General features: G+C 65.8%; 55 protein-coding genes and 1 riboswitch (2 of these 56 running past the window's edge). Of the genes, 39 read left to right on the plus strand and 16 right to left on the minus strand.

Annotation, left to right across the window (positions count from 1 at the left end; genetic code table 11):
* The 7 genes from QX073_RS11260 to QX073_RS11290 form a co-directional block, all read left to right on the plus strand.
* Positions 1-508, plus strand: partial view of an acetate--CoA ligase family protein gene (locus tag QX073_RS11260; RefSeq protein WP_315754566.1) — the end only. Its footprint begins 1,634 nt before the window's first position; 508 of the gene's 2,142 nt are visible here — the last part of the coding sequence; the start codon falls outside the window, past its left edge; it ends in the stop codon at positions 506-508.
* A gap of 126 nt (positions 509-634) precedes the next feature.
* Positions 635-1,468 (plus strand): IclR family transcriptional regulator, encoded by an 834-nt coding sequence (locus QX073_RS11265; protein WP_315754564.1) that lies wholly within the window; start codon positions 635-637, stop codon positions 1,466-1,468.
* A 984-nt stretch (positions 1,469-2,452) separates the two neighbouring features.
* The gene (locus QX073_RS11270) at positions 2,453-4,255 is read left to right on the plus strand and encodes an adenine deaminase (protein ID WP_316225755.1); all 1,803 of its coding nucleotides are present in this window, start codon (positions 2,453-2,455) and stop codon (positions 4,253-4,255) included.
* 171 nt (positions 4,256-4,426) lie between these two features.
* Positions 4,427-6,214 carry a glyoxylate carboligase gene (gene gcl / locus QX073_RS11275; protein WP_316225756.1) on the plus strand — a complete coding sequence of 596 codons (1,788 nt, stop codon included), beginning with the start codon at positions 4,427-4,429 and terminating at the stop codon, positions 6,212-6,214.
* Between the two features lie 34 nt (positions 6,215-6,248).
* A complete protein-coding gene (gene hyi, locus QX073_RS11280; protein ID WP_316225757.1) occupies positions 6,249-7,040 on the plus strand; it encodes a hydroxypyruvate isomerase in 792 nt (263 codons plus the stop codon).
* Positions 7,041-7,642: 602 nt separating this feature from the next.
* Entirely contained in the window at positions 7,643-7,888 is a 246-nt protein-coding gene (locus tag QX073_RS11285; protein WP_316203077.1) for a hypothetical protein, read from the plus strand.
* A gap of 322 nt (positions 7,889-8,210) precedes the next feature.
* A protein-coding gene (locus QX073_RS11290; protein WP_316225758.1) for an IS3 family transposase occupies positions 8,211-9,397 on the plus strand; the annotation gives its coding sequence in 2 pieces (ribosomal slippage) (positions 8,211-8,472 and positions 8,472-9,397; 1,188 coding nt in all).
* 15 nt (positions 9,398-9,412) lie between these two features.
* On the opposite strand, the gene QX073_RS11295 is transcribed toward QX073_RS11290, so the two are convergent.
* Entirely contained in the window at positions 9,413-10,066 is a 654-nt protein-coding gene (locus tag QX073_RS11295) for a hypothetical protein (protein ID WP_316225759.1), read from the minus strand.
* A gap of 221 nt (positions 10,067-10,287) precedes the next feature.
* Here QX073_RS11295 and arr point away from each other — a divergent pair, with 221 nt between their 5' ends.
* Entirely contained in the window at positions 10,288-10,701 is a 414-nt protein-coding gene (gene arr / locus QX073_RS11300; protein ID WP_316225793.1) for an NAD(+)--rifampin ADP-ribosyltransferase, read from the plus strand.
* A gap of 173 nt (positions 10,702-10,874) precedes the next feature.
* On the opposite strand, the gene QX073_RS11305 is transcribed toward arr, so the two are convergent.
* The gene (locus QX073_RS11305; protein WP_316225760.1) at positions 10,875-12,278 is read right to left on the minus strand and encodes an ABC transporter substrate-binding protein; all 1,404 of its coding nucleotides are present in this window, start codon (positions 12,276-12,278) and stop codon (positions 10,875-10,877) included.
* Between the two features lie 347 nt (positions 12,279-12,625).
* On the opposite strand from QX073_RS11305, the gene QX073_RS11310 reads away from it, so the two are divergent.
* Positions 12,626-12,889, plus strand: coding sequence for a hypothetical protein (locus tag QX073_RS11310; protein ID WP_315828442.1), 264 nt, complete (start codon positions 12,626-12,628; stop codon positions 12,887-12,889).
* A 355-nt stretch (positions 12,890-13,244) separates the two neighbouring features.
* On the opposite strand, the gene QX073_RS11315 is transcribed toward QX073_RS11310, so the two are convergent.
* Positions 13,245-13,751, minus strand: coding sequence for a hypothetical protein (locus tag QX073_RS11315; protein ID WP_316225761.1), 507 nt, complete (start codon positions 13,749-13,751; stop codon positions 13,245-13,247).
* A gap of 947 nt (positions 13,752-14,698) precedes the next feature.
* Here QX073_RS11315 and QX073_RS11320 point away from each other — a divergent pair.
* Complete coding sequence (locus tag QX073_RS11320; protein ID WP_315718467.1) at positions 14,699-15,088, plus strand: DUF1236 domain-containing protein; 390 nt, start codon at positions 14,699-14,701, stop codon at positions 15,086-15,088.
* Positions 15,089-15,140: 52 nt separating this feature from the next.
* Here the strand turns inward: QX073_RS11320 and QX073_RS11325 are convergent, their stop codons facing one another.
* The 3 genes from QX073_RS11325 to QX073_RS11335 all read right to left on the minus strand — a co-directional run bounded on the left by QX073_RS11325 (position 15,141) and on the right by QX073_RS11335 (position 16,772).
* Positions 15,141-15,494, minus strand: a complete 354-nt coding sequence (locus QX073_RS11325; protein WP_315718418.1) for a VanZ family protein — start codon at positions 15,492-15,494, stop codon at positions 15,141-15,143.
* 130 nt (positions 15,495-15,624) lie between these two features.
* Positions 15,625-16,224, minus strand: a complete 600-nt coding sequence (locus QX073_RS11330; protein WP_316176097.1) for a thiamine pyrophosphate-dependent enzyme — start codon at positions 16,222-16,224, stop codon at positions 15,625-15,627.
* A complete protein-coding gene (locus QX073_RS11335; protein ID WP_316176098.1) occupies positions 16,221-16,772 on the minus strand; it encodes a thiamine pyrophosphate-binding protein in 552 nt (183 codons plus the stop codon). Before QX073_RS11335 ends, QX073_RS11330 begins: the two co-directional genes overlap by 4 nt.
* Positions 16,773-16,923: 151 nt before the next feature.
* Here QX073_RS11335 and QX073_RS11340 point away from each other — a divergent pair, with 151 nt between their 5' ends.
* On the plus strand, positions 16,924-17,973 hold the full coding sequence (locus QX073_RS11340) for a hydroxyacid dehydrogenase (protein WP_315754545.1): 1,050 nt from the start codon (positions 16,924-16,926) through the stop codon (positions 17,971-17,973).
* 431 nt (positions 17,974-18,404) lie between these two features.
* Positions 18,405-18,617, plus strand: coding sequence for a hypothetical protein (locus tag QX073_RS11345; RefSeq protein ID WP_315754543.1), 213 nt, complete (start codon positions 18,405-18,407; stop codon positions 18,615-18,617).
* A gap of 9 nt (positions 18,618-18,626) precedes the next feature.
* Here the strand turns inward: QX073_RS11345 and QX073_RS11350 are convergent, their stop codons facing one another.
* Positions 18,627-19,199: a GNAT family N-acetyltransferase gene (locus tag QX073_RS11350; protein WP_315718423.1), complete on the minus strand. Its 573-nt coding sequence runs from the start codon at positions 19,197-19,199 to the stop codon at positions 18,627-18,629.
* Between the two features lie 8 nt (positions 19,200-19,207).
* Positions 19,208-21,565, minus strand: a complete 2,358-nt coding sequence (locus QX073_RS11355; RefSeq protein ID WP_315754541.1) for an Orn/Lys/Arg decarboxylase N-terminal domain-containing protein — start codon at positions 21,563-21,565, stop codon at positions 19,208-19,210.
* Between the two features lie 143 nt (positions 21,566-21,708).
* On the opposite strand from QX073_RS11355, the gene cobT reads away from it, so the two are divergent.
* From cobT to QX073_RS11370, 3 genes are read left to right on the plus strand one after another with little or no spacing between them, the layout of a single operon-like run.
* Entirely contained in the window at positions 21,709-22,764 is a 1,056-nt protein-coding gene (gene cobT / locus QX073_RS11360) for a nicotinate-nucleotide--dimethylbenzimidazole phosphoribosyltransferase (protein ID WP_316225794.1), read from the plus strand.
* Positions 22,764-23,357: a histidine phosphatase family protein gene (locus tag QX073_RS11365; protein ID WP_316225762.1), complete on the plus strand. Its 594-nt coding sequence runs from the start codon at positions 22,764-22,766 to the stop codon at positions 23,355-23,357. Before cobT ends, QX073_RS11365 begins: the two co-directional genes overlap by 1 nt.
* Positions 23,354-24,073 (plus strand): adenosylcobinamide-GDP ribazoletransferase, encoded by a 720-nt coding sequence (locus tag QX073_RS11370; protein WP_315718426.1) that lies wholly within the window; start codon positions 23,354-23,356, stop codon positions 24,071-24,073. The genes QX073_RS11365 and QX073_RS11370 overlap by 4 nt, the downstream gene beginning before the upstream one ends.
* Here the strand turns inward: QX073_RS11370 and cobD are convergent.
* The gene (gene cobD, locus QX073_RS11375; protein ID WP_316225763.1) at positions 24,070-25,101 is read right to left on the minus strand and encodes a threonine-phosphate decarboxylase CobD; all 1,032 of its coding nucleotides are present in this window, start codon (positions 25,099-25,101) and stop codon (positions 24,070-24,072) included. The genes QX073_RS11370 and cobD overlap by 4 nt on opposite strands.
* Positions 25,102-25,138: 37 nt before the next feature.
* Here cobD and cbiB point away from each other — a divergent pair, with 37 nt between their 5' ends.
* On the plus strand, positions 25,139-26,110 hold the full coding sequence (cbiB, locus tag QX073_RS11380; RefSeq protein ID WP_316203073.1) for an adenosylcobinamide-phosphate synthase CbiB: 972 nt from the start codon (positions 25,139-25,141) through the stop codon (positions 26,108-26,110).
* Here cbiB and QX073_RS11385 read toward each other — a convergent pair.
* Genes QX073_RS11385 through cobU form a run of 3 tightly spaced genes read right to left on the minus strand, consistent with a single transcriptional unit; the run spans position 26,097 to position 28,756 of the window.
* Positions 26,097-27,590: a cobyric acid synthase gene (locus QX073_RS11385; protein WP_316203072.1), complete on the minus strand. Its 1,494-nt coding sequence runs from the start codon at positions 27,588-27,590 to the stop codon at positions 26,097-26,099. The two genes, cbiB and QX073_RS11385, sit on opposite strands and share 14 nt — an antisense overlap.
* A 4-nt stretch (positions 27,591-27,594) precedes the next feature.
* Positions 27,595-28,203, minus strand: a complete 609-nt coding sequence (gene cobO / locus QX073_RS11390; RefSeq protein WP_315718430.1) for a cob(I)yrinic acid a,c-diamide adenosyltransferase — start codon at positions 28,201-28,203, stop codon at positions 27,595-27,597.
* Positions 28,204-28,219: 16 nt separating this feature from the next.
* Positions 28,220-28,756 (minus strand): bifunctional adenosylcobinamide kinase/adenosylcobinamide-phosphate guanylyltransferase, encoded by a 537-nt coding sequence (cobU, locus tag QX073_RS11395; RefSeq protein WP_316225764.1) that lies wholly within the window; start codon positions 28,754-28,756, stop codon positions 28,220-28,222.
* 34 nt (positions 28,757-28,790) lie between these two features.
* Positions 28,791-28,984: riboswitch (cobalamin riboswitch) on the plus strand.
* 118 nt (positions 28,985-29,102) lie between these two features.
* On the opposite strand from cobU, the gene QX073_RS11400 reads away from it, so the two are divergent.
* From QX073_RS11400 to cobJ, 8 genes are read left to right on the plus strand one after another with little or no spacing between them, the layout of a single operon-like run.
* Positions 29,103-29,735 carry a HupE/UreJ family protein gene (locus QX073_RS11400; RefSeq protein WP_315754527.1) on the plus strand — a complete coding sequence of 211 codons (633 nt, stop codon included), beginning with the start codon at positions 29,103-29,105 and terminating at the stop codon, positions 29,733-29,735.
* Positions 29,736-29,738: 3 nt separating this feature from the next.
* Positions 29,739-30,134 (plus strand): DUF1636 domain-containing protein, encoded by a 396-nt coding sequence (locus QX073_RS11405; protein ID WP_315718433.1) that lies wholly within the window; start codon positions 29,739-29,741, stop codon positions 30,132-30,134.
* A gap of 20 nt (positions 30,135-30,154) precedes the next feature.
* A complete protein-coding gene (cobW, locus tag QX073_RS11410; RefSeq protein WP_315754525.1) occupies positions 30,155-31,192 on the plus strand; it encodes a cobalamin biosynthesis protein CobW in 1,038 nt (345 codons plus the stop codon).
* Between the two features lie 9 nt (positions 31,193-31,201).
* Positions 31,202-34,621: a cobaltochelatase subunit CobN gene (gene cobN, locus QX073_RS11415; protein WP_316225765.1), complete on the plus strand. Its 3,420-nt coding sequence runs from the start codon at positions 31,202-31,204 to the stop codon at positions 34,619-34,621.
* Entirely contained in the window at positions 34,618-35,892 is a 1,275-nt protein-coding gene (gene cobG / locus QX073_RS11420; protein ID WP_316184484.1) for a precorrin-3B synthase, read from the plus strand. Before cobN ends, cobG begins: the two co-directional genes overlap by 4 nt.
* The gene (locus QX073_RS11425) at positions 35,885-36,517 is read left to right on the plus strand and encodes a precorrin-8X methylmutase (protein WP_316171921.1); all 633 of its coding nucleotides are present in this window, start codon (positions 35,885-35,887) and stop codon (positions 36,515-36,517) included. Before cobG ends, QX073_RS11425 begins: the two co-directional genes overlap by 8 nt.
* A complete protein-coding gene (locus QX073_RS11430; RefSeq protein WP_316171922.1) occupies positions 36,514-37,272 on the plus strand; it encodes a precorrin-2 C(20)-methyltransferase in 759 nt (252 codons plus the stop codon). Before QX073_RS11425 ends, QX073_RS11430 begins: the two co-directional genes overlap by 4 nt.
* Entirely contained in the window at positions 37,269-38,036 is a 768-nt protein-coding gene (cobJ, locus tag QX073_RS11435) for a precorrin-3B C(17)-methyltransferase (protein WP_316225766.1), read from the plus strand. The genes QX073_RS11430 and cobJ overlap by 4 nt, the downstream gene beginning before the upstream one ends.
* Here cobJ and QX073_RS11440 read toward each other — a convergent pair.
* Complete coding sequence (locus QX073_RS11440) at positions 38,000-38,773, minus strand: cobalt-precorrin-6A reductase (RefSeq protein WP_316225767.1); 774 nt, start codon at positions 38,771-38,773, stop codon at positions 38,000-38,002. The genes cobJ and QX073_RS11440 overlap by 37 nt on opposite strands.
* Positions 38,774-38,787: 14 nt before the next feature.
* Between QX073_RS11440 and cbiE the strand changes: the two genes are divergently transcribed.
* From cbiE to cobM, 3 genes are read left to right on the plus strand one after another with little or no spacing between them, the layout of a single operon-like run.
* Positions 38,788-40,023: a precorrin-6y C5,15-methyltransferase (decarboxylating) subunit CbiE gene (cbiE, locus tag QX073_RS11445; RefSeq protein ID WP_316225768.1), complete on the plus strand. Its 1,236-nt coding sequence runs from the start codon at positions 38,788-38,790 to the stop codon at positions 40,021-40,023.
* The gene (locus QX073_RS11450) at positions 40,020-40,424 is read left to right on the plus strand and encodes a cobalamin biosynthesis protein (protein ID WP_316166972.1); all 405 of its coding nucleotides are present in this window, start codon (positions 40,020-40,022) and stop codon (positions 40,422-40,424) included. The genes cbiE and QX073_RS11450 overlap by 4 nt, the downstream gene beginning before the upstream one ends.
* The gene (cobM, locus tag QX073_RS11455; RefSeq protein WP_315754514.1) at positions 40,421-41,182 is read left to right on the plus strand and encodes a precorrin-4 C(11)-methyltransferase; all 762 of its coding nucleotides are present in this window, start codon (positions 40,421-40,423) and stop codon (positions 41,180-41,182) included. The genes QX073_RS11450 and cobM overlap by 4 nt, the downstream gene beginning before the upstream one ends.
* Here cobM and QX073_RS11460 read toward each other — a convergent pair.
* Positions 41,152-42,282: a cobalt-precorrin-5B (C(1))-methyltransferase gene (locus tag QX073_RS11460; RefSeq protein WP_316225769.1), complete on the minus strand. Its 1,131-nt coding sequence runs from the start codon at positions 42,280-42,282 to the stop codon at positions 41,152-41,154. The two genes, cobM and QX073_RS11460, sit on opposite strands and share 31 nt — an antisense overlap.
* Before the next feature lie 47 nt (positions 42,283-42,329).
* Between QX073_RS11460 and QX073_RS11465 the strand changes: the two genes are divergently transcribed.
* Together QX073_RS11465 and bluB are read left to right on the plus strand one after the other, a co-directional pair.
* A complete protein-coding gene (locus QX073_RS11465) occupies positions 42,330-43,670 on the plus strand; it encodes a cobyrinate a,c-diamide synthase (protein ID WP_316225770.1) in 1,341 nt (446 codons plus the stop codon).
* Positions 43,667-44,323, plus strand: coding sequence for a 5,6-dimethylbenzimidazole synthase (bluB, locus tag QX073_RS11470; RefSeq protein ID WP_315718446.1), 657 nt, complete (start codon positions 43,667-43,669; stop codon positions 44,321-44,323). Before QX073_RS11465 ends, bluB begins: the two co-directional genes overlap by 4 nt.
* Here bluB and QX073_RS11475 read toward each other — a convergent pair whose 3' ends face one another.
* Positions 44,324-45,049 carry a formyltransferase family protein gene (locus tag QX073_RS11475; RefSeq protein ID WP_316166968.1) on the minus strand — a complete coding sequence of 242 codons (726 nt, stop codon included), beginning with the start codon at positions 45,047-45,049 and terminating at the stop codon, positions 44,324-44,326.
* An 18-nt stretch (positions 45,050-45,067) separates the two neighbouring features.
* A complete protein-coding gene (locus QX073_RS11480) occupies positions 45,068-46,399 on the minus strand; it encodes a hypothetical protein (RefSeq protein ID WP_316225771.1) in 1,332 nt (443 codons plus the stop codon).
* A 940-nt stretch (positions 46,400-47,339) separates the two neighbouring features.
* Between QX073_RS11480 and QX073_RS11485 the strand changes: the two genes are divergently transcribed.
* From QX073_RS11485 to flgK, 10 genes are all read left to right on the plus strand, one after another.
* Positions 47,340-48,044 (plus strand): RNA polymerase sigma factor, encoded by a 705-nt coding sequence (locus QX073_RS11485; protein WP_316194754.1) that lies wholly within the window; start codon positions 47,340-47,342, stop codon positions 48,042-48,044.
* Between the two features lie 138 nt (positions 48,045-48,182).
* Positions 48,183-49,007: a flagellin gene (locus QX073_RS11490; RefSeq protein WP_315718450.1), complete on the plus strand. Its 825-nt coding sequence runs from the start codon at positions 48,183-48,185 to the stop codon at positions 49,005-49,007.
* A 61-nt stretch (positions 49,008-49,068) separates the two neighbouring features.
* Positions 49,069-50,784: a flagellar filament capping protein FliD gene (fliD, locus tag QX073_RS11495; protein ID WP_316225772.1), complete on the plus strand. Its 1,716-nt coding sequence runs from the start codon at positions 49,069-49,071 to the stop codon at positions 50,782-50,784.
* Positions 50,784-51,209, plus strand: a complete 426-nt coding sequence (locus QX073_RS11500; RefSeq protein WP_316225773.1) for a flagellar export chaperone FliS — start codon at positions 50,784-50,786, stop codon at positions 51,207-51,209. Before fliD ends, QX073_RS11500 begins: the two co-directional genes overlap by 1 nt.
* Before the next feature lie 231 nt (positions 51,210-51,440).
* A complete protein-coding gene (locus QX073_RS11505; RefSeq protein ID WP_316225774.1) occupies positions 51,441-51,713 on the plus strand; it encodes a hypothetical protein in 273 nt (90 codons plus the stop codon).
* A gap of 364 nt (positions 51,714-52,077) precedes the next feature.
* A complete protein-coding gene (locus tag QX073_RS11510) occupies positions 52,078-52,743 on the plus strand; it encodes a flagellar hook assembly protein FlgD (protein WP_315718454.1) in 666 nt (221 codons plus the stop codon).
* A 22-nt stretch (positions 52,744-52,765) separates the two neighbouring features.
* Positions 52,766-54,004 carry a flagellar hook protein FlgE gene (gene flgE / locus QX073_RS11515; RefSeq protein WP_315769942.1) on the plus strand — a complete coding sequence of 413 codons (1,239 nt, stop codon included), beginning with the start codon at positions 52,766-52,768 and terminating at the stop codon, positions 54,002-54,004.
* Positions 54,005-54,006: 2 nt separating this feature from the next.
* Positions 54,007-54,276, plus strand: coding sequence for a hypothetical protein (locus QX073_RS11520; protein ID WP_315718456.1), 270 nt, complete (start codon positions 54,007-54,009; stop codon positions 54,274-54,276).
* Between the two features lie 15 nt (positions 54,277-54,291).
* The gene (locus tag QX073_RS11525) at positions 54,292-54,744 is read left to right on the plus strand and encodes a flagellar protein FlgN (RefSeq protein ID WP_315718457.1); all 453 of its coding nucleotides are present in this window, start codon (positions 54,292-54,294) and stop codon (positions 54,742-54,744) included.
* A gap of 27 nt (positions 54,745-54,771) precedes the next feature.
* Positions 54,772-55,083: the beginning of a flagellar hook-associated protein FlgK gene (gene flgK, locus QX073_RS11530; RefSeq protein WP_316193993.1), read on the plus strand. The gene runs 1,446 nt beyond the window's last position; only the first 312 of its 1,758 coding nucleotides appear in the window; its start codon is at positions 54,772-54,774; its stop codon lies off the right edge, out of view.

Genomic DNA, 55,083 nt, shown 5'->3' on the forward strand with positions numbered 1-55,083 from the left:
GCCGACGCCGAAGGGTGAGAACGTCCTCATCATCACCGGCGCCGGCGGCTCGGGCGTGCTGCTGTCCGATGCCGTCGTCGACAACGGCCTGTCGCTGATGACCATGCCGCCGGATCTCGATGCCGCCTTCCGCAAGTTCATCCCGCCGTTCGGTGCCGCCGGCAACCCGGTCGACATCACCGGCGGCGAGCCGCCGATCACCTATGTGAACACGGTCAAGCTCGGCCTGTCGGACGAGCGCATCCACGCGCTGATCCTCGGCTACTGGCACACGATCGTGACCCCGCCGATGGTGTTCGCGCGCAACATGGTCGAGGTGAAGAAGGAGATGGAGGCCAAGGGCTTCGTCAAGCCGATCGTCGCCTCGCTCGCCGGCGACGTCGAGGTCGAGGAGGCCGCCGAATATCTCTACCAGAACGGCATCCCGGCCTATGCCTATTCGACCGAGCTGCCGGTCGAGGTGCTCGGCGCCAAGTACAAGTGGGCGCGCGGCGCGGGCCTGCTCTAAGTCAAATCGATGCGAATGCCGCTCCGGCGTCTCGCCGGGGCGGCACTTTCTTTGATAGCGTGACGAAGCAAGATCCGTCCGTCCGGCAACGGCGCCGCCTGTGAGGGCGGTGCAGAGAGGCGCCACGTGATCCGTCGCAAGACGATCGAGCCACGCGCGGATGCTGCGGCCGAACCCCGCGACGGCGGCGTGCAATCCGTCGGCCGCGCGCTCCAGATCCTGGAGATTCTCGCCGAAGACGACGAAGGTTATCGCCTCAGCGATCTCGCCGTCCGTGCCGGGCTTTCGACCTCGACCGTTCATCGCCTGCTGACCACGCTCGAGAAGCGCCGCTTCGTCCAGTTCGACCGCATGGAATCGAAATGGCACGTCGGCGCGCAGAGCTTTGCCGTCGGCGCGACCTTCACGCGTCGGCGCAATTTCGTCGCGTTGGCGATTCCCTATCTGCGAAGGCTGCGCGACCAGTCGCGCGAGACCGCCAATCTCGCCGTCGTCGACGATGAATCGCTGATGGTTCTGCTGCGGCTGGACAGCCGCGAGATCATGCGCTCGCTGACCAAGGTCGGGGGCCGCCTCGCCATGGTCGCCTCCGGCATGGGCAAGGCGGTGCTCGCGACCTATTCCGATGACGACGTCAACGGCATCATCCACCGCCAGGGCATGCCGCGCCTGACCGAGAAATCGATCATCCGCGCCAGCGACCTGTTCCGCGAGCTCGAGACCATCCGCCGCCAGGGCTACGCCGTCGACGACGAAGAGGCACGCCTCGGCCTGCGCTGCATCGCCGCCGTCGTCCACGATTCCTGCCGCGAGCCGGTGGCCGCCATCTCGGTCTCGGGCCTGGCGAGCCGGTTGACGGAGGATCGGGTGCCCGTGGTCGGAGGGATGGTGCGGGATATCGCGGCGGAGCTGACTGCGGCGCTCGGCGGCGTGACGCCACCGGCCGGAACGTTTCGGTAACAGGACGTTTCGGCAACGTGCAACGTTTCGATGACGGTGCATCTAACTCCAATGCACGGGCGGAGGGGTGAGTGCACCCTAGCCGGAATGATTCCCTCGTTCGTCCCTCGTTTGTCGTTCGGGGCGGCTTCTGTCCCGAATTCAGCTCAACCCTTTCCTCGCGTGCCGTTGAGCGATTTCGCGCTTCTGCTCGTTGCCGACATGCAATCTCTATGATACTCGGCTGATAGATATAATTTAAAGTTGTTGCGGCGCTTGCTAAGCTAAGCGGAGTCGGTGCGCCGACCGTCCCGCAAAACTGGAGCGTCGGGCGATGACAAATGTTGTTCGCCCTGAAGCCGGCCAACGTTCTGAAGCCGCGGCCTCATTGTGAAGGCCTTGCAAACGAAGGGAGCTCGATATGGTCACTCATGTGCGGACGAAATCGCGATCAACCAACCACGGCGACGACTTGACTGCGTGGCATCGACGAAGGAGGGGCGGGAGCATTCCGATCATCGGTGCCTTGGCCCTGGGCCTGTTATTTGCCTCCGAATCAGCATTCGCCCAGGCCCAGGCCCCAGGCCCGGGCACTTGCACAGCCGTCAAGCGTGCGCACCCGAAGGGACCTCATTGCGTCCTCACGCAAAACCATTGCATCAAACCCAACAAGCCGCACATGATGCTCACGGCAGCAGGCTGCAACTGCGTCTGCGCGCCGTAGCAGCAGTGAGCATTGCCGCGTTATGAAGGAGCGTCCATAAGGACGCTTCGGCACCGCCTGAGTTGCTGTCGAGCTCCCTTGGTCGTCGGCTCGAGCGTTGGGCAATCCGATGTTGCGGTCCGTCTCCGACGACAACGGGCATTTCGAGGGGAGGGAGGAGGGGGCTATTCACCCGCTGCTCAAGCCGTGGTCAGGGCTGCCGATCTATTTGGGCTTGTCGGGACGCGTGCATCGCGCAACCATCGCCGTGCATCGCCCAACACGTCCAGCGAGTTCGTGCCATGACCAAACTCACCCGCTTCTCGGTCGCCTCCCTGCACACCATGACGCGGCGGCTCGCCGACGTCGCATCGGGTCGCGCCGCATCCGATCTCGTCATCACCGGCGCCCGCGTGCTGTCGACCTATTCGGAGCGCATTCTCCCGAACCGCGAGCTGTGGATCACCGGCGGGCGCGTCGCGGCGGTGAAGCCGGCCGGGGCGCACAAGGCGATACCGAGCGGGTTCGCGATCTACGACGCGGCCGGCGGCATCATCGCGCCCGGCCTCGTCGATCCGCACATCCACATCGAATCCTCGATGGTGACGGCCTGCGCCTATGCCGAGGCTGCGCTGCTCAACGGCACCACGACGATCTTCTGCGACAGCCACGAGATCGGCAACGTCATGGACGTCGCCGGCGTTGAGGCGATGCTGGAGGATGCGCGGCAGGCGCCGCTGTCGATCTTCCTCACCGTGCCCTCGACCGTGCCGGCGACCTCGGCGGCGCTGGAGACGGCGGGCGGCGATCTCACGCCGGACAAGATCGCCGGCCTGTTCGATCGCTGGCCGGAGGCGGTCGCGCTCGGCGAGAAGATGGATTTCGTGCCGGTCTGCATGGGCGACGAGCGCAGCCATGCCATCCTTGCGGCGGCTTTGCAGCGCGGACGGCCGGTGTCCGGGCATGTCTATGGCCGCGAGTTCGTCGCGGCCTATGCCGCGAGCGGCGTCACCGATACGCATGAGGCGATCGACCGCGACATCGCCGACGACCTGCTCGATGCCGGCGTCTGGATTTTTCTGCGCGGTGGTCCGCCGACGACGCCGTGGCACAGCCTGCCGCAGGCGATCCGCACCGTCACCGAGCTCGGCGCCTCGCACAAGCGCACCGCCGTGTGCACCGACGATCGCGATGCCGATGATCTCATGCTGTTCGGCCTCGACTGGGTGGTGCGCGAGGCGGTGAAGGCGGGGATGTCGCCGGAGCAGGCGTGGTCGATGGGCTCGCTGCACGGCGCGACGCGCTTTGCGATGGATGGCGAGATCGGCGGTCTCGGCGGTGGCCGCCGCGCCGATCTGGTGCTGCTCGACGACGGCCTGAAGCCGCAATCGACCTGGTATGGCGGCGAGCTGGTGGTGGACAAAGGCAAGATCACGCCGCGTCTCGATCAGGCGCTGTCGCAGCGCTATCAGTACCCGAAGGCCGCCTATGCCACGGTGAAGCTGCCAAGACAGATGACGCTGACGCCGGAGCTGCCCACCAAGGCCTGCACCGTCAATGCGATCAAGACGGCGCTGCCCGGCATCACGCTGATCCACGAAAAGGTCGCGATCGAGCCGGCCAACGATTGGGAGACGCTGTTTGCGCGCTACGGTCTCTGCTTCGTCGCCGTGATCGAGCGCCACGGCAAGTCGGCCGGCAATGTCGCGCATGGCCTCCTCAAGGATTTTGGCCTCAAGCGCGGCGCCGTCGCCTCCAGCGTCGGCCATGACAGCCACAACATCATCGTCGCCGGCACCAACGAGGCCGACATGCAGGCCGCCGTCGCCGCGATCGGCGCGCAGCAGGGCGGCGTCTGTGTCGTGGCCGACGGCAAGGTGCGGGCGATGGTTCCATTGCCGATCGCCGGCCTGTTGTCGGACAAGCGCGTCACCGAGGTCGCCGAGGAGGTGAAGCTGCTCAAGAAGGAATGGGCGGAAGCCGGCTGCACCATTCCCTACATGGGCTTCAATTTGATTCCTCTATCGGTCATTCCGGAAATTCGTATCACCGACAAGGGCCTCGTGCTGGTGCCGCAGATGGAGCTTGCGCCGCTGTTCGAATAGCACCATCGAACCGTCATGCTGTTAGGACATGTCATCTGTTTGTCGTCCTAACTAACTGAGGCCACCCGTGTTTTGCCGGGCGTGCCGCATCGTGGGAAAAATCGACGACTGAATTGAGATCGCAGCCGTCAGCAGCGATCCTCGCGCATCAACCAAAAGAGGAAGCGCGAGATGGCGAAGATGCGGGCGATCGATGCTGCGGTGCGAATCTTGGAGAAGGAAGGCGTCACCTGCGCCTTCGGCGTTCCCGGCGCGGCGATCAATCCGCTGTATTCCGCGCTGCAACGGCGCGGCTCGATCCGCCACATTCTCGCCCGCCACGTCGAGGGCGCCTCGCACATGGCCGAGGGCTACACCCGCGCCAAGGCCGGCAACATCGGCGTGTGCATCGGCACCTCGGGCCCAGCCGGCACCGACATGATCACCGGGCTCTATTCGGCGATCGCAGACTCCATTCCGATCCTCTGCATCACCGGCCAGGCGCCGCGCGCGCGGCTCCACAAGGAGGATTTCCAGGCCGTCGACATCGAGCAGATCGCCAAGCCCGTGACCAAGTGGGCGGTCACGGTGCGCGAGCCCGGGCTCGTGCCGCGGGTGTTCAGCCAGGCGTTCCACATCATGCGCTCGGGCCGTCCGGGCCCGGTGCTGATCGACCTGCCGCTCGACGTGCAGCTCGCCGAGATCGAGTTCGACGACGAGACCTACACGCTGCTGCCGGTCTACAAGCCCGCGGCGAGCCGCAAGCAGATCGAGAAGGCGCTGGAAATGCTCAATGCCGCCGAGCGGCCGCTGATCGTCGCCGGCGGCGGCATCATCAACGCCGATGCCAGTGATCTGCTCGTCACCTTCGCCGAGACCGTCAACGTGCCTGTGGTGCCGACCCTGATGGGCTGGGGCGCCATCCCCGACGATCATGTGCTGATGGCCGGCATGGTCGGCCTGCAGACCAGCCACCGCTACGGCAACGCCAACTTCCTGGAGAGCGATTTCGTGCTCGGCATCGGCAACCGCTGGGCCAACCGCCACACCGGATCGCTCGAGACCTACACCAAGGGGCGCAGCTTCGTGCATGTCGACATCGAGCCGACCCAGATCGGCCGCGTGTTCAATCCCGATCTCGGCATCGTCTCGGACGCCAAGGCGGCGCTCGAGCTGTTCATCACCGTCGCGCGCGAGTGGCGCAAGGCGGGCAGACTGCGCGAACGGCAGGCGTGGCCGGCGGCGTGCCAGGATCGCAAGCGCACGATGCTCCGGCGCAGCGATTTCGATCAGGTGCCGATCAAGCCGCAGCGCGTCTATCATGAGATGAACAAGGCGTTCGGCCGCGACACCTGCTATGTCAGCGTCATCGGCCTGTCGCAGATCGGCGGCGCGCAGTTCCTCAGCGTCAACCATCCGCGCCACTGGATCAATGCGGGGCAGGCGGGGCCGCTCGGCTGGACCCTGCCGGCCGCGCTCGGCGTCCGCGCCGCCGATCCCAGGCGCGAGATCGTCGCGCTCTCCGGCGACTACGACTTCCAGTTCCTGATCGAGGAGCTCGCGGTCGGCGCGCAGTTCAACCTGCCTTACATCCACGTCGTCGTGAACAATGCCTATCTCGGCCTCATACGTCAGGCGCAACGCGGCTTCTCGATGGACTATCAGGTGCAGCTCTCGTTCGAGAACATCAACGCGCCGGAGGTCGGCGGCTATGGCGTCGACCACGTCGCGGTCGCGCAGGGCCTCGGCTGCAAGGCGATCCGCGTCACCGACCCGCGCCAGGCGCAGGCTGCGTTCGCGACCGCGCGCGAATGGATGGCGGAATACCAGGTGCCTGTCGTGGTCGAGTTCGTGCTCGAACGCGTCACCAACATCGCGATGGGTACCGAGATCGACAACGTCGTGGAGTTCGAGGAGGTGCTCGATCTGCCGGTCGACGAGACGCCGGCCGAGCCGGCGCGCACCTTGCAGCCGGCTTGACCGCAGCCATCGCACTCAGTCGAGGACCCATGACATGCCGCGCTTTGCCGCCAACCTCACGATGCTGTTCAACGAGCTGCCGTTCCTCGACCGCTTCGCCGCCGCCAAGGCGGCCGGCTTCGGCGGCGTCGAATATCTGTTCCCGTATGATTTCGACAAGGCCGAGCTGCGCGAGCAGCTCGCGCGCCACGGGCTGACGCAGGTGCTGCACAATCTGCCCGCCGGCAATTGGGCCGCGGGCGAGCGCGGCATCGCCATCCTGCCGGATCGTGTCGATGAATTCCGCGACGGCGTTCGCCGCGCCATCGAGTATGCGAAGGCGCTGGATTGCCGCCAGCTCAACTGCCTCGTCGGCATTGCGCCCGACGATGCCGATCCGCGCGAGCTCAACCAGGTGCTGGTCCGCAACCTGCGCTTCGCCGCGACCGCGCTGAAGGCGCAGGGGATCAAGCTGCTGATCGAGCCGATCAACACGCTCGACATTCCCGGCTTTGTCCTCAACCGCACGGCACAAGCGCTTCAGCTGATCTCGGAGGTCGAGTCCGACAATCTGTTCGTCCAGTACGACATCTACCACATGCAGATCATGGAGGGCGATCTCGCCCGCACGATGCAGAAGCATCTCGCCCGCATCGCCCACATCCAGCTCGCCGACAATCCGGGCCGCCACGAGCCCGGCACCGGCGAGATCAACTACGCCTTCCTGTTCCGCCACCTCGATGCGATCGGCTATCACGGCTGGATCGGCTGCGAGTACAAGCCGCAGGCGACGACGGTGGACGGGCTGGGCTGGCTGACCGATCGCACGATCGTTCCCGTGAGCTGAGTTTTCGGCTCCCACGATTGCGCCACATGGCGCCGGTTGATTGCACGGTCACCGAAATGTGCTCCGCCGTCATTCCGGGGCAGCCGCGCAGCGGCTGAGCCCGGAGTCCATGCCCACGGATGGCAAATACAGGACGAGCTGAGGCCACACGCGGCTCGCGCCATCGTAGACCGTTGTGGTCGGATTCCCGGCTCGCGCTAACGCGCGCCCGCGATGCCGGTGGGGAGGCAAAGTGCGCTTTTGACGTTGGCCTGGTCGCTGCGCGATCTCGCGTTGCAGGTTCTCCCGCCGAGCATCGTGCGTTCCCTCTCCCCGTTCGTCACGGTGGCGCGACGAGCTTCGCTCGCGCTGAGAGGGCCGGGGAGCAGTCACACGGGACGTGTGTCGCAGATGGCCACAGACATTCGTACCGAGCCGGCGCGGCCGATCTCGATCGTTGCTACCCGATGGCTGTACCTAGGCAAGGGCTGCAACTTTTATGGAGGAGGCTGGTCCAGAGGGTCTCGTTCGATGAAGTCTCGCGGGACACAGAATGAGTGACCACTGTAGCGAGCTCCATCTGTGTCGACGATAGTCGTACCGAATCCAAGCCAGTAGTAGCCATGGCTGTCAATTTCATTGACCGCGCAGGATTGGCCGATAAAGCCGCGCATTTCCGCTTGCTCGCTGGCGGGAAGGTCATGCACCAGCCAATCAGGCAGGCCAAGCAGCCTGACACGGTCCCCAACCTGAATGTCGTTCGACACCTTGGCAAGCTCCCGACTGCGGCTCACTTTTTCTGGTTTCCGGTTTTCGTCCGTGTCGATGCCAGTTTCGAGGGCATCACTTATGATTTGGTCGCGTGGTAGGCCCGGGTGCACCGGATCATCTTCTTACCGAGTGGGCAGTCCAGTATGCTTGACCCTCGCGAGGTTGCGGCCACGCCATCGCTACGGACGAAGAAGTGCTTGGTCCTCCGCAAAAGACTCCAGAAGAGACCGAAATCGTTTTCGGATCTCGTCCGCCTGATAGAGATATTTGCGGCTGAATTCTAAGGACAGGACACCCCATTGCGCCCCAGTCGCGTCCGCAATCGTGCAGCCGGGGTTCTTGTTCGTGAGCTTATCGTGACCTGCCCCTAAGAATTTCCTCCAGAACGATTTAGAGTCCGGCCTGACGAAGGACGGACAGATGAAGCGAAAGCGGTTCACGGAAGAGCAGATCATCGCGGTTTTGAAGGAGCACGAGGCCGGTGCGAAGACGGCCGATCTGGCTCGGAAGCACGGGATTTCGGAAGCGACGTTCTACAATTGGAAGGCTAAATTCGGCGGCATGGACGTCTCCGAAGCCAAGCGGCTGAAGGCGCTCGAGGACGAGAATGCCAAGCTGAAGAAGCTGCTGGCCGAGCAGATGCTCGATGCGGCCGCGCTGCGGGAGCTGCTCTCAAAAAAATGGTAAGGCCTGCCGCCAAGCGCGCCGCGGCGGCGCACCTGCAGGCCAAGCTGGGCCTGTCGGAACGGCGGGCCTGTTCGATCGTCGGAGCGGACCGGACGATGGTCCGCTACCGGTCCCGCCGGCCCCCCGACACCGCGCTTCGGGGCCGCTTGCGCGAGCTCGCCAGCGAGCGGCGGCGCTTCGGCTATCGACGGCTGTTCATTCTGTTGCGGCGGGAGGGCGAGCCGTCCGGGATCAACCGCATCCATCGGCTTTACCGGGAGGAAGGGCTCGCGGTGCGCAAGCGCCGCAGCCGCCGCAAGGCCTGCGGCGTCCGCGTGCCAATCCTGGTCGATGCGAGGCCGAATGCGCGCTGGTCGCTGGACTTCGTGTCCGATCAGTTCGCAGGCGGGCGGCGCTTCCGCATCCTCAACATCGTCGACGACGTCACCAAGGAGTGCCTGGGCGCGATTGCCGACACTTCGCTCTCGGGGCGGCGGGTGGCGCGGGAGCTGACCTCGATCATCGCCCGGCGCGGCAAGCCGGGCTCGATCGTCTCGGACAACGGCACCGAGTTTACCAGCAACGCGATGCTGGCCTGGTGCAGGGACAACGCGATCGACTGGCACTTCATCGCACCGGGCAAGCCGATCCAGAACGCCTTCGTCGAGAGCTTCAACGGCCGGATGCGCGACGAGTTCTTGAATGAAACGCTGTTCTTCGGTCTCGATGATACCAGGCGCAGGCTCGCCGCCTGGGTTGCCGACTACAACAACGCGCGGCCGCATTCCTCGCTGAGATACCAGACCCCTGCGGCCTTTGCCGCCAACCTCACCGCAACGGGCGATCGGCTGCGCAACCCCGACCAGCTCCGCCAATCGCCCGTTGCTCCACCCGCGCCACTCGGCGTACAATCCACCCGGACTCTAAACGCTGCTGGATGAAACTTCGGTGGCAGCTCAATCGCAGGCAAATATCAGAGGGCCTTCAGTCGTGTCCTTGAAGTAGAGCTCTTGGTCGGCAGCCTCACATAGACGGTAACCGGATTCGACCGCCCGGAATACGCCCGGTCCCTCGTCGGCGCACCAGCGATTCCACTCAAGCTGTCGTGCGGACAAATCCAGCTCTTTCTGCCAGCCGTGGATCGTCGCGTTCAATTGATCTCCAAGTCCGCCGTAATAGGGAGGTTTCAGGAACTTGTTGGCGTTGTCCGCTGTCCTTGGCACCAGTCCAGGAAGCAGGACACGAATCTCGAAGATCGTATTCTTGGTCGGCTCGACATCTGGCCTGCTCAAATCGACCAGATAATTGCGTGGGATCTTGTAGATCTTGCTGCCAAACGCGATCGGAATTGGTGTGCTCTCGAGAGATGGATACTCTCGAAACAGTTCGTCATCAGATGGGTGTCTATTGACCATCTCTTCGACGGACTCGTGCTTCTCGAATAGCGGATCACGATCGGTTGCGTGACCAAAAGACGTGCAACCGAAGAAGGAGTATGCGATCAGCGCGGTCGTAAGGACCAAGCGGACAATCCGCCTCGTCGAGTCGGGAGTTTTTGCGCCGGGGGAGATGCTGGCTGCGCCATATTGCCTTTGTCCAACCTCAGCCATGGCCCCGGTCCACTTGTCGTATCTGGCAACCCTCGCTCCGGTTGCAGTATCTCGCTTGATCTACTGTAAGCACCGCAAGCGCTGAACTTTCGGTTAATAGAAAGGTCCCCGAGGATGCAAAAGCCTCGGCGACAATGACCTCACCTGACGAAACAGTTATTTGCATTCGACCGTCGCTCCGCGGCAGACGACGAGTGCTGGAAACCCATCCGAGGTCACTGATGTCATCTGTTGCGACCGTGTTTGCGCAATCGTTCTTCCACGGCACGCGCGCTGATTTGCGGCCGGGCGATCTGATCGCTGTCGGGTATTCGTCCAATTTCACCGACGCGGAGCCGCTGTCCTGGGTCTACTTCACGGCCACGCTGGATGCGGCAATCTGGGGCGCCGAGTTGGCTACCGGTGACGGACGGGGACGGATCTACGTCGTCGAGCCCACAGGTCCGTTCGTTGACGACCCGAACCTGACGGACAAGAAGTTCCCGGGAAATCCGACGCGGTCTCATCGATCCCGCGCGCCTCTGCGCGTCATTGCCGAGGTCGTTCATTGGCAGGGGCACGCGCCGGATGTGGTGAGGCAGATGAAGGAGGGCGTTGCGCGCGCAATGACCGAAGGGCCGGGCATCATCGACTGAGCGGCGCGGCAGCATCGCAAATGGCGTCGATCTGTTGCGCCTGATGGCTGATTGCGGACGCTGCGACGCGCTCGCCACGCCGGCTTCCTCCGTCCAGAACATCGAAAAAGTCTCTTGGCAAGGTGCATTCGAACTGGTGTCGACGCACGAAATCTCCTCCTCATGAGCCGAGCCTATCGCCGAGAGGCGAGGGTTGGACTTGGCGTCCATGATTGATCGGGGGCGCCGCTCGGCAGCGTCGCTCGCCTTTCGGCGACGGCATGGTTGAAGAGTTCGAGGACCAAGCCGAATGCCGCCAAGTCCTCTGGTTCGATGGCTCCATCGTCATAGCCCTTGAGCGTCTCGGCGATGATCCCGTCGACCTCTCGTTGCCAGCTCAGCAGATCGTGTTCCGAGCCGGCATTGCGCACCTCCGAAACCATCGCAAGAATGCGGTTGCGGCCGCTGGTGTCGTCCTCCAGTTCATCCCGGTTCAGATAGCGGCGCAGCCATTCGGCGGCCGAACCGATGCCGGAAAGTACGAGCAAGGCGAACCAGAAATAGTCGCTGTACTTGTCCAGAAAGGTTCGCTCCGTGCCGTTGATCACCGCCGCGGCGCCTCGATGTACGGAAGGCTCGGTTTCCTTCTCGGTATCGGGCTTCATGATGTGCGAAGCGCCGGCGAGGCCTTGCGTGATCGTGTCGCGGACCGCGAAAAGCTGCCGGTAGAAGGCCGCCGCCTTGGCTTCGGAAAGCTCCTTCTTGGCCAGGATCAGGTGATTGACGCTGATCGTGTCGACCTTGTCCTCCGGCCAGGCCGGTTTCGCGTTGAAGACGCTGGCTGGAATTTCCTCGGCCTCGTAGCGCGGATGCTTCAGGGCAATGGCCTCCGATGCTTCGATCGGAAGAAACGTCGGAGCTCCGCGGGCTCGGGAGGTCGCGGTGATGGCGTCCACCGTGATCCTGCTGTCGAGCGGACCGACGGCGAGATACGCATCGAGGGTGGGGTCTTGCGCAAGCTTCTCGATCTCGTCTGTCCCGAATTGAGCCGTGGCAACCTTATCGGGTTGCACGCCGGACCCCTCCAGAATGGCCTGGAGCACAGCGACGTTGGCTCCGGTCCTCCCGATGATGCCGACCTTGTGACCTGCCAGTTGGGCGATATCTCTGATCTTGCCGCCGGCCTTCTGCTTGGGCTCGCTGCCGCGTCGCCCGGAGGGCGACCACAGCACGACATAGTTCTTGCGCAGGACCGCCAGCGTTTGCGCGTCGGGCGGCATGCCGAGGTCACCGCGGCCGACCGCCAGATCGGTCTTGTCGGCGGCCAGCAGGGCCAGGGATTCAGCCGCTCCGCCGGTCGTGATCGGGGACAGCCGGACGGTCCTGCTTTCCTCACTGAACGCATCGGCCATCGCCTGGACTACCTTGTGGTCGTCACTCCCTGCCGGTCCGACGGCGATCCGGAGAGTCTCGGGCTGCAAGACGTAGAACAGGCCGGCCGCAGCGGCGCCAAAGGCGACAAATCCCAGAGCCAACACGATCAGCAGCCTTCGTTGACGGCGGTCGTGAGCACTCCTGACCACATCGGACGATGACATCAGCGGACCCCTTGAGAAAACGCGTGTCGGCTCCAAGCGCACTGGAACTTGGGCGAACCGGTGTCAACCCGGAATGTTCCGCCGCGGCCGGCGAGAGTTGATGAAAGCAAGCCTTGGTGGGTCGCTTGGGGTCAAAAGGGGCCCTGAGGCACTCCGGCGCCTACTTCCGATCGGGCCCGAGAGCGGACATTCTCAGCGCCACTCCGGAAGGTCCGGAAAGGGCCCAATTCCGGACATGCCAAGCCGTCTCATTTCTTCTTAGTTTTTTCGCGCATTCTTTATCTTGCGACGGCTAGGAAAGAGCCCGATGTAGCGAACTTATCGATAATGATGGCGGCAGGAACCGAATGACGGCCGACAATCCAGATGATCTGACTGAGGATGAACGAGCCTATCTTGCGGCAGCCGACGCCGCTGCAGGTTTGGCTGAGCACTGCAAAAAGCTACGAGAGAGAGGCGCTTTTGTTGATCGCGACCCTCTAAGTCAGATCATCAATTTCCTCATGACCGAGCTTTGGGATCGCTCATTTAGTCAGTCCGAGATCAGGGTTGCGTTCAATGCAGCCGTAAAGGACATGAACCGTTATGCAGCAGGGCAAGAACGCCGTTAGAGCCGAGACATCAAGTCGGCTTTGGGTCAAACGCGCCCTCCACGCGCCCGACCGCTTGCTTCCGATTCGACCCTAACAACGGACCTGCCCCGCAGACGGGAAGGTCCGACATGGTCCGAAGCAGACATGGCAGCTTCACGAGTGAGCCCGTAATATCGCCGACAAAACGCAAGCTGCCGTTGAGGCGTAGAGTCGTCAAAATCACCGGCGTGTTTACAGTCCTCTAGCAATTCAAGACGCGGCTCGGCTTCAGAGTCGGGGTTTGAATCCGAGAACTCTTGGGTGGCCTCGAGCCCGGCCACTGCGGGATCGCCTCGTCATGGTGACCCGGCGCAGCATCATCCGTGGGCATTGGCTACCGTGGCTGGCCGCGTCCACCTTCCACATCGGTGGTGCAGGGCCGATACAGCGCTTGAAGTTGCCGGCCGCGGAGGTAGATCGCGCGCGCGGTCATGCCGCCGTGCCGCGTAATCCATTGCCTGACCGCGGGTGGGTAACGATCATAGAGCATCTGCGTGGCTTCAGGGTTGGGAATAGCCTTCCCATCGGGCCCAGGATTGTCGGCGACCCTGAAGCCGAATACGGCTCTTGGGGTCACGCAGATGCTGTCGCGGGGAATGTACGCCAGCACGAGCGTGCAGGCGCCGGCGCAGATCCCGTCGATGATGACGGACGCGCCGAAGTCGCGTAAAACTTTGAACCTGTCGATGTAGTTTCCGATCCGTCCGCCCTGATCAAAAACAATGCGCACGGCAGCATGACTCGGTTGCATGCTCCCAAGCATGAACGCCGCGACCAGCGTCACCCTCACCAGCCTCATCTGTCCATCATCCGATCGACCGAACTCCATCGCCTTGCGCAATAACGGCTGCCGGTTCCGCTTTGGTCAAGAGCTGTCTGCCGACCATTCCACGATTTGCTTCGATGTGGCCTCCAGCGCAGACATCGCCGCCATCGACCGGGAAGGTCGTGATGGGCCAGAAGCGATCCGAAGAACAAGGGTTGCGCGCTCGTCGGGCAAATCAGTCCGGGCACTTTGTGCGCACGTGGTTGAAACGCGCGCCGCCAGGGCTACGACACGCCGCATCGGACGAATCGAATTCGTCCACTAAATCAAGCTGATCTCGCGCACATCGCTGCGAAGCCAAGAAATCGCTTTCCATTTTTCAGAAATCGTGCATGATGCACCCATCCTGTCTCGCCGAGAGGGGCGTTGCGCGCGATCGTCACGACACGTGGGGCAGGGATGCGGTGGCCGTGAGGTGTCGCAGCATGCGCTTACGCGCAAGTGGACGAACGACGCAGCACGGACGCGAAGTCGTGTGGTCCTGGCCTCCCGGTGCCGAGGTCAAGCGCGCGACGAGGGCTCATGCCCTCGCGCGGGCGACGGGGTCAATCAGCCGGTCCCCGAGGAGAGCGCGAAAGAAGCGTTAAGACTGCCGCGCAGGGAATGCCGGTTGATCGGCTGAACCTGTGGTACCTGCCGCCTGCATTCTTTCAGCAGGCGGGCCATGGGTGAGGCCTTCACCCGGCATTCCCTGCGCCCTCTCGATTCATCGGAGGGCCGTCGATCGTGGGACTCGGGCGTGATCCGCCGCGAGAGTGCGAACCTGCGCGCGGTTGTTTGAAACGTGGATAGCAACTGAGCAATCTCTCCATCATCTCCGACGATGGTGAAGAGTTCGAGGTTTGGTTCCCTTGGCATGATGGTTCCCTTGGCATGATGAAGTTTCGGCCATTTGGAACCGGAACTGCAGGCGATCCCTTGGTGTTGAACGGCATCTCGAAAGCACTGGAGGAGAGACAATGATGAGAACCCGTCTTGCCGTTTCGCTGATCGCCACCTCGCTGCTGGCGTCGACCGCTGCGTTCGCCCAGTCCACGACCGTCGAAGGTGCCGCCAATGGTGCTGCGGCCGGCGGCGCCGTTGCCGGTCCGGTCGGCGCCATGGTTGGTGGCACGGTCGGCGCCGCCGTCGGTGCGGGCCTGGAGATTCCGAACGCGGTCATCAACTCGATCGAGGCCGAGCGCGCGCCGTCGGTGGTCGTCCATGAGCGTGTCGTGGTCGGCGAGCCGCTGCCCGCCACCGTCGAACTGCGTCCGGTACCGCGCTACACCGAGTATCGCTACGCCGTCGTGAACGATCGCCGCGTGATCGTCGATCCGCGCACGCGCCGCGTCATCAAGATCATCGAGTGATCTGACATTCTGACAGGCAGGGGCCTCGTCGCATCAGCGGCGGGGCCTCTTGTCATGCGGTTTGCGTGCGGATCTGTCGGATGAGCCAGTCGATGGCCGCGGACAGGCCGAATCCGATGCAGGCGGTCGCGGCGTCGACGACGAAGTCTTCCAGCCGTGCGTGACGCCCTGGCGCCAGGAACTGCGCGAGTTCGAGTGCACCGATCAGGATCACCGCAATCCCGGTGGTCAGCAGCCGATGACTGCGATAGGCGAGGCCGAACGCAAGGCCGATCAGGATGAAGGCGAGGGCGTGTTCGCCGTCCTGTCCAAGCTGCGAATGGGGCCTATAGCTGGGCGGGCCCAGCGTTGCGAAGGCAACAGCTGCGGCGAGCAGCCAGGCCGAGAGGCGGATCGCGATCTTCATGGACGCTGCTTAGCACGTTCCGGGCCACGAACCGGGGTCACGGTCGCTTGAGGCACCGGTTTAGTTAACGTGGCTCGGAAGCCGGAACATGGCCTTCTCATCGTACCGCGAACAGCTTTCGTCCGGCGCCTCAGATCGGCTGCCGGACTCCCAGACCCTGCATGAAGCGCTCGCGGATCTGTGCCGGATCGCGCCTGGTGGCGCCCACACCGGGCTTGTCGTCGATCTTCGCCGCAATCAGCACCGGACCGGGCGCCTCGAACGCAACATCGATCAAGCGTTCGAAATCCTCTTCGTCTACAGCCCAATGGCTGGCGCCAATGCCGCAGCCGGCGGCAATGGCGACAATGTCGGCCTGCCGGGCCGAGGTCGGCTGGCTGCCGGTGATCTGGTAGATGCCGTTGTCCATGACGATGATGGCCAAATTTTTCGGCGCCAGCGTCGCAATCGTGGTCAGGCAGCCGAGCTGCATCAGCAGCGAGCCGTCGCCCTCGAGCGCGAACACCCGGCGCTGCGGCTGCGCCAGGGCGACGCCGAGCGCGATCGGGCAGGCAAGCCCCATGCTGCCGAGCATGTAGAAATTCTGCGGCCGCGGGCCCGCCGCCCACAGATCGAAATTGGTGTTGCCGATGCCGCCGATGACAGCTTCCTCGTGCTTGAGTTTCGCGACCAGCCGGCAGGTGAGGTCGGTGCGGTTCATGACCTTGGTGTTGCTGATGGTCGCGCTCATGCGAACACCTTTCCGCCGGACAGCAGCGGCGACAGGATGAGCGCCACCGGCGCCTGCGTCGCCACCGCCTGCTTGATCGAGCGGTCCATGATGAATTCGAGCTCGTCGAGCCGCGTCATGGTGTGGTGCTCCATGGCCAGCGCATCGAGCACCGGGCGCATGGTCCGGCACACCAGCGACTGGCCGTAGTTGAATTCGCCGAGCGTGCCACGCTCGGACACGATCATGATCAGCGGGATCTGGCAGGGCACGACCAGCGAGGCCAGCACGTTGGGCAAGGTCGCGAAGCCCGATGTCTGCATCAGGAGCGCGCCGCGCCGCCCGCCCATCCAGGCGCCTGCGAGAATGCCGACCGCTTCCTCCTCGCGCGCCGTCGCAAAGGTCGTGAAGAACGGATCGTCGTGCAGGTTCTGGATCAGCGGCGTCAGGACGCGGTCGGGAACGTAGGGGATGAGGTCGACGGCGTTGCGCTTGAACGTCTGCAGCACGATCTCGTGCCAATTCGGCACAGTGCTTGCGGATCGCGCCGCATCGGCATCGGCGGCCATTGCTGTTCCTCCGGTCGTCCCTGATGGGGGGCGCTGTTTGGCGCTGAGCTTGACGGCACCGGAACGATTGTCAACATGCCGGCCCGGCCGGTCAGGCGTCCGCCTTTCAAGTCCGACATCAAGAACCAAGACACCAGGAGGTCGCCTGTTCATGGCCGCGAATTCCAAGCGCGTCTTCTACGTCAAATATCTGGCCCACCCGATCTTCAGCGAGCTGCTCGCCGCACGCCCCGACGTCCGGCTCGACCGGCTGGAGAACGAGAGCTCCGAGGCCGAGACGGCGCCGATCCTCGCGGCGGCTCACGCCTACCAGATCGGGGCGGCCCGCGACGAGCTCGCGCCGCGCTTCCATGTCGATGCAGACCTGCTGCGCCGCGCCCCAAACCTCCTCGTCGTGTCGAGCAACGGGGCTGGATACGACCCGGTCGACGTCGACGCCTGCACCGGGGCCGGCGTCCTCGTCGTGAACCAGTCCGGCGGCAACGCGCATTCGGTGGCCGAGCACACGCTCGGCATGATGCTGACCCTGTCGAAGCGCATCATCCAGTCCGACCGCCGGCTGCGGCGGGCGCGCGACGTCAACCGCAACGATCTGATCGGCAACGAGGTGCAGGGGCGGACGATCGGGATCGTCGGGCTTGGCCATGTCGGCCGCCGGGTTGCCGAGCTGTGCCGCGGCCTCCTCGGCATGGCGGTGCTGGCCTATGACCCGTATCTCTCGCCGGAGGAGATCGCGGCACGCGGCGCGGAGAAGGTGGAACTCGATGACCTGATGCGGCGCTCTGATTTCGTCTCGATCAACTGCCCGCTCACCAAGGAGAGCCGGGGCATGATCGGCGCCCGCGAGTTCGCACTGATGCAGCCACACGCCTATTTCGTCACCACCGCCCGCGGCTTCATCCATGACGAGGAGGCGCTGTTCGCCGCCCTCAGCGAAAAGCGCATCGCCGGCGCCGGCCTCGACGTCTGGGCCAAGGAGCCGCCGCCGCCGGACCATCCGCTGCTCCAGTTCGACAACGTGCTAGCGAGTCCCCATACGGCCGGCGTGACTCGCGAGGCGCGGCAGAACATGGGCCGGATCGCCGCCGAGCAACTGCTCGCCGCGCTCGACGGCGGGCGGCCGCCGCGCCTCATCAACCCCGAGGCCTGGCCGCGCTACAGCGCCCGTTTCCGCGAGGCATTCGGAGTGACACCCGCCTAGCCGGGAGAGGGGAATTGCGAGGAGAAGATTTCATGCGTCGCAAGCCGCGAGGTGGCGACAAATCTTCTCTCCCGGGCGGCTTCCGCGAAGCGGACATTGCTATTTTCCGAGCTGTCTCGACAGCACGATGGAGGCTGATCATTTTTCCTGTGGCGCCATGAGCTTAGGCCACGTTTTTCGCTCGGCGCGGAAGGGAAGTTGGTCCGATGCGCAGGCTGAACGCGATCCTGAAGTCGACCCACGGCCGCGTCCGTCGCGCCGTCTCGCAGTTCGTCGCAATCGCCGCGGCGAGCCTGCCTTCGGTCGGCGCCTGAGCGCCGGTTCCACGAGCTGCGTCAAATATTTGCATCGACCGCTTGATATCGGTCAACAGCGAGCTGGGAAGCGCGGTAACATCACCTCCGAGCACTCCGTGAGAGACGGGAGGTTGCATGTCGCGCTATGTCATCCATTTCATGAAGGACGTGCTGGGCGAGAACGGCCGCCAGTGCGAGATTTGCCAGAGCACGCTGGAGGTTGAGGCCGAGAGCGAAGGCGAAGCCGCAGAGATCGCAAAGTCCCGGTTCTGCGAACAGCAGGAGCTGCGCGACTGGTCGCTGCATGCCGACCGCATCGAGGTGAAGGCGGCCGACTTTCCCTCCTGACCCTGCGGCTCAGCGGCGCAGCCCAGCCGGTGCGTCGCTGGCCCCGGGGCCCAGCGAGCGCTGCACCATCACGGTGTCGCACCAGCGGCCGTAACGGTAGGCGACGCCCGGAAGCAGCCCCACCCTGGCGAACCCGAAGCGCTCATGAATGCCGAGCGAGGCGACGTTGTCGGCGTCGATATAGCCGATCATCTGGCGATATCCGGCCGCTGCGGAAGCATCGATCAGCGCCTGCATCAGCAGCCGGCCGACACCACGGCCGAGATGCTCATGGTGGACATAGATCGAATGCTTGACCGCGAACCGATAGGCTGGCCGCTTCCTGAACAGGACGACATAGGCATAGCCCACGACCTCGCCGCGGAATGTCGCGACCAGATGTGGCAGCCGATGATTGCGCAGATTCTTGCGCCGCTGCTTGAGATCGTCCGGCTCGGGCGCCCCGGAACCGGCGGCGCTGTCCTCGACCCCGCGGCGGACGTGCCGCCGGTAGATCGAGAGCATGGCCTCGACATCTTCGTCGCGTGACGGCCTGACGAGGACCGTCGGCTCGGTCTCGCGAGCCGTGATCGCGCTGTCCATGGTTCGAATTACTCTGCGCAGACATAGGTATGGAGCCGGATCCGGCCGGACTCGTCGAGCTCCTTGTACAGCCCCTGGATCTCGACGTCGAAACCGGGGTAGGCGTTGAACGCCCGCTCGAACATCTTGAGGTAATCGATCATCGGCTGGGCGCGTTCGGACAGCCGTTCGCCCGGAACGATGGTGGCGATGCCCGGCGGATAGACCACGAACGGCGTCGTCGCGATGCGCCCGGCGATCTGGTCGATCGGCAGGTAGTCGACCTCGTTTCGCATCAACGCACGCGCCGCCTCGCGCGGCGACATCGCGATCTCGGGCAAGTGCTGCGGCTGGAACTGCTTCGCCTGCAGCGCGCTCACCTCGGCCTCGCGGTAGAAGCGGTGCATCTCGGCGCAGAGGTCGCGCAGCCGCAGCATGCCGTAACGCGCAAAGCGCTTGCGGGTGAACTCCGGAATGGCGTCCTCCAGCAGCACGTTGTCGTCGTGGAGCCGCTTGAAGGCGACCAGACCGCTGATCAGGGTTCCGGCCTTGCTCGCCTCGACCCCCGGCGTCAGCAGGAAGAGCAACGAGTTGAGGTCGTTCTTCTCCGCCACGATGCGGTTCTCGCGCAGATATTGCGCGACGATCGGAGCCGGGATGCCGTGATCGGCATAGCCGCCGGTGGTGCGATCGAAGCCGGGGGTGAGCAGGGTCAGCTTGTTGGGGTCGGTCATGGTGAAGCCAGCGGCGAGATCCGGAAAGCCGTGCCATGCCGCCCCGGGCGCGAGCTGCCACAGCGCGGCATCGGTCGAGAGCTGGTCGGTCGAGAGCGCCTCCCAGGCCACGTCGTGGCTAGCCCCGGGATTGGCCGCATCGGGAATCGATACGCGATCCGGAACGAATGGCTCGAAGAACCAGCGCCGCGCCGGATCCTTCTCCTTCTCCTCGAATTCGCGGCGCATCGCCCGGATCTTCTTGCGCAACTCGATGCCGAGCCGGATCGTGTCGTCCCACAGCACCTCACCGGAGCGGCCCTTCATCATCTGTGCGCCGACGTCCAGCGAGGCGAACAGCGGATAGAACGGCGATGTCGAGGCGTGCTGCATGAAGCTTTCGTTGAAGCGGCGATGCTCGATCCGCCGCCGCTGCCCCTTGATGTGGCGGTCCTTGACGTGGATCTGCGATGCCTGGGAGAAGCTCGCGAGCTGCTTGTGGGTCGATTGCGTGGCGATGATGCCGGGAGCGTCGGGCCCGAGATCGCCGAGGCCCATGGCGAAGCGGCCGGCGTAGAGCGGGTGGAATTTCATGAAGCCCGCCCAGGCCTCGTCGAACATGATGTAGTCGCAGAGGTGCCCGATCCGCTTCAGGATCATCTCGGCGCTGTGGATCGTGCCGTCATAGGTGCACTGCTCGACCACCGCGACGCGGAACGGGCGCGGCTTGCGCCAGGCGTCAGGATCCTTGACTAGCGGGTTGTCGCGGATCTGTTGCCGGAGGTGCTCCTCATCGAGCAGATCCCAGCGCATCGGGCCGATCAGGCCCCAGGGGTTGCGAACCGTTGGGACGTAGATCGGAACTCCGCCGGAGATCAGCAGCGCGCCGTGATGGGCGGCCTTGTGGTTGTTGCGGTCGAACAGCACGAGGTCGCCGTCGGTGACCAGGGCCCCGAGCACGACCTTGTTGGAGGTCGAGGTACCGTTGAGGACGAAATAGGTCTTCTCGGCGCCAAAGATCTGCGCCGCTTCCTTCTGCGCGCGCAGCGCCGGCCCCTCATGGGTCAGGAGATCGCCGAGATCGAGCACGGAATTGTCGAGGTCGTCGCGGAACACGGCCTCGCCGAGATGCTCGACGAACACCCGGCCGATCGGGCTGCGACTGTAGAACACGCCGCCATTGTGGCCGGGGCAGGTCCAGAGCTGGTTGCCTTCCTCGGCGTAGTCGACCAGCGCGCCGAAGAATGGCGTCTTCAGTGTCTCGGCATATTGCTTCAGCCGGCTGACCAGGTTCTTGGCGATGAAGGCGGGCGTCTCCTCCGACAGGAAGACATAGCCGTCGATGAAGTCGAGCACCTCGACCGGCAGATCCTCGAACCGCTTGCGGCGGATCAGGAGGATGATCGGGAAGTCCAGTCCGCGACGGCGCATCAGGTTGATCAGCGACGCCGTCTTGCCTTCCAGGCCCTTCTTGCCCCAATCGACGACCATGCAGCCGATCGCGGCATCCGTCTGCACGGCGATCTCGGCGTCCTCCAGCTTGCGGGCGCGCACCACCTCGAAGCCCGAGCGCTGGATCTCCTCGATGATCTGGTTGAAGCGGACGCCCGCAAGGTCGTCGGTCTCGAAGACGGGCGCGGCGAACAGGAAGGTGAAACGGCGGAAGTATTCCATGAGAGTCTTTCGGGCTGCGTCGGCAGCCACCTGTCGTCACGTTCGATGACGGTTCGATGACAATAGGGCGCCTCACGGAGCTTGTCTCGGCCGCCTCGCAGTGGCAATCGTCCTGAACCCGAGTGATGCTGAAAGGATCCGTGGTGCTTCCCGAATGGATCAGCCTTGATTGTGTGGCCCCGTCCGAGCTCCATCGGCAGGCGGCGCTGGAACGCCAGGCCCAGTTGACCAAGCCGATTGGCGCCCTTGGGCGATTGGAGCAGGTGGCGGTCGAGCTGGCGGCGCTGCAGGCGTTGGAGCGGCCGGGGGCCGATCGGGTCCCGGTGGTGCTGTTCGCGGGGGATCATGGCATCGCGGCGCGGGGCGTGTCGGCGTATCCGCCGGAAGTGACGGTGCAGATGCTGCACAACTTCGCGGCCGGTGGCGCGGCGATCTCGGTGCTGGTGCGCAGCCTGGGCTGTCCGCTCGAGGTGGTCGATGTCGGTACGCTGGCGGATGAGCCGGTGCCCGGTGTCGTCGTCGACAAGCCGCGGCGCGGCACGCGCGACTTCAGCACCGGGGCGGCGCTGACGCCGGAGGAGGTCGCGTTCGCGGCCGACGCCGGACGGCGCGCGGTGGCGCGGCAGGCCGATCACGCGCCGCAGCTCGTGATCTTCGGCGAGATGGGGATCGGCAACACGACGTCGGCGGCAGCGATCGCCGCTGCGATGCTGTCATGCGCGCCCGCGGACATCGTCGGCAGCGGCACCGGGCTCGACGCCGACGGACGGGCGAGGAAGGCTGCGGTGATTGCCGATGCGTTGGGGCGACACGGGCTCACGGGGGGAGCGGCCGTCGCGGACGTCCTGGCTGCCGTCGGCGGCTTCGAGATCATTGCGATGGCCGGCGCGATCGTCGCCGCCGCGCAGCGGCGCTGGCCGGTGCTGGTCGACGGCTTCATCGTCTCGGTCGCGGCGCTGGTCGCCGTCCGCCTCAATCCCTCCTGCCGTCCGTGGCTGCTGTTCTCGCATCGCTCGGCCGAGCGCGGCCACGCCATCGTGCTCGACGCGCTCGGTGCCCGTCCGCTGATCGACCTCGATCTGCGGCTTGGCGAGGCCTCGGGCGCCGCCACTGCGCTGCCGATCATCCGGTTGGCCTGCGCGCTCCACGGGGGCATGGCCACCTTTGCGGAGGCCGCCGTCTCGGGAGCCAAGTCCTGATGCGGATCGATCTGCTGCGGCACGGGACGACAGGACGGGACGGCCATCTCGACGGCCGCACCGACCCGCCGCTCAGCGAGCCCGGCTGGGATCAATTCCGGCGGCAGACGCAGAGCCGGATCTGGCGCAGCGTCGTCAGCTCGCCGTTGGCGCGCGCACGTGCGGCAGCGGAGGATTATGCCCGGCTGACCGGCTGCGCGCTGGACATCGACGCGGATTGGAGCGAGCTCGATTTCGGCCTCTGGGACGGGCGGACGCATCGCGACATCGCCGCGGAGCCCGGAGGCGAAGCCTTGCTCGACACCTTCCATGCCGATGCTGAGGTCCGGGCGCCGGGCGGTGAGAGCTGGTCCGATTTGCAGGCGCGGGTGGCGCGCGCAACACATCGTATCCTTGCCCGGCCCGAGCCTGCGCCGGTTCTGGTGGTGGCGCATGGCGGCGCCATGCGCGCAGCGCTCTCGCATCTGCTCGGCTGGCCGCTGCGCCAGCTGTGGAGCCTGCGCATCCGGCCCGGCACGCGGATCACGCTCGAAGCCGGGCAGGGCGGTGATGGTGTATCTTGGGGCGAAATAGTCGAGATCATCCAGCCATGAGTCTGCGTGAATTCTGGATCGCATTGCAGTTCCTGACACGGCTGCCGACACCGCGGGTCGCTGAGTCGCGACCGGACGATCTTGCACGGGCGTCGGTCTGGTTTCCGGCAGCCGGACTGGTGATTGGCGCCTGTCTGGCGCTGGTCGGCCGCCTTTTTCATGATGCCGATCCCTGGATCGTCGCGCTGACCGTGCTGGTCGCCTGGATCGGGATCACCGGCGCGCTGCATCTCGATGGGCTCGGCGACGTCGCCGACGCGTTCGGCGCCTCGCATGGCAAGCCGGAACGCTTCATCGCCGTGCTGGGCGATCCCCATGCCGGCAGCTTTGCCGTCGTCGCGATCAGCTTGCAGATCGCCGCCAAGCTGGTGCTGATCGCCGAGCTGGCGACGGGCCCGACGGCCTGGGCGCTGGTGCTGATCCCGGCCTGGGCACGCTGGGGGACTTTGATCTGCAATAAGACCCTGCTGTCGTTGAAGCCAGGGCTGGGGGCGAGCATCTCGAACAGCGTCGGCTGGAACGTCATCGTCGCCTGGGGCGGCGCGCTCGCGATCGGCGCGCTGGCCGGTGCGGTGCCGACGCTGATCGCGATCGCTCTGGTTCCGGGAATCGCGCTCTATTGGCAATGGCGGCTCGGCGGCATCACCGGCGATTGCCATGGCGCCAGCATCGAGGTCACGGAAACGCTGCTGCTTGCCGCCTGCGTTCTCGGCTAGGACGCGCTGCCGAGCGCCTGCGCTAGCCGCTGCCAGCCTGTCTCATGGCCCGGCAGGCCGAAGCGCAGCCAGCTTGTTTGAGCCGGAAAACGCCGGACATGGATGCCATGGCGGGCGAGCCGGTCGGCAATGTCAGGCGCGCTCGGCGATGTGATCAGTCTGAACAGCGGCGTGCCGCCGAGGACCGCGCAGCCGGCCATGCTCAGAAGATCGTCAATGCGCGAACAATCCTTCGCGAGACGGGCGCGTGTCTGGTGCAACCAGTTTTCATCCGCCAACGCCGTCGTTCCGATCGCGAGCGCCGGTCCGGACACGGCCCAAGGCCCGAGCGCATCACGGAGTTGCCGTACAATGTCGACGGAGCCGATCGCGAAACCGAGGCGGACGCCGGCAAGGCCGTAAACCTTGCCGAACGAGCGCAGCACGATCGTCGCCGGCGGCAAGTCGGCTGCCAGGCTGGCATCGGCGGGATAAAGATCGATGAATGCTTCGTCGACGATCAGCAGACCATCGCGCCGGCGCAGCCCCGCTGCGATGCTGACCAGTGCGTCGCGCGGCAGCAGGCGGCCGGTCGGATTGTTGGGATTCACGACCACGGCGACATCGGCGCCAGCGAGCGCATCGAGATCATCGACCAGACTGACGCGATGACCGCAACGGCGCCAGCACAGCGCATGCTCCTCATAGGTCGGCGCGAGCACGGCGACGGTCGCGGGTGGGCGCAGTCTGGGCAGGATCTGCAAGAGCGCCTGCGTGCCGGGCGCGGCAACGATCATGTCGGGCTCTGCCACGCCATGGCGAGCCGCGGCCGCTGCGCGTAAAGCGTCATTCTCGTATTTGCCAGGCAGACGCGCCCAGCTCTCAGCCGGGATCGCCGGCACGGGATAGGGGATCGGGTTGATTCCAGTCGACAGATCGATCCACGGCTGTGGCGCATCCGGATAGCGACGGCTGATCGCAGCGAGATCGCCGCCGTGAAGGATCGCTTCCGGCTCGTCCGCGCGCATGCTAGTCGCTCTGTCGTCCATCTCTTTCCTTTACATGTCTTTCCTTCAGCGGAGATCGATGTTCGTCTCTCTCGCGCTCACGGCGCTCCTCGTCGAGGCGGCGGTCGGTTATCCCCAGGTCCTGGTGCAGCGGATCGGTCATCCCGTGATGTGGGTGGGCGCGCTGATAGCATGGGGGGACCGCCGCTGGAACAGGGCAGCAGACGGCTTTGCCGCACGACGTGCGCGCGGCATTGCGCTCGTGTGCCTGCTCGTCGCGGGGATGATAGCCACCGGTCTCGCCGCAACATGGGTCATGCAGGCGCTCGTCGGCGAACCGGTCGCAACCATCATCCTTGGTGTGGCGGCAAGCAGCCTGCTGGCCCAGCGCAGTCTCGACACGCATGTCGCCGCGGTTGCAGAGGGACTGGGGCAGGAGGGGCTCGAGGGCGGCCGCCGAGCCGTCTCGATGATCGTCGGCCGCGATCCCGAGCGGCTGGATGAGGCCGGCGTCGCGCGGGCCGCGATCGAGAGCCTGGCAGAAAACTTCTCCGATGGCGTCGTCGCACCCGTGTTCTGGCTCGTCGTCGGCGGGCTGCCGGGCATCCTGATCTACAAGGCTCTCAACACCGCCGACAGCATGATCGGTCATCTCTCGGACCGTCACCGCGCGTTCGGCTGGGCGGCGGCGCGGCTCGACGATCTCGTCAACCTGCCGGCCTCGCGCCTGTCCGCGCTGTGGATCGCAGCCGCCGCGGCCTGCATCCCGAGCGCCTCGGCTTCGGCCGCGGTGCGAGCCGTTGCACGCGATGCGTCGAAGCACCGTTCGCCCAACGCCGGCTGGCCCGAAGCGGCGATGGCCGGTGCGCTCGGACTGCGCTTGGCGGGGCCGCGGGTCTATCACGGTCATCTCGTCACCGATGCCTGGATGGGCGACGGGCGCGCCGATCTCGACGCGTCCGACATCCGGCAGGCCTTGCGGCTGTATCGGCTGGCCTGTCTGGTTCAGGCCCTGGTCGTCGCAGGACTCGTCCTGGTCAGGATCCTGTAGCCGCCACGGGCGGCGCGGGCTTGCTCGCCAATGCCAGGATACGGTCAACGTCGACGTAGCGCTCGAGATGCGCCGCGAGTGCATCCAACGTCGTGTCCACATCGATCTCATAGGAGAGGCCGCTGGTCGTCGCGCCGAGGCCGCGCAGCCAATGGCTGCGCAGGCCGTCGTCGGCGAACAGGCCATGCACGTAGCAGCCGGCTACCAGGCCATCAGGCGCGATGGCGCCATCGCGCCGGCCATCGGAGAAGGTCAGGAAGGGGCGCTGTGTCGCCCGTCCCTCCGTGCGGCCGATGTGCATCTCGTAGCCGCGGAACGAGAGCTTATCGTGCGTCAGCGTGCCCTGGACCTCGCGTAACGCCTTGTCATCGGTCAGGGTCGTTTCGACGTCGAGCAGGCCAAGTCCCGCGACGGAACCAGCTGCACCCTCGTGCCCATCGGGATCGCTGATCACGCGCCCCAGCATCTGATAGCCGCCGCAGATGCCGAGCACGCGACCGCCGCGGCGCAGATGCGCGGCCAGATCGATGTCCCAGCCGGCGCCGCGCAGGGCGGCGAGATCGGCGATCGTCGCCTTCGAGCCCGGCAGGATCACCATCGATGCGTCGCCGGGGATCGGCGTGCCAGGCTGCAAGAACTGCAGATCGATTCCATCTTCCAGCCGCAACGGATCGAACTCGTCGAAATTGGAGATGCGCGGGTAGGCGAGGATGACGACCTTCGGTCGCTGTCCTCCCGATGATCCCCGTTCAGCCAGGCCAAGCGCGTCCTCCGCCGGCAGGCGGCGCGCATCCGGAAAATGTGGAATGAGCCCGAGCGACGTCCACCCCGTCCGCTGCGCGATCTCGTTCATGCCCGATGCAAACAAGGCGGGGTCGCCGCGGAACTTGTTGACGAGGAAACCCGCCACGCGTGCGGCATCGTCGGGCGCGATCACCGTCTTGGTGCCGACCACGCTCGCAATCACGCCGCCCCGATCGATGTCGCCGATCAGCACCACCGGAATCTGCGTCGCCTGCGCGAAACCCATGTTGGCGATGTCGCCGCCGCGCAGGTTGATCTCGGAGGCGGAGCCTGCGCCTTCGACCAGCACGATGTCGGCATCCGCCGCGAGTTGATGGAAGCTGTCGAGCACGGCCGCCATCAGTTGCGGCTTCATCGCCTGATAGGCGGACGCCTTGGCGGTGCCGATGACGCGGCCTTGCACCACGACCTGCGACCCGATCTCGCTTTGTGGCTTCAGCAGCACCGGGTTCATGTGCACCGTCATCGGCCGCCGCGCCGCGCGCGCCTGCAGCGCCTGGGCACGGCCGATCTCGCCGCCATCAGCGGTGACGGCGGCGTTGTTCGACATGTTCTGCGGCTTGAACGGCGCCACCTTGAGGCCGCGCAATGTCAGCGCGCGCGCGAGCCCCGCGACGATCAGCGATTTGCCGACGTCGGAGCCGGTGCCCTGGAACATGATGGCCCGCGCGCTCATGAGCTCAGTACTCGATGCCTTCCTGCGCCCTCACGCCGGCCGCGAAATGATGCTTCACGAGGTTCATCTCGGTGACGAGATCGGCGGCCTCGATCAGCTCCGGCTTGGCGTTGCGCCCGGTGACGACGACGTGCAGATCGGGACGGCGCCCTGCGAGCGTGGCGACGACGTCTGCGATATCAAGGTGATCGTAGCGCAGCGCGATGTTGAGCTCATCGAGGACCAAGAGCCGGATCGACGGATCCGCCATCAGCTCCTTAGCCTTCGCCCAGGCGCGCTCGGCCGCGGCGACGTCGCGCGCACGATCCTGCGTCTCCCACGTAAAGCCTTCCCCGAGCGTGTGCCACGACACCTGATCGCCGAACTTCTCGATCGCCTTGCGCTCGCCGGTTTCCCACGCGCCTTTGCCGAACTGCACGACGCCGATGCGAAAGCCGCGGCCGAGTGCGCGCAGCATCAGGCCCCACGCCGCCGTCGATTTTCCCTTGCCCTTGCCGGTGTGAACGATCAGCAGGCCCTTCTCCACGGTTTTGGAGGCGACCTCGGCATCCTGCACCGCCTTGCGGTTCTCCATCTTCGCCTTGTGGCGTGAATCGTCGGCGCTTCCGGTCATCGGCATTGTCTCCTCGTCACTTCAACGTCAGCGGCAGTCCCGCCGCCATCAGGATCACGCGATCCGCTAAGGCCGCGACGTCCTGGTTCAGTCGCCCCTGGGCATCGCGAAAGGCGCGTGCGAGCGCGTTGTCCGGCACGATGCCCAGTCCGACTTCGTTGGACACGGCCACGATCGGGCCATGCGCGTTCCTGAGCGCGTCGATCAACTCGGCTGATCTTGCCGCCACGTTCATGTCGGCGAGCATCACGTTGCTGAGCCAGAGTGTCAGGCAATCGATCAGCATCGGTACGCCCGATTCTCCGCTTGCCCGGACGAGACCCGCGAGATCATGCGCCGTCTCCAGCGTCTGCCATCCCTCGGCGCGGCGCGCCTTGTGCTGGGCGATCCGGTCGGTCATTTCGGCGTCGAAGGCCTGCGCGGTCGCAACATAGGTCCAAGGCGGCGGAAGGGCGGTGACGAGGGCCTCGGCATGGCGGCTCTTGCCCGAGCGCGCACCGCCGAGCACCAGCGTCAGGCGCGGCAGGGCGGGATGCGGCGGGGCGGGGACCATGGGGACGATTCCGATTGACGGGCTTTGGTGCGACCCGTATCTAACAGATGACGGTTCTCCGAAAGGAGAGATTTAGGGAACACGGTGCGGGTTCTTGACCCAAGGCCGTGGCTGCCCCCGCAACTGTAATCGGCGAGTGTGAGGCCAAGACACCACTGGGAAACCGGGAAGGTGGCTTCATGCGGTGACCCGAGAGCCAGGAGACCTGCCGTCGACATTGCTGTTGGCCGACCCGTCGCGCGGGGAGTCGCGATGCTGGTTCTGATCCCGCCGGGATGGGCGGGGTGCCGTCGGATGCAGCGCATCGTCCGGTCCTCTGGGGAGCCGGCAAGCGACGGAGACGGCCATGAAGTTGACCCGTACCACGACCTTTGCAGCCGCGAGCCTGGTGCTGCTCGCCACCGATCCCGCCTTCGCGCATCACATGATGGGGGGCAAGCTGCCGCAGACGTTTGCGCAGGGGATGCTGTCCGGCCTCGGCCATCCTGTCATCGGAATCGACCATCTGGCGGCGATCGTGGGCGCGGGCATCGTTGCAGCGCTTCTGGGCCGCGGCTTCGCGCCGGTGCTCGCCTTCACCACCGCGATGATCGCGGGCGTCGGCCTTCATGTGGCCAAGGCCAACATCCCGGCTGCCGAGCTGCTGGTCGGCCTGACCACCGTCGTGGTTGGGCTGGTGGTGGTGATGCGTGGCCGTTTCGGTGTGCTGCCCGTCGCCGGCCTGTTCGCCGTGACCGGTCTCGTCCATGGATATGCGCTGGGCGAATCGATCGTCGGGGCCGAGAATACCCCGCTCGGGGCCTATCTCGTCGGTCTGCTCGTGATCCAGACCATCGTCGCCGCCGGCGCGTTCCTCGGCACCAGGCTGCTGTCGGCGAAGGCCAAGACGGCTGCGCCGCTGGCGCTGCGGCTCGCGGGCGCTGCCATCGTGCTGGTGGGTGGGGTCGCCGCGGCGACGGCGGCCGGCGTGATCGGCTGATTGATGACCGCATCCGAGACTGGTGAGACGACGCTGTTCGTCTGCGTCACTTGCCGTTCGCAGGGGACGGAACCTACGCCGCCTGATCAGCCGCGGGCCGGAGCCCGTTTGCTCGCCGCGATCGAGACGTTGCCGACCGCGCAGCGCGCCGGTGTCACCGTTGTCGGTGTCGAGTGTCTGTCGAACTGCAATCGTGCGTGCACGGTTGCGGTGACGGCGCCGGGCAAATGGACCTATGTGCTCGGCGCGCTCGATCCGGATCTGCATGCGCGGGATGTGCTGACATTTGCGCAACTGCATCAGCGCCATGACGCCGGTCTGCCGGCCTGGCGCGAGCGTCCCGAATACATTCGCAAGAACACCGTCGCGCGCGTGCCTGCGCTGTCAGCGCCACGCTGAAAACGAGAGATCGCATCGCCATGACGAAGTCGTTCGCCAAGACGCCTTGCACCATCGTCACCGGTTTCCTCGGCGCCGGCAAGACCACGCTGGTGCGCAACCTGATCGAGACCGCGAACGGTCGCCGGCTCGCCATCATCGTCAACGAGTTCGGCGATGTCGGCATCGACGGCGACATCCTGAAAGGCTGCGGCGTGCCGGACTGTCCGGAGGATCGCATCGTCGAGCTGTCGAACGGCTGCCTGTGCTGCACCGTTGCCGATGATTTCGTGCCGGCGCTCAGGAGCCTGCTGGATCAGAAGGAGCCGCCCGAGCATATCGTGATCGAGACCTCGGGGCTGGCGCTGCCGAAGCCGCTGGTGCAGGCCTTCAACTGGCCGGAGATCGCGACGCGCGTCACCGTCGACGGCGTCGTTGCGGTCGTCGATGGTCCGGCGGTGGTCGCGGGACGCTTCGCCGATGATCCCGAAGCGCTCGCCGCGCAGCGCGCCACCGATGCGTCGCTCGATCACGACAATCCGCTGGAGGAGGTCTACGAGGACCAGCTGCTGTGCGCCGATCTCGTCGTGATGAACAAGAGCGACCTGATGAGCGAGGAGCAGCGCAAGGATGTCGCCGCCGAGATCGCGGCGAAGGTGCAGCGTGCCGTCAAGGTGATCGCGACGGAGCACGGCAGGCTGTCGGCTTCGGTGCTGCTCGGGCTCGGTGCCGCCGCGGAGGACGATCTCGCGGCCCGGCCGTCGCATCACGACAACGAGGCCGAGCACGATCACGACGATTTCGAGAGTTTCGTGCTCGACGTTCCGGCGCAGGCTTCGCCCGATGCGCTCGTCGACCGCATCGCGGCCGCCGTCGACGCACATGATGTGTTGCGGGTGAAAGGGTTCGTGGAAGTCGCCGGCAAGCCGCTGCGCCTCCTGGTGCAGGCCGTCGGCAGCCGCATCCAGCATCAGTTCGAGCGCCCGTGGCGCTTGGGCGAATCGCGGCAGGGGCGGCTGGTGATCATCGGCGAGCGCGGCCTCGATGCCGCCGCCATCCAGAGCCTGATCACAGGATAGGCGTCACCGATGCACCTGCTGGCGACGACGGGCGCGGATCTCGACGACCTCGAACAGGCCGTGGATCTTGCACAGTCGCCGGCCGAGATCGTCGTGCTGTCGTTCTCGGACACCGACCTGTCGGCGCTGGCCGAAGCCTGGACCGTGTCGTCGGATGACCTGCCGAGCCTGCGCCTCGCCAGCTTGAAACGGCTGAAGCATCCGATGTCGGTCGATCTCTATGTCGACCGCGTCGTGCTGGGCGCGCGCGCCGTCGTCGTGCGCTGTCTCGGCGGGCTCGACTATTGGCGCTACGGGCTGGAGCGCATCGCATCGGTCTGCCGCAGCCGCCACATCCTGTTCGCGGCACTGCCGGGTGACGATCGCGCCGACGACAGGCTTGCTGAGCTCTCGACCTTGCCGCAGGACGCGACCTCGCGTCTCTACGGTTATCTGCACGAGGGCGGGGTCGGCAATGCGCGCGAGGCCCTGCGCTATCTCGCGACGCTGCTCGGGCGCGACGCGCAGTTTGCCGAACCGATCGCGATCGGTTCGATCGTCGGCTTCATGCCCGATCGCGGAGCCGTCGGCATCGATGATCTCTGCAGCCATGATGATGCGCGGCCGAGCGCGCTGATCGTGTTCTACCGTGCGAGCCTGCTCGCTGCCGATACGGCCGGGATTGCTGAGCTGATGCGGGTGATCGAAGCCAAAGGGCTGGCGGCAGTCGCGGTCGCGGTGACCAGCCTGAAGGATCCCAATATTGGGGATGCACTGGCGCGACTCGTCCAGCGCCGGCGTCCTGCGATCATTTTGAACGCCACCGCGTTCTCGGCGCTGCGCGACGACGGCACCACGGTGCTCGACGTGGCCGATGCACCAGTTCTGCAAATCATCCAGGCGCAGAGCACGGAAGAGGCCTGGGCCTCGTCGGTGCGCGGACTGTCGCCGACGGACCTTGCGATGAATGTCGTGCTACCGGAGCTCGACGGCCGGCTGTTGGCGCGCCCGATTGCGTTCAAGGGCGAGGCGCCGGCGGATGAGCGTCTGCAGTTCAGCGCGATGCGCTATGTGCCTCAACAGGACCGCATTGCTTACGTCGCGCAACTGGCGGCGCGATGGGCGCAATTGCGGGGGCTGCCGGCCAGCGAGCGGCGCGTGGCGCTGGTACTCTCCGATTATCCGTCGCGCGGCGGGCGTTGCGGCTACGCCGTCGGTCTCGACACCAGCGCAAGCGCAGCCGCCATTGCGCGGTTGTTGGCGGAGGCGGGGTACGATATCGGCCGTGTAGCGCCGACTGCGGACGATATCGAAACGCTGCTGCGGGACGAGGCAGATCAGCTCGTGGTGCCGCTCGCGGCCTATCGGTGTGCTCTGGCGCCGTTGCCGGACGATCTGCAGCGTGCGCTACATGACATCTGGGGAGAGGCGGAAGCGGACCCGGCGTTCCGGGATGGCGCCTTCCATTTTCCGGTGCTGCGTGCGGGAAAACTCCTGATCTTGTTGCAACCGGATCGTGGCAGTCGCGCCGATCGCAAGTCCGGTTATCACGACACCAGCGTGCCGCCGCGGCACGCCTATGTCGCGCTCTATGCATATCTGCGAGAGGCCGAGCGGATCGATGCGCTGATCCATCTTGGTGCGCATGGCACGCTGGAATGGCTGCCGGGCAAGGCGCTGGCGCTGTCAAATGCGTGCTGGCCCGACGCCGTACTGGGCCCGCTGCCGGTGATCTACCCCTTCATCGTCAACAATCCCGGCGAAGCGATGCAGGCCAAGCGGCGGTTGTCGGCACTGACGCTCGGGCATCTGACGCCGCCGCTGTCGCAGGCCGGTCTGCACGGATCCCTGCTGGAGCTGGAGGGGCTGGTCGAGGAATATGCCGAGGCGGATGGCCTCGACAAACGCCGCCTGAAACTGCTCGAGGAGGAAATCGTCGCGCGGGCCTGGCAGGGCGGCTTGGCCGCCGATTGCGGGCTCGACCGTGCCATGACCGGACGCGAGGCGATCGCGCAGCTCGACGCGCAGCTCTGCGACATCAAGGAGCTCGCGGTGCGCGACCGCCTGCATGTGTTTGGGGAGGCGCCCGACACGGCGGCGACCGCCCTGCTGGCCGATGCGATCACGGCGGCGATGGGGCAGGCGGTGACGGTCGATCGCGCCGACATCGCCGCACGGATCGCCGCGAGCGCTGCGGCCGAACGCAGCGCGTTGCTCGCGGCACTCGACGGTCGCCGCGTCGCTGCCGGTCCTGCCGGCGCGCCGAGCCGCGGCCGTCTCGACGTGCTGCCCACGGGCCGCAATCTGACCGCGATCGATCAGCGCGCGATCCCGACCCGGACCGCGGCCCTGGTCGGCGTACGCGCGGCTGATGAGGTGATCCGGCGCTATTTGCAGGATCATGGCGACTACCCGCGCGCGCTCATGCTCGATCTCTGGGCGTCCGCATCGCTGCGCACGGGCGGCGACGATCTGGCCCAGGCCTTGGCTTATCTCGGCGCGCGGCCGCGCTGGGACCTCAACTCCAATCGGGTCACCGGCGTCGACGTGCTGCCGTTGGCGATGCTCGACCGCCCGCGCGTCGATGCGACGCTGCGGATCTCGGGGCTGTTCCGCGACCTGTTCGAAGCGCAGATCGCGCTGTTCGATCTCGCCGTGCAGAAGGTGGCGTCACTCGACGAGGACGATGCCGACAATCCGCTGGCCGCGGCACGGCGGCGCGGCGAGAGCCTGGCGCGCGTGTTCGGCGGCGCGCCCGGCAGCTACGGCGCCGTTGCCGCCGACCTCGCGCTCGGGATGGACTGGACGAGCCGGTCGCAGCTCGGCGAAGCGTATCTTGAGAGCACCGCTTACAGTTTCGGCGGAGCGCATGACGGCGTGTCGGCCTCCGACACGTTCCGCGCCCGCGTCCGCAGCGCCGATGCCCTCGTGCATCCGCAGGACGATCGGGAGCGCGACCTGCTCGATGGCGAGGAGGTCGCCGACTTCGCCGGAGGCTTCGCCGCCGCTGCAGCGTCGCTCGGCGCGTCGCCCGTTCTGCTGCATCTCGACACCAGCCGTCCGGAGGCGCCCGCGGCGCGGAGCTTCAGCGAGGAGATTGTCCGCGTGGTGCGCGGCCGTCTCACCAATCCGCGCTGGATCTCGGGAATGCTCGCGCATGGCTATCGCGGCGTCGCCGAGATCGCGCAGGGCGTCGACGCGCTCTACGCCTTTGCGGCTACCTCCGACACCGTTGCCGAGCACCTGTTCGATCTGGCGCATGGCGCGCTGCTGCGTGACGAGGCCGTGCTGGACGGCATGACCGCACGCAATCCCGCGGCCGTCGCCGCGATCGTGGCGCGATTCGAAGACGCGCTGCGTCGGCAGCTGTGGGTGCCACGCCGAAATGCCGTCGCCGATGAGCTTGCGCATGCCCGCACGCGCCTGACGCAAGCGGAGAGCGCGTCATGACCGCCTCGGTCGAGATCAAGGGCTGGTGCCCGGGCGCGCGGCGGCCGATGCCGAGCGGCGACGGCCTCATCGTTCGTGTCCGGCCGCATGGCGGCGCGTTGCCGGTGTCGGCGCTGCGTGAGCTTGCCGAGGCCGCTCGGCGCTACGGCAACGGCCAGATCGACCTCACGCGCCGCGCCAATCTGCAAATACGCGGCGTATCGTCCGAGACGCTCGCGCCGCTGTGGGAGCTGATGGCATCGCTCGGCCTGCTCGATGACAGCGCCGAGCTCGAGGCCATCCGCAACATCGTCGTCAACCCGCTGGCGGGACTCGACCCGGCCGAATGGGTCGACATGCGCCCCGTCGCCGCCGAGCTGGAGACGCTGCTGGCCTCGGATCAGGCGCTCCATGCGCTGCCGCCCAAGTTCGGCTTTGCGCTGGACGGTGGCGGCAGGCTGCCGCTGACCGGGCTCGCCGCGGACGTTCGTCTCGTCGCCTGTGGTGGTACTGAGGCGAGGCGGATCGCCGTCGGCATTGCCGGTTCGAACGACGATGTGTGGCTGGGAACGGCAGCCGTGACCGACGCGGCGTCGACGGCCGTTCACCTCGCGCGGCTGGTGCTGCAACACAGCCCGACGCAACGTTCCGCGACGTTGCAGCCGCAAGCGAGCGCTGCCATCCGCGCCGAACTGGGCCTCGATGTTTCAAACGCCGTCGCGACGGCGTCAGCAACCATTTCGCAGCGACGTTGCGGCGTCATCGCTCTGACGGATCAAACCTGCGCCGTCGGTCTCGGCGTGCCGTTCGGCCGTATTGATAGCGGCACGCTGGCGCGGCTTGCGGCCATGCTTGCGGTACACGATGTCGCCGAGGTCCGCTTGTCACCATGGCGCGCGCTGTATGTCGCCGCGGGTGCCGTGACCGCGGAGCAACTGGCGGCGGATGCCGCCCGGCTCGGCCTGGTCGTCGACGATGCCGATCCACTGATGCGCATCGACGCCTGCTCGGGCGTCGGCTGCTGTCCATCGACCGGATTGGCGACGCGACAGCATGCCGGCCTGCTCGCGGATGCGATGGCTCGGACCGGATTCAACGGCACGCTGCACGTCTCCGGCTGCGCCAAGGGCTGCGCACGCTCGGCAGCCGCGGACGTCGTGCTGGTCGGCGAGGGCGAAGGTTATCACGTCGTCCGCAACGGCACGGTGAAGAGCGAGCCCTGCGGCATGCTCGATCCCACCGAGATCGACGTCGACGGGCTGTTCGAAACGAAAGAAAAGGCCGATGTCTGAGCTGCGCGACTACATCAAGGACGGCGCGGAGATCTATCGCCGCTCGTTCGCGACCATCCGCGCCGAGGCCGATCTGTCGCGCTTCCGCGGACTGGAAGAGAAGATCGCCGTGCGTATCATCCATGCCTGCGGCATGGTCGAGATCACCTCCGACATCGCGATGTCCGAACATTTCGCCGCCGCGGCGCGGGAGGCGCTCGATCGTGGCGCGCCGATCCTGTGCGATGCCAAGATGGTGGCGCAGGGGATCACGCGGGCGCGGTTGCCGGCGAGGAACGAGATCATCTGCACGCTCGATGCGCACGAGGTGCCGGCGCTCGCCGCGCAGCTCGGCACGACCCGATCCGCAGCAGCGCTGGAGCTGTGGCGGCCGCATCTCGGCGGCGCCCTGGTGGCGATCGGCAATGCGCCGACGTCGTTGTTTCATCTGCTCGACATGCTCGATCAGGGCGCGCCGCGACCGGCGGCGGTGATCGGAACGGCTGTGGGGTTCGTGGGAGCCCGCGAGTCCAAGGAGGCGCTCGCGGCCGATGGTCGGGTACCGTATCTGGTCGTCAAGGGCCGCAAGGGCGGCAGCGCCATGGCGGTTGCGGCGGTGAATGCGATCGCGAGCGACGTCGAATGATCCTGCTCGACACCATCGCGGGCTCGGCCGATCCGGGTACGCTGTACGGCATCGGCGTCGGTCCGGGCGACGTTCGCTATCTGACCTTGCGCGCCGCTGGTCTGGTTCGGTCCGTCGATGTGGTGGCGTTCTTTGCCAAGCGCGGCATGGAAGGCAACGCGCGACGGATCGTGGCGCCGTTGATGGAATCCGGCCGCCACGAGCTGCGGCTCGAATATCCGGTCACGGAGGAATTGCCCGTCGCCGACTTGTCCTATCAGTCCCAGATCGCCGATTTCTACCGGCGCGCGTCGGAGAGCATCACCGCGCATCTTGCGGCGGGGCGATCGGTCGGTCTGCTGTCCGAAGGCGACCCGTTCTTCTACGGCTCGTTCATGCATATGTGGCGGCGGCTCGAGCGCGATCATCCGGTCGAGGTCGTCCCGGGCGTCACCGGCATGTCCGGCTGCTGGACCAAGGCCAATGTTCCCATCACCTGGGGCGACGATGTCCTGTCCGTGCTGCCGGGCACGCTGGGCGAGGACGTCCTGCATGACCGGCTGACGCGTTGCGAGGCCGCCGTCATCATGAAGGTCGGGCGCAACCTTGCTAAAGTGAAGCGCGCGATCATCAGCGCCGGATTGCTCGATCGCGCGCTCTATGTCGAGCGCGGCACGATGGAGGCGCAACGTGTCGCGCCGCTGGCCGAGGTGGAACTGGACCGCGGCCCCTATTTCTCGATGATCCTGATCCCCGGACAAGGGCGTCGGCTATGACGGGTACGCTGACGATCGTGGGCGTCGGCCCGGGGCGGGCCGAACTGATCACGCCGGCCGCCGCGGCCGCCATCGCAGGCGCGACCGATCTGATCGGCTATGGACCGTATCTCGACAGGGTGACCACGACGAGTCCGGGTCAAATCCGGCACGCCAGCGACAATCGCGTCGAGCTCGACCGCGCCCGCCACGCACTCGCGCTCGCAAGCGACGGCAAGCAGGTCGCGGTGGTGTCGGGCGGTGATCCCGGCGTGTTCGCGATGGCCGCGGCGGTGTTCGAAGCGGTCGAGGCGGGACCGGCGGCGTGGCGTGACCTCGACATCCGCGTTGAGCCTGGTGTCACCGCGATGCTGGCGGCGGCGGCCGAGGTCGGGGCGCCGCTCGGTGGCGACTTCTGCGCGATCTCGCTGTCCGACAATCTCAAGAGCTGGACGACCATCCGCCGCCGCCTCGAGGCGGCTGCCGCCGCCGACTTCGTCATCGCGCTGTATAATCCGCTGTCCAAGGCGCGACCTCATCAGCTGGGCGAGGCGTTCGCGCTGTTGCGGCGGATCAAGCCGGAGTCGACCGTCGTCGTCATGGTGCGGGCCGCCGGCAGTGGTGATGTCCGACGGATCATCACCACCTTGGGTGAGGTCGATCCCGGCAAGGCGGACATGCGAACGCTCGTGCTGATCGGATCGACCGCCACGCGCCTGATCGCGCGCGAGGGAAAGGCGCCCTACGTCTATACGCTGCGCCGCGAGGTCGAGGGCGGCGCATGAGCCAGTCGTGCCTCCAGCCATTGCAACGCGGCTCGCGCGCCGCCCAGCGCGACGCCCTGCGGCTTGTCGGGTCGGGCGATCATCACCACGGGAATCGCGAGCCGCCGCGCGGCTGCGATCTTCGGATAGGTCGCGGCGCCTCCGGAGTTCTTCGACACCACGAAGGCGATGCGCTCCTGGGTCAGAAAGGCTTCCTCTGTCGCCTCGTCGAACGGCCCGCGATCGTGGACGAAGCGAATGTCGGGCGGCAACGCGACGTCGCCAGGCGGATCGATGGTTCGCGCGACGTAGTGATGCTGAGGGGCTGCTGCGAAGGCTGCGAGCTCCAGGCGACCAAGGCTGAGGAACACACGCGCCGTATCTGCTCCGAGCGCGGAAGCCGCGTCGTCGGCACTGCTGACCTCGATCCAGCGGTCGCCGTCCTGACGTTGCCATGCCGCGCGCCGGATCGACGCCAGCGGCACCGACAGCGCATGGCAGGCTGCAACCGCATGTCGCGAGATCTGGTCGGCGTAGGGATGCGTGGCATCGACGACGGCGTCAATTGCATGATCGCGCAGCCAGGCTTCCAGTCCGGCGATGCCGCCGAAGCAGCCGATGCGCGTCGGCAGCGGCTGCGGTTTGGGCGAAGCGGTGCGGCCGGCGAGCGAGAGCGTCGCAGCGAACCGGTCGTCGCCGGCGAGCAGCTTCGCCAGCTCCGAAGCCTCGGTCGTCCCGCCGAGAATGAGGATGCGCATGCGGGGCAGGGTCCATGGTGAACTCGGCCGCAACTTGCAACGCGCAGCGCTGGCTGTCCATCGTCGGGATTGGCGAGGATGGTGTTGACGGTCTCTCAACGTCTGCACGACGTCTCATCGCGCAGGCGGCGCTCGTGGTCGGCGGCGCGCGCCATCTCGAGCTTGCGGCGCCGTTGATTGCGGGGGAACGGCTGGCCTGGCCCAGCCCGCTGAAGCTCGCGTTCGACCAGATCGCGGCGCGACGGGGAGAGCCCGTCGTCGTTCTCGCAAGCGGCGATCCTTTCAACTACGGCGTCGGCAAGCAGCTGATGCAGCGTTTCGCGTCCGCCGAGATGCTTTGCGTCCCGCAGCCCTCGGCCTTCAGCCTCGCAGCGGCACGGCTCGGCTGGCCGCTGCAGGATGTGACGCAGGTGACGCTGCACGGCCGCCTGCTCGAAGGGATCATCCGCCATCTCGCGCCGGCGGCGCGCATTCTGGCCCTGGCCTGGGACGGTTCCACTGCCGCACGGCTCGCCGCGCTGCTGACCTCACGCCGCATGGGACGCTCGCGCCTGACGGTGCTGGAAGCGATCGGCGGCGCGCACGAACGGGTGCGCAGCGCGTCGGCCGACGCGTTCGATCTCTCTGATATTCATCCGCTGACGACGATCGCGATCGATGTCGAAGCGGAGGTTGATGCGCCCGTGATCCCGCTGACCGCCGGTCTTGCCGATGACCTGTTCGAGCATGACGGCCAGTTGACCAAGCGCGAGGTCCGCGCCGTGACGTTGTCGGCCCTGGCGCCGCGTCCGGGCGAGCTGTTGTGGGACGTCGGGCTGGGCTCGGGTTCGGTGGCAATCGAGTGGCTGCTGCGTCATGGCTCGTTGCGCGCAATCGGCATCGAGGCGCGCCAGGACCGGGCCGACCGGGCGATGCGCAACGCGCTGGCGCTCGGCACTCCCGAGCTGACACTGGTGACGGGGCGCGCGCCAGCGGTGCTGGCGGATCTCGAAACGCCGGATGCGGTCTTCATCGGCGGCGGCATTTCGGAAGCGGGGGTGTTCGAAGCCGTCTGGTCGCGGCTGAAACCCGGCGGCCGCCTCGTCGCCAACGTGGTGTCGCTCGAAGGCGAGACGCGGCTGAGCGCGTTGTTCGGCCAGCATGGCGGTGAACTGATCCGCATCGCCGTTTCGCGCATCGAGCCGGTTGGCCGCATGCATGGCTGGCGGCAGGCCATGCCGATCACGCAGTGGCGGGTGACGAAGCCATGATCGCGCTCGGGATTGGTTGCCGGCGTGCCGCCGACGTCGCAGATATCGAGGCGGTCATCGCGCATGCGCTCTCGCTTGCGCGCCTCGCGCCCGCAGACGTGGCGGTGCTCGCCACTGCGGCTGACAAGGCCAGTGAGCCTGGCGTGATCTGCGCCGCGCAGCGGCTTGGCCGTCCGCTCGTCGCCATCGCCTCTGCTGACATGGCGGCTGTTGCCGATCGCGCGATCACGCGGAGCGATCGCGTCAGGTGCTTGAAGGGTGTACCTTCGGTTGCCGAGACGGCGGCGCTCGCTGCCGCTGGCGTGAATGCCCGGCTGATTCTCGCGCGCGTCGCAAACGCCGTAGCGACCTGCGCGGTGGCGGAGGGCGACGGCGCCATTGTTGCGGAGCCTGCCTCATGACGGTGCATTTCGTTGGCGCGGGTCCAGGCGCGCCGGACCTGATCACCTTGCGCGGCCGCGACCTGATCGCGCGCTGCCCGGTGTGTCTCTATGCGGGCTCGCTGGTCCCTCGGGCGCTGCTCGATCATTGTCCACCCGGCGCGCGTATCGTCGACACGGCACCGATGTCGCTCGACGAGATCGTCGCCGAAATCGAGCGCGCCACGCTCGCGGGCGAAGATGTGGCGCGACTGCATTCCGGCGATCTCTCGATCTGGAGCGCGCTCGGCGAGCAATTGCGGCGCCTCGATGCATTGCGGATCCCCTACACGATCACACCGGGCGTACCGTCGTTCGCGGCGGCTGCCGCCGCGCTTGGCCGCGAACTGACCTTGCCGGGCCTCGCCCAATCGGTGGTGCTCACGCGGACGTCCGGCCGCGCGTCGGCCATGCCGGAGACGGAGCAGCTCTCGCTGTTCGCGCAGTCGCGCGCCACGCTCGCCATCCATCTCTCGATCCACGTTCTCGATAAAGTCGTTGACGAGCTGCGGCCGCATTACGGCGACGACTGTCCGGTGGCGATCGTCTATCGCGCGAGCTGGCCGGATCAGTTGGTCCTGACCGGCACGCTGGCGACGATCGTCGGACAAGCCGCGGCTTCCGCCGTGGAGCGGACCGCGCTGATCCTCGTGGGCCGCGCGCTCGCAGCCGAGGATTTTCGCGACAGCGCGCTGTACGATACCGGCTATCAGCGGCGCTTCCGCGGGAGGGGCGAATGAGCCGGTCCCTGACTTTGTCCCACCAGCCGGCCGTCACGGTCGAACACGGCGACGTCGAGGGCCATGTCGTTGTCGCCCAGCGCACGCCGCGCCGTCTTCCAGGCGGCGAGCGCGACGGCCTCGCCGGCGGGAAATCCGACCCGCTCGGCCTCCTGCAGCACCTGCAGCGCGGTGTTGGCCGTGCGTGCGCTCGTGACCAGCGTGGCCGGCGCCCCCGCGTCATGCAGCGTGTTCGCGAGCCAGCCGAGATCGACCTCGCCGGCGCGCGAATGCAGGTCGAGCAGGCCCTGGCCGAGCTTGGTCATCTTGGCGAAGCCGCCGGCCACGGTGACGCGGGCGACCGGATGCCGGCGCAGATATTTCAACATGCCGCCGGCGAAATCGCCCATGTCGATCAGCGCCGTCTCCGGCAGGCCATGGAGCTGCTGCACGGCCTTCTCGGACGTGCTTCCCGTCGCGCCAGCGATGTGCGGCAGGCCAGCCGCGCGCGCGACGTCGATACCGCGATAGATGGAGTGGATCCAGGCAGCACAACTGAACGGCACCACGATTCCCGTGGTGCCGAGGATCGACAGGCCGCCGACAATGCCGAGCCGCGGGTTCAGCGTCTTCCTGGCGAGCTCCTCGCCGCCGGGAATGGAGATCTCGACGGCCACATCGCGCGCCGCGCCGAGCGCGGCAGCGGCCTCATTGATCGCCGCCGCGATCATCTCGCGCGGCACCGGATTGATCGCAGGTTCTCCCGGCGGCAGCGGCAATCCCGGTCGCGTCACTGTGCCGACGCCGGGGCCGGCGCGGAACGTCACGCCGGAATTGTCTGCACCGCGCCGCAAAGTCGCTTTGACCAGCGCACCGTGCGTGACATCGGGATCGTCGCCGGCGTCCTTGACGACGCCCGCGGTTGCCTTGGTGCCGTCGGTCTCATGCATCGCGATCGCAAAGCCGACGCGACGCCCGCCGGGCAAGGCGATCTCGACCATGGCAGGACAGTTGCCCGTGATCAGCAGCTCGTAGGCGGCGCGCGCCGCAGCCGTGGCGCAGCTGCCGGTCGTCCAGCCACGCTTCAGCGGTTGGTTCGGCGGATCCGCAGTTTCCTTCATGTCCGTTCGCATAGCACATTTTGCCATGCCTCGGCGGCGTTGCGGCCATGACCATGGTGGCGCCCAACGGAATCATCGTCGCCGCGCCGCGTTCCGGCGCCGGCAAGACGACGGTCACGCTCGGGCTCTTGCGTGCGCTCAGCCGGCGCGGCGCGCGCGTGCAACCCTTCAAATGCGGCCCGGACTATATCGATCTCGCCTATCACACGGCCGCTGCAGGACGGACGAGCTACAATCTCGACGGCTGGGCGATGTCGGCGCGGCAACTGCTCGGGCTTGCCTGCAGCGTTGCCGCCGACGCCGATATCGCCATCATCGAGGGCGTCATGGGCCTGTTCGATGGTGCGTCACATCCCGGGCGCGCGGGCAGCGGCTCGGCCGCGGATCTCGCAGCCCTGACCGGCTGGCCAGTCGTGCTCGTTCTCGATGTCAGTGGGCAGACCGAGACGGCCGCCGCCGTCGCGCTCGGCTGCGCGCGTTTTCGCGACGATGTTCGCGTGGCCGGGGTGATCCTCAATCGGGTCGCGAGCGAGCGCCACCGAGCGCTCATCGAGCCGGCGTTCGCGGCTATCGGAATCAAGGTCCTCGGCGCTCTGGCGCGGGACGCGCAATTGACCTTGCCGGAACGTCATCTCGGCCTGGTCCAGGCCCAGGAGATCACGGCCATCGAGGCCCATCTCGAGCGTCTCGCGGCCAGCGTGACCGGATCGGTCGATCTCGACGCGCTGCTCGCTCTCGCGAACCCGATCCGCGCGCCCGATCTAGCGGCGCAGACATCCAGCCTCGGCCTCAAACCGCCCGGACAGCGCATCGCGTTCGCAGCAGATGCCGCCTTCTCGTTCAGCTATCCGCACCTCCTCCGGCACTGGCGCGCTCAGGCCGCGGAGACCATTCCGTTCTCGCCGTTGAACGACGAGGCTCCCGATCCCGCAGCCGACGCGGTCTGGCTGCCAGGCGGCTATCCCGAATTGCACGCGGGACGGTTGGCCTCGGCGCGGTCGTTCCTCGATGCGTTGCGCGCGATGGCGTTACGCGGCGTGCCGATCCACGGTGAGTGCGGCGGCTACATGACGCTGGGGACAGGACTCGAGGATGCTCACGGTGTCCGGCATGCGATGGCCGGGCTGCTGTCGCTGGAAACGTCGTTCGCGCGCCGCCGCCTGCATCTCGGCTATCGTCAAGCGACGCTCTTGGCCGACTGCAGTCTCGGCGGAAGAGGGGCCGTCGTTCACGGTCACGAATTCCACTATGCAACCATCCTGAGCGAGGCAGACGATCCGCTGATCGCGTGCCGCGATGCGTCGGGCGGCGTCGTCGCCGAGCACGGCGCCCGGCGCGGGTCGGTGACCGGATCGTTCCTGCACGTCCTGAGCGGGGAGGGCGCATGAGCGAGCCAGGCCGAAGCCCTCCGCAGTTCGACGCGACATTCCGGCAGCGCTTTGCCGAGCTGGTGCGCTGGCGTCGCGACGTCCGCCGTTTCCGCGCCGATCCGGTCTCCCCAGAGCTGATCGAACAGTTGCTCGCGCTCGCGTCCCATGCGCCATCCGTCGGCTTCTGCCAGCCCTGGCGGTTCGTGCTCGTCGAGAGCCCTGAACGCCGCGCGACGGTCATCGAGAACTTCCAGCACGCGAACCAGGCCGCGCTCGCCGGCTATGATGGTGAGCGCCGCGCGCTCTATGCAAGCCTCAAGCTGGAAGGCTTGACGCAGGCGCCGGTTCATCTCGCAGTCTGTGCCGACGAGGGCGCTGCCACCGGTCATCGTCTCGGCCGCGCCACGATGCCGGAAACGCTCCGCTACTCGGTGGTGGCCGCGATCCAGACGTTCTGGCTGGCAGCGCGCGCGGAAGGTCTCGGCGTCGGCTGGGTGTCGATCCTGGACCCGGCGGCTGTCTGTCGTGAACTCGAGTTGCCGTCCGACTGGAGCCTGATTGCGTATCTCTGCGTCGGCTGGCCGCAGGAGGAGCATGACGATCCCGAGTTGGAACGTCACGGCTGGGAAACGCGGCTCGACCAGACCGTGATCAAGCCGCTCAAGCGCTAGTCACGATGCGAGCGCCAGCGCCGGTGCGTCAACCGTCATCGGCTCGCCGACAGCGTCCGCGGCGCGCATGAGCTGAAACCGTGTGCCGTGCAGGTTGAGGGTCAGTGGAATGCCGCGGAAATCGTCGTGAAAGGCGCGGATGCGGCGCGCCATTTCGGCCGGATCGATGTCGACGGGCATGTCGCACATGGCGGCGTACATCTGCCGGGTGCTCTTCGCGCCGCTCCAACCGGTGCCGAGTGCCGGCAGCGGGCCGGCATGGCAGGCGAGGTCGCGCGACATCCGCCAGAACAGATAGGCGAGCCGCACGAACGTCATCTGCTCCAAGCCGCGGACATCCACGCCTTGCGGGATGTCGAACGTCTCGACACCGACGATCGCGCCGCAGTCGACCCGGGTCTCCATCGCATGGGCCGTCGCGCCGAAGCGCGTCGCACCGTCGTACATCGCGAAATGGGCCGGTGCCCAACCGGGATAATCCGGCGGGCCTGGATGAAAATTGTAGGCGCCGTGGCCGAGCGCCTGAAGGATGGCGGCGGGCACGATGACGCCGGTCGTGAAGGCAAGCAGGCGGGATCTGCCGAGCACGTCGCGCTCGATGGCTTCGATGTCCTGCAGGCTGACCGCGAAACGGAAGGCGAGGGCAGGGTTGTGCGCCCGCAGGAGCTCCGACAATGCGAGCTGCTGGTCGCGGCTGCCGGTGAGAAGAATGATGGTGTCGAACATGATTTGTCCTGGCTGGCGTCAGTGGCGATGGGCGTTGAAGCTGGCGGGCCGGCGCGTCGCTTCCGAGGCGGCGGTGGCGGCGAACAGATCGGCCGGCAGTTCCTGACCGGGGATGATCTCGAGCACCATGTTGTCGGCCAGCAAAGCGGCCTCCCTCGCGATGCGAACCTCCGGCGGCCACGAGCACAGCGAAAGTTCGAGGCGGCCAAAGCCGCCGCAGTCGGCGACGAAGGCGCTCGTCAGCCTCTCGATGCTGTCAGCCGTTGCGCGTGCGCTACTGCGTTCGACGTCGCGCAGGATGACCGTGATGCCCCGGTCGGACTTCACTCTCGAGCGCACCACGAGCAGCGACTCCAGCGCGCCGACGCGCCCAGCCCGCCGCGGCGACCGCGCCACCTCGGCGAAGTCCGGGTCGGGACCAAGATCAGCCTTGGTCGGCTTCAGATTGTGCACGATCGTCGCGTTGCGGACCCCGGCTTCCCCTGCAACGGCATGAAAGCTGCGGGGAAGCCAGACCGTGTCGAGCGCGATCTGAGACGTTACCGCACTCCAGGCCTGGTCGATCAGATAGCCGCCCCAGACATCGGGGTATGACGAGGCGATCTCGCGCCAGGTCGTCAGCATTGTCTCGGCCGCCTTGGAGCGACCGAAATAGAGGGTACGCGCCGACATCTCCCAGCCGTTCCACTTATGGACGGCGAAGTCGCAGCCCGTCAGATGAGGAAGGTCCGGGGAGGCTTGAAACATCACGTCGGCCTCGACGTACAACAGCGGCTCGCGGTGACGCTGCCACATCCGCGCGATGAAGTCGGCCTTGTCGGCAGCGCTCAGACGCTCGCCGGGGCGTCGATCGATCGCCTCGATGTCGAATGGGAGCCCGAACCGCTGCAGCGAGCGTCTGAGATGATAGACGTGCAGGTCGCCGACCGTCGTTGGATGGCAGGACACGACACGCATCGCGGTTGCGGGTGCCGCCTCCGGAGCAGGCCAGTCGCGGCCGCCCCACCACAATTCATGCGGACCGTCGGCTGAGGTGCCGACGGTACCGAACGCGGTCAACTTGGATTTCAGGAAATCGAACGCAGGATTTTCGCCGAAGGGGATGACCACGGCGTCATACGTTGTCAGCGAGCCATGCAGCAGTTCGGCACCCGCGCCCGTTGGCGGGTCGAGCAGGACGACCGTACGGCCACGGCCAAGCGACGGACGGTCGCCGCAGTGAATCGGCGGCCCGAACGTCCTCGACAGCCATTGGAGACGACGACCTTGCTGCTGACCGAGCTTGACGCCAAGAGCGCGCAGGGCTTGCAGCGGGTCGTCGTCAATGGTCTTCGGGTCTTGTCGCGTCATGCCGGGTCCTCCTGCACAATCAAACGGACCACGTCAGCCAATCAGGCGCGTCGATCGCGCATGTGCTTGCACTGATGAATTGCGATGATGCGCGTAGGACGAGGCTCTCGACACGGAAAACGCGAACTTCGTTTCGCAATGTTGCCGGGCGCGCCGCTCGAAACCCGAACGGTTGAATCGACATCGTGATTGCAGAAGCGGAAGTACGAGCATTCGCGTCCGGTCTGATCAAGTTGACCAGCACTGACGTGAGCGATTGGGCGCGCAAAAGCGATCGCTGCGCGGATCCCGCGCTTCACGCTGATACGTTGAACGCAACTCCGCTCCGGAGAGTCTGTATCGATCGAAACATTCAGCAACATTCGGTGACGCTATGGACATCGATGGACATCCAGGCGCGTGTCGATGGCGCGCGACGCATCACGTCGTTCGCTTCATTTGTCGCGTCATCAGCAACTACAACGTAAGAACGCGACAGATCAGGCGCGTCATGTCGCAAAAATCGTCACGCGATTCAAAAATCGCGTCTGCGGCAACTGACAGAGTCGAAAAATGAGATAATTTCGTCGAGGTGATTCGGAAAAAATTGCCGGGCGAGATGATCGTTTCGCAAGAATTCCGGACCTTGCGCGAGCGCGGATTTGGCGTGCGCGGTACGCATCCACGGATGCTGTTAGTAAGCGTTGCGGCTCGCGTTTTCTGCTGAATTCGTCTTCCGGAATGAAATCCCCGCCATGCCGAACATCGGCCTTTCCTTCTCAACGACCGTCGAGCGCTCGATCCGAGTGCGGCAGAATTTGCCTGTCCCTAGGCAAAACATTCCATCTAACTACCTGAAAAGTCACAAAAAATCTTCGCCTGCTTCTCTCGATCGCAGCGTTCAACGATCGGAAGCCGTCTGCGAATTGCGTAGTCGGCATTGCGGGTTGGAGATTCGGAAATGAGCTACGCGCTGGACGTCTGGGCCCCGGCCGATGGCGTATCTTCGAAGGAGCCGGAGGCGCCGGACGTTGCGACGCTGCTGTCGAGCGAGTCGGCCAGCACCGTTCCCGACTCCGCGCCGCCAAGCGAGGCCGCGATCTGTGACGAGGACAAGGATCTGCTCGACCGGCTGGCCACCGGAGAGGAACTCGCATTTCGTCTCCTCGTCGAGCGCCACATCGACCGCGCCTATGCGATTGCGTTGCGCATCGTCGGCAATGCTGCCGATGCAGAGGACGTCGTGCAGGATACGATGTTGAAGGTCTGGACGCACCGGGGGCGGTGGCAGCACGGCCGCGCCAAATTCTCGACCTGGCTCTATCGCGTCGTCAGCAACCGCTGCATCGACATCCGGCGCAAGCCGCGGACCGAGAATGTCGATGTGGTGCCCGAGGTTGCGGACGGCAAGCCGGATGCAGTGAGCGTCATCGAGCGTGCGGAGCTCAGCGACCTCCTGGAAGGAGCGATGCAGCGGCTTCCGGAACAGCAACGGATCGCTGTGATCCTGTCGTATCACGAGAACATGAGCAACGGCGAGATCGCCGAGGTGATGGACACGACAGTGGCCGCCGTGGAGTCGCTGTTGAAACGGGGACGCCAGCATCTGCGCGACATGCTGCGGCGTCACGAGCGCGACATTCGCGGCGCCTTCACGGATTGCTAACCATAAAAATCCCGTCGCGGGAGAATTCCCGCCTGATTCCCGCAGGCGCTTCCGTTTGATCGGTCAGACGGGGCCGATCCGCACCGTCAGTCCTTCCACGATGCGGCGTGCTTTGCCGATCACTCAGGAGTCCTCACCGTGCCCGCAATTTCCACCAACATCGCCGCCAACTCCGCCGTCCGCTACCTGAACATCAACTCCAACCAGGAGACGAGCTCGCTCTCCAAGCTGTCGAGCGGTTCGCGCATCACGTCAGCCTCGGACGACGCGGCCGGTCTCGCCATTTCGACGCGTATCTCGTCGGACATCACCACGCTGCAGCAGGCTGCGACCAACACGGCGCAGGCGACGTCGATCTTGCAGACCGCGGATGGTGGCGCATCCAACATCAGCGACATCCTGGCGCGCATGAAGTCGCTGGCCTCCGAGTCCGCATCGGGCACCACGGTCGGAACCAGCCGCACCTACATCCAGTCGGAATTCTCGCAGCTCACCAGTGAAATCTCGTCGATCGCGACCGGAACGCGCTATAGCGGCCAGAGCCTGCTCGACGGCACCAGCACCTTCTCGTCGGGCGTCTCGGTCCTGGTCGGCTCGTCCGCGTCCGACACCATCAACATCACGCTGTCGGATCTCACCGCGAGCACGCTCGGCGTCTCGTCGCTCGACGTCAGCACCCAGACCGGCGCGACCGCAGCCTTGACCGCTCTCGACACCGCGATCGACACCGTGTCGAAGGCCCGCGCCGACATCGGCGCGCAGGAGTCGCGCTTCAACTTCTCGGCCGACTCGATCTCCACGCAGACGCAGAACCTGCAATCGGCCAATTCCGCGATCAAGGACGTCGACATCGCGTCCGAGCAGGCGAAGCTGTCGTCGGCGCAGGTGAAGACCCAGGCCGCGGTGTCGGCGGAAGCCGCCGCCAACCAGATCCCGCAGTACCTCCTGAAGCTGCTGGGCTGAGCCGTGATCTGCCGGGCCGGCGCCTCGCCGGTCCGGCTTCTTCCTTGGAGGACGACGACGGATGACGGTGAGCAGCGCAACCTCGAGCACGAGCAGCACGACGTCGTCGTCTTCATCATCGTCGACGAGCTCGAGCAGCTCGCTCACGACGTCGGGCACGAGCACGACGAGCACGATCGACTGGACCGCGCTGATCGAGTCCGCCGTCAATGCCAAGCTCACCCAGGCGACCCAGATCTCGACCAAGATCACGGCCAATGAGGCCAAGATCACGGCGTATCAGACGCTGCAGACCGCGCTGAAGACGCTGTCATCGGGATTGTCGTCACTGGCGACGTCGATGGTGAACTCGCTTGCGACCAACGCCTTCGCCACGCGGGCCGCCACCATCAGCGCGACCGGCGACGTCAGCGCCTCATCGGCTCTGTCGATGTCGGTGAGCAACGGAGCCGCGACCGGCAGCCACACGCTGACGATCAGCCAGGTCGCCACGGCTCACAAGGTGACGGGCGCGACGCAGTCGAGCCAGACCGCGGCACTCGGCTATTCCGGTACGTTCTCGCTCGGCCTGTCCGGGGGCAGCACGGCCGACATCACCATCACCAGCGGCATGTCGCTGCAGGATGTCGTCGACGCGATCAATGCCCAGAGCTCCACGACCAATGTCGAGGCGTCGATCGTCCAGGTATCGAGCGGGTCCTATCAGCTGGTGCTGACGGGAACCCAGGATGCCGCGGACATCACCTATGCAAGCTCGTCCGGGGACGACATCCTCAACAAGCTCGGGGTGACCGACAGCTCGGGAGCCTTCGCGACGGTGCTGCAGACGGCCCAGGCCGCGGAATTCACGCTCGATGGGATCAGCCTGACGCGCGATACCAACGACATCACCGACGTTCTCAGCGGCGTCACCTTCGACCTGCTGCAGGCGACCCCGTCCGGAACGACGCTGACCGTCACGATTGGGACGGACACGAGCCAGATCTCGTCGGCATTGCAGACATTCGTTACCGACTACAATGCATTCCGCGATGCCGTGATCGCGCAGCAGACCACCAATTCAGACGGGACGGCGTCCTCGAGCTCCGTCCTGTTCGGCGACGGCACCATGCGCGACATCATGAATTCGCTTCAGGCCGTGCTCGGAACCTCGGTCGGCGGGTTGACGATGGCCGACCTTGGCCTGTCGTTCAACGAGAAGAACGAGCTCGAACTCGATACCAGCACGCTGTCGACGATCCTCAGCACCAATCTGAGCGGCGTGACGACGTTGTTGTCGGCGCAGACCAAGACCTCGTCGAGCCAGCTCAGCGTGGTCAATACCGGGTCGTCGCCGCAGTCGTTCACCCTTGATCTGACGGTGGATTCGTCGGGAAATCTTTCGGCGGCGTCCGTCGGTGGCGACAGCTCCCTGTTCACGGTGAGCAGCAACACGATCGTGGGCAATTCCGGGACGATCTATGCCGGGATGGCCTTCACCTATGCCGGCTCGACGTCGCAATCGATCACCGTGACCTCCACACAGGGGCTCGCGACCCAGATCTACCAGATCGCCAAGACCGCATCATCCAGCACGGGATCGCTGCAGACGCTGATCGACAATCTGACCTCGCAGGACGACACGATGCAGGCCAAGGTCGATGACATCAAGAGCTCGGCCTCCACGTTCCAGACGCAGCTTACGGCGCAGTACGCCAAATATCAGGCTGCGATCGAGAGCGCCAACAACACGCTCACTTATCTGAAAGCCCTTCTCAACGCGAGTTCGAGTAACTGATGACCCAGAATTCGATGGCGCAATTCGCAAGTCAGGCCTATCGCGGCGCTGCGGTGGCCGTTCCGCCGCTGCGGGCCGTCACCATGCTGCTCAACGGAGCGATGATGAGCTTGCAGAAGTCGCTGCAGGCGCAGGAGGCCCGCCGCTTCGAGGAGGGGCACATCCATGTGACCCGGGCGACGGCCATTCTGCGCGGATTGAGCCTTCACCTCGATCCGACGCGCGGCGGGCCGGTCGCCGACCAGCTGTTCGGAACCTACAACGCCCTGATCGTGGCCGCGCTGCGGGCCTACGGTCGACCTCACATGCGCGAGAATTTCCAGCGGATCACCGAAAGTCTGCTGGAGCTGCGGGAGGCGTGGGAGGCGGTCGAGGCGGCATCCCGGGGAAAGCGAGCGGCCGGTGATTCGGCCAACCCTCGGTAGCTCTGGCGAATCAGGCCCCTGCCGCACCGCGGAAATCTTGGGAAACGGATCAGAAACGGGCTGCATTGTCTCCCGTTTCGGTATCCAGTGCGGCCTCGCGTGCATACGGCTCCCGAAAAATACGGAGTTTTCCGTGTCCGGTTGCGGTCGATCGCCACAATTGCCGATATCAATTTCGTTCGCGGGCTGAATGCTTTATGACCAAGCTGGAAGCGCTGGATTGGGCGGACGATGGACGTCAGGGAATTCGAGGATCTGATCGGCAGGCTGGGTGAGGACATCTCGCGCTGGCCAGCGGAGCAGCGTCAGTCAGCTGCTGATCTGCTGGCATCCTCTCCCGAAGCCGGTCGATTGCTGTCCGAGGCACGTCTTGTTCGTGAGGCGCTGTCGTCGCCGCCGGCGCGTGCACCCGCGGGCTTGACGTCGCGCATCCTTGCTGCGGCCCATCGCCTGACCCAAGAGGAAGCGGCAACCGCCCCGGCCGACGCCCACCAGCCTGGCTGAGCCCTAGCCAGGGCCGAGCTTGGGCGGCTACGCTTTGGCCGGTTGGACTTCGGCGCTGGAACCGCAACACCATCGCATCTGTCATCTCGCTCAATCTGTCGAGCTCGCTTGCGCGCGAATCCAGGCGCCCGAGTGCGGCGACGGCGAACCGTCGCGCCGATGCAGATCGGAGCCTCGCACCAGGCGATTTTTGCCCACTCAGCGCAACCGCGCGGCGGCAAATTCTGCCGTCGGATCAACTAATTCGACCGACTAATTGTGCGCCTGGAATCGGCGCTCCGGCCGTTTGATCAGCAAACGCCTTCACGACCGCGTGGTCGTGCTGTGTCCCGCCGCCGTTCGCGGCGCGAGCCGGAGTTCTGCCATGACCGTTTCTGCCGCGAGTTCGTCGACTGCGACCACCTCATCGACCTCATCATCCAGCGACACATCTCGTACGACACTCAGCTCTACCGACTTTCTTCAGCTTCTGGTGAGCGAACTCCAGAACCAGGATCCGCTCAATGCGACCAGCGTGACCGACTTCATCAACCAGATGACGTCCTACGCCAACTACACCTCGCAGCAGTCGCTCAACAGCAGCATGACCTCGCTGGCCGGCTCGTTCTCGAGCCTGGTGACGCTGAATTCGGTGAACTACATCGGTCACACCGTCGAGGCCAAGAGTGACACCGCCGTTCTCTCGAACGGCTCGGCGACGTTCGGCTATTCGCTGTCGTCGGCGGCATCGAACGTCTCGATCTCGATCAAGGATTCCTCCGGAAGCACGGTCTGGACCGGCACCGGGACCGGCAACAAGGGCGCCAATTCGATCACCTGGGACGGCACCGATTCCAGCGGCAATCAGCTCAGCGACGGCGGCCAGTACACGATCTCCGTGACGGCGACGGACTCCGCGGGCACCTCGGTCCTCAACTACACGACGGTCACCGGGACCGTAACCGGCATCGACACCTCGACCAGCACGCCCTCGCTCACCGTCGGCGGCGTTCCTGTCAGCGCCAGCAACATCATCGGCGTCACCTCCTGACGGCATTACCCGGAGTACAATCATGAGTCTTTCTGGAGCCCTGTCATCGGCGATCTCGGCGCTCAATGCGCAGAGTTCGTCGCTCGCCATGATCAGCGACAACATCTCCAACGCCGATACGACCGGATACAAGACCACCTCCGGCCTGTTCGAGCAGCTGGTGACGGCATCGAGCAGTTCGAAAGCCTATTCCTCGGGGGGCGTCTCGGTCTCCGGCCGTGCCAACATCACGCAGCAGGGGCTGCTGGCCGCCACCACCAACGCGACCGACGTCGCAATCCAGGGCTCGGGTTTCTTCGTCGCGACCAACTCGACTTCGGCCGGAGGCGAGACTTTCTACACCCGCAACGGCGCGTTCACCACCGACAATGCCGGCTATCTCGAGAACGACGGCTACTACCTCGAAGGCTGGCGCACCGATGCAACCGGCAACGTGGTCGGCAACGGCCTCGAGCCGGTCAATACGAAGGTGGCGCTGACGAATGGTGGGGCGACGACCAAGACGTCGCTTGCGGCCAACCTGCCGGCCGATGCCGCGAGCGGAGACACCTTCAGCAGCTCGATGACCGTGTACGATTCGCTGGGGCAATCGCACACGCTCAACGTCACCTGGACCAAGGGGGCGACGGCGAACGAATGGACCGCCGATTTCGCGCCGGCGACGGCGTCGGACGGCACCGTGACGAGCGGCACCTATACGATCGATTTCAACTCAGATGGTTCGCTCAGCACGGTCTCCTCGACCAATCTCGGTATCACCTGGAACAACGGCGCCGCGGCGAGCTCGATCGCGCTCAGCTTCGGCACCACCGGCGGCGGTACCGACGGCCTGACCCAGTTGTCGTCCGGCAGCACGACGCCGAGCGTCTCCAATTTCAGCGCCAATTCCGATGGCATCTCGTTTGGCACGCTGAGCAGCATTTCGGTCGGCAAGAATGGCCTCGTCGAGGCGACCTATTCCAACGGACAGACGGTTCCGATCTACAAGCTCGCGGTAGCGACCTTCGCCGATCCCAATGGTCTCGTGGCGCATAGCAGCGGCATGTACACGTCGACGGCGACGTCGGGCAATGCGACCCTGCAGGCGTCCGGCGAGAATGGTGCAGGAACCATCTACGGCAGTGAGCTGGAATCGAGCACGACCGACACCACGGGCCAGTTCAGCAACATGATCTCGGCTCAGCAGGCCTATTCGGCGGCATCGCAGGTGATCTCGGCCGTCAACAAGATGTACGACACGCTGATTTCGTCGATGAGGTGATCATGGCCGACCTGAAGAGGGAGCGGCTCGGCGAGGGCGAGGCTCTGCTGAAGAGGCTGCGGCGGCTGAGACTGCGCGCTGCGACCGCCGGCAAGGACGACCGCGCGCAACTGCTGGCCTTGATCGACGATATCGAAACGGTCCGACGAAAGCTGCTGCGTGAATGCGCGCTGCTCGACGAAGAGCTCAAGGTCGCCACCGTGAGGGTGACGGCGCTGAATACCTACGCCCGTGTCGCGCAGATCAGCCGCCGACCGCAGCGTGAACAGTAGGATGGGAGCGACAGGATGAAACACGCAATTCAGGCCGATCAGCGGCCGGCCAGCGAAGATGAAGTGCGGACCTTGATCGCGCTGATCGACGAACTCATCGCGGTGGTGTCGGAGGAGAATGCGGAGCTTGCCAAAGGGCTCCCGGCCTCGCGTTCCAAGCAGCTCGACGACAAGAATCGGCTCGCCGGGCTGTTTGAGCAGCGGGTCGCCGAATGCGCCAGGCGAACGGCGAGCCTCGACGTCCGCGACCGTGTGCTGCGCGAGCAGCTCATGGAGCACATCTTCAACCTTCGTGGCGCGATGGACGAGAACCTCGTTCGGCTGCGGGCTGCGATCGAAGCCAGCAATCGTCGCATCGAGGCGGTGATGCAGGCGATCCGCGAGCAGATCGCGAATGCCTCGCCCTATGGCGCCGGTGGACGTCGTACCGCGCGTGCGACGTCCTGTGGAACCAACGTGAGGGCGTGATGGCCAGCCAACAGCGGGAGTAGGGCAATGTCGCTCGACATAGCACGGCTGGTCGCCTTCAGCGGCATCTCGGCCACGGAGCTGCAGATCAGCGTGGCGTCGTCGAACATCTCGAACGCCGACACGAAGGGGTATACGCAGAAGACGGCCAACCAGGTCACGAACGTGACCGGCGGAATCGGGACCGGCGTTTCCATTACCGGCATTTCGAGCAATGTCGACAAGCTGCTGCTGAAATCCTTGATCGGAGCCAATTCGGAGCTCGGCGCGGCCGACACCACGAACAACTATCTGACGCAACTGCAGCAGCTGTTCGGCAGCGCGTCCACATCCGGCACC

It is taken from the genome of Bradyrhizobium sp. SZCCHNS3052, assembly GCF_032484495.1.
In the GTDB taxonomy this organism is placed as follows: Bacteria; Pseudomonadota; Alphaproteobacteria; order Rhizobiales; family Xanthobacteraceae; genus Bradyrhizobium.

What these genes read in the sequence shown, in the direction of transcription:
- QX073_RS11270 (WP_316225755.1), top strand. Translation starts at nt 2,453, where the DNA reads ATGACCAAACTCACCCGCTTCTCGGTCGCCTCCCTGCACACCATGACG.
- gcl (WP_316225756.1), top strand. Translation starts at nt 4,427, where the DNA reads ATGGCGAAGATGCGGGCGATCGATGCTGCGGTGCGAATCTTGGAGAAG.
- hyi (WP_316225757.1), top strand. Translation starts at nt 6,249, where the DNA reads ATGCCGCGCTTTGCCGCCAACCTCACGATGCTGTTCAACGAGCTGCCG.
- QX073_RS11285 (WP_316203077.1), top strand. Translation starts at nt 7,643, where the DNA reads ATGGCTGTCAATTTCATTGACCGCGCAGGATTGGCCGATAAAGCCGCG.
- QX073_RS11295 (WP_316225759.1), bottom strand. Translation starts at nt 10,066, where the DNA reads ATGGCTGAGGTTGGACAAAGGCAATATGGCGCAGCCAGCATCTCCCCC.
- arr (WP_316225793.1), top strand. Translation starts at nt 10,288, where the DNA reads ATGTCATCTGTTGCGACCGTGTTTGCGCAATCGTTCTTCCACGGCACG.
- QX073_RS11305 (WP_316225760.1), bottom strand. Translation starts at nt 12,278, where the DNA reads ATGTCATCGTCCGATGTGGTCAGGAGTGCTCACGACCGCCGTCAACGA.
- QX073_RS11310 (WP_315828442.1), top strand. Translation starts at nt 12,626, where the DNA reads ATGACGGCCGACAATCCAGATGATCTGACTGAGGATGAACGAGCCTAT.
- QX073_RS11320 (WP_315718467.1), top strand. Translation starts at nt 14,699, where the DNA reads ATGAGAACCCGTCTTGCCGTTTCGCTGATCGCCACCTCGCTGCTGGCG.
- QX073_RS11325 (WP_315718418.1), bottom strand. Translation starts at nt 15,494, where the DNA reads ATGAAGATCGCGATCCGCCTCTCGGCCTGGCTGCTCGCCGCAGCTGTT.
- QX073_RS11330 (WP_316176097.1), bottom strand. Translation starts at nt 16,224, where the DNA reads ATGAGCGCGACCATCAGCAACACCAAGGTCATGAACCGCACCGACCTC.
- QX073_RS11335 (WP_316176098.1), bottom strand. Translation starts at nt 16,772, where the DNA reads ATGGCCGCCGATGCCGATGCGGCGCGATCCGCAAGCACTGTGCCGAAT.
- QX073_RS11340 (WP_315754545.1), top strand. Translation starts at nt 16,924, where the DNA reads ATGGCCGCGAATTCCAAGCGCGTCTTCTACGTCAAATATCTGGCCCAC.
- QX073_RS11345 (WP_315754543.1), top strand. Translation starts at nt 18,405, where the DNA reads ATGTCGCGCTATGTCATCCATTTCATGAAGGACGTGCTGGGCGAGAAC.
- QX073_RS11350 (WP_315718423.1), bottom strand. Translation starts at nt 19,199, where the DNA reads ATGGACAGCGCGATCACGGCTCGCGAGACCGAGCCGACGGTCCTCGTC.
- QX073_RS11355 (WP_315754541.1), bottom strand. Translation starts at nt 21,565, where the DNA reads ATGGAATACTTCCGCCGTTTCACCTTCCTGTTCGCCGCGCCCGTCTTC.
- QX073_RS11365 (WP_316225762.1), top strand. Translation starts at nt 22,764, where the DNA reads ATGCGGATCGATCTGCTGCGGCACGGGACGACAGGACGGGACGGCCAT.
- QX073_RS11370 (WP_315718426.1), top strand. Translation starts at nt 23,354, where the DNA reads ATGAGTCTGCGTGAATTCTGGATCGCATTGCAGTTCCTGACACGGCTG.
- cobD (WP_316225763.1), bottom strand. Translation starts at nt 25,101, where the DNA reads ATGGACGACAGAGCGACTAGCATGCGCGCGGACGAGCCGGAAGCGATC.
- cbiB (WP_316203073.1), top strand. Translation starts at nt 25,139, where the DNA reads ATGTTCGTCTCTCTCGCGCTCACGGCGCTCCTCGTCGAGGCGGCGGTC.
- QX073_RS11385 (WP_316203072.1), bottom strand. Translation starts at nt 27,590, where the DNA reads ATGAGCGCGCGGGCCATCATGTTCCAGGGCACCGGCTCCGACGTCGGC.
- cobO (WP_315718430.1), bottom strand. Translation starts at nt 28,203, where the DNA reads ATGACCGGAAGCGCCGACGATTCACGCCACAAGGCGAAGATGGAGAAC.
- cobU (WP_316225764.1), bottom strand. Translation starts at nt 28,756, where the DNA reads ATGGTCCCCGCCCCGCCGCATCCCGCCCTGCCGCGCCTGACGCTGGTG.
- QX073_RS11400 (WP_315754527.1), top strand. Translation starts at nt 29,103, where the DNA reads ATGAAGTTGACCCGTACCACGACCTTTGCAGCCGCGAGCCTGGTGCTG.
- QX073_RS11405 (WP_315718433.1), top strand. Translation starts at nt 29,739, where the DNA reads ATGACCGCATCCGAGACTGGTGAGACGACGCTGTTCGTCTGCGTCACT.
- cobW (WP_315754525.1), top strand. Translation starts at nt 30,155, where the DNA reads ATGACGAAGTCGTTCGCCAAGACGCCTTGCACCATCGTCACCGGTTTC.
- cobN (WP_316225765.1), top strand. Translation starts at nt 31,202, where the DNA reads ATGCACCTGCTGGCGACGACGGGCGCGGATCTCGACGACCTCGAACAG.
- cobG (WP_316184484.1), top strand. Translation starts at nt 34,618, where the DNA reads ATGACCGCCTCGGTCGAGATCAAGGGCTGGTGCCCGGGCGCGCGGCGG.
- QX073_RS11425 (WP_316171921.1), top strand. Translation starts at nt 35,885, where the DNA reads ATGTCTGAGCTGCGCGACTACATCAAGGACGGCGCGGAGATCTATCGC.
- QX073_RS11430 (WP_316171922.1), top strand. Translation starts at nt 36,514, where the DNA reads ATGATCCTGCTCGACACCATCGCGGGCTCGGCCGATCCGGGTACGCTG.
- cobJ (WP_316225766.1), top strand. Translation starts at nt 37,269, where the DNA reads ATGACGGGTACGCTGACGATCGTGGGCGTCGGCCCGGGGCGGGCCGAA.
- QX073_RS11440 (WP_316225767.1), bottom strand. Translation starts at nt 38,773, where the DNA reads ATGCGCATCCTCATTCTCGGCGGGACGACCGAGGCTTCGGAGCTGGCG.
- cbiE (WP_316225768.1), top strand. Translation starts at nt 38,788, where the DNA reads ATGGTGAACTCGGCCGCAACTTGCAACGCGCAGCGCTGGCTGTCCATC.
- QX073_RS11450 (WP_316166972.1), top strand. Translation starts at nt 40,020, where the DNA reads ATGATCGCGCTCGGGATTGGTTGCCGGCGTGCCGCCGACGTCGCAGAT.
- cobM (WP_315754514.1), top strand. Translation starts at nt 40,421, where the DNA reads ATGACGGTGCATTTCGTTGGCGCGGGTCCAGGCGCGCCGGACCTGATC.
- QX073_RS11460 (WP_316225769.1), bottom strand. Translation starts at nt 42,282, where the DNA reads ATGAAGGAAACTGCGGATCCGCCGAACCAACCGCTGAAGCGTGGCTGG.
- QX073_RS11465 (WP_316225770.1), top strand. Translation starts at nt 42,330, where the DNA reads ATGACCATGGTGGCGCCCAACGGAATCATCGTCGCCGCGCCGCGTTCC.
- bluB (WP_315718446.1), top strand. Translation starts at nt 43,667, where the DNA reads ATGAGCGAGCCAGGCCGAAGCCCTCCGCAGTTCGACGCGACATTCCGG.
- QX073_RS11475 (WP_316166968.1), bottom strand. Translation starts at nt 45,049, where the DNA reads ATGTTCGACACCATCATTCTTCTCACCGGCAGCCGCGACCAGCAGCTC.
- QX073_RS11480 (WP_316225771.1), bottom strand. Translation starts at nt 46,399, where the DNA reads ATGACGCGACAAGACCCGAAGACCATTGACGACGACCCGCTGCAAGCC.
- QX073_RS11485 (WP_316194754.1), top strand. Translation starts at nt 47,340, where the DNA reads ATGAGCTACGCGCTGGACGTCTGGGCCCCGGCCGATGGCGTATCTTCG.
- fliD (WP_316225772.1), top strand. Translation starts at nt 49,069, where the DNA reads ATGACGGTGAGCAGCGCAACCTCGAGCACGAGCAGCACGACGTCGTCG.
- QX073_RS11500 (WP_316225773.1), top strand. Translation starts at nt 50,784, where the DNA reads ATGACCCAGAATTCGATGGCGCAATTCGCAAGTCAGGCCTATCGCGGC.
- QX073_RS11505 (WP_316225774.1), top strand. Translation starts at nt 51,441, where the DNA reads ATGGACGTCAGGGAATTCGAGGATCTGATCGGCAGGCTGGGTGAGGAC.
- QX073_RS11510 (WP_315718454.1), top strand. Translation starts at nt 52,078, where the DNA reads ATGACCGTTTCTGCCGCGAGTTCGTCGACTGCGACCACCTCATCGACC.
- flgE (WP_315769942.1), top strand. Translation starts at nt 52,766, where the DNA reads ATGAGTCTTTCTGGAGCCCTGTCATCGGCGATCTCGGCGCTCAATGCG.
- QX073_RS11520 (WP_315718456.1), top strand. Translation starts at nt 54,007, where the DNA reads ATGGCCGACCTGAAGAGGGAGCGGCTCGGCGAGGGCGAGGCTCTGCTG.
- QX073_RS11525 (WP_315718457.1), top strand. Translation starts at nt 54,292, where the DNA reads ATGAAACACGCAATTCAGGCCGATCAGCGGCCGGCCAGCGAAGATGAA.